The sequence below is a fragment of the Sphingobium sp. B12D2B genome (assembly GCF_025961775.1).
In the GTDB taxonomy this organism is placed as follows: domain Bacteria; phylum Pseudomonadota; class Alphaproteobacteria; order Sphingomonadales; family Sphingomonadaceae; genus Sphingobium.
In genome coordinates this window covers 506,248-550,000 of sequence record NZ_JAOQOH010000001.1, presented here as the reverse complement: position 1 = coordinate 550,000, position 43,753 = coordinate 506,248, and the positions used below count along the sequence as shown (strand labels likewise).

Genomic DNA, 43,753 nt, shown 5'->3' with positions numbered 1-43,753 from the left:
GAAGCGGACACTGAAGGTTCCCCGATTTTTCTTTCGGGGGACTTAGTGTCCGGTTATGTTGGCGACCGATTGCGGCGAGAACCGTGTGGCACCACCGCGTCGGTGAAGGCGTCTCTAAGGGGGCCTCCCTGAGTCGTCAAACACTTTTTGCATTTTTGTTGCGGTCACGGCCCTCCCCATCCGGAAAGCCGCAGATATCCGCGCAAGACCATAAGCGGGCCGGCGACCTATCCCCACTTACGCCTTTGCAGACAGGCCGCGTCGACACGAGAAACGCGTGCCGGAACTCCCGCCAGTCCTACGCCTCATCATTCAGAAATGGCGGAATTGCGACGTTGAATCGGAACGCCACCCCCCTCACCCGAATCTCACCGCCTCCGTCAGGGCGGCACAAGCCGCATCCGCTCCCTCAGGCGCTCTGGATATAATGGCGTAAGGCATCGGCCTCCGCCTCGATCCGGTCCATGCGGTGCTTCACCAGATCGCCGATACTGACGAACGCCACCATCTCCCCATCCGCCATGACAGGCAGATGACGGATCCGCCGCGTCGTCATCAGGGACAGGGCGGCGATGATCGGCGTATCCAGACCGATGGTGACGGCAGGGCTAGTCATGACACTTTCGACCGGACGATCGAGCAGCTGCGCGCCTTCCCGGGCCAGACCATAAAGCACGTCGCGCTCGGAGAAGATGCCGAGCACCTTTCCGTCCTCCACAACCGGCACACATCCGATGCGCCGCTCCGCCAGCAACGCGACGACATGGCCGACGCTGTCCGTCCGCGCCGCACAGATGACGTCCCTATAGGGTGAGCCCAGCAATGTTCTGATGGTCATCGGCCTCTCCTCTGTCTTGCAGCCCTTCCATATGAGGGCGCTGCACGGACCGGCCGGTCGACATCCTGGCTGCAGACCGGATGCACGGTCTCGTTGCGACAGACTATGCGCGCGTCGGGCGCGAGCGTCAAAGGAGGCGTGCTCACGATGGTTGATCCGCACCGCCGCTCTCCCATATGGGCGGCATATGGCCGAACCTTCCACTCTTGATGATCCCCGCTACGCCCGCTTTGCCTGGGCGCGCTTCCGCAAAATCCTGTGGCTGATCGCCGGCGTATCGCTGCTGGTCGGTCTTGCGGTCGCCGGGCTGCTCTGGTGGCTGCGCGGCCCATTGCCCTGGGTCTTCCTCGGCATGGTCGTCGGCGGCGTGTTCGCCACCATCATGATGGCGGCGGCGCTCATGGGCCTGATGTTCCTCTCGAGCGGGACGGGACATGACCAGAGCGTCGAAGATCCGCTGAGCGACGATCTGCTCGAGGCAACCGAGCGCTAGGCCCACTCAGCGCCTGAAACGACAAGAGCACGATCAGCCTGCATGGCCGATCGTGCTCTTTTGATTTGGTCGAACCGGATCATAGCCCAGCCCGCGAACGTCCGCGCCCTCAAAGAGCGCGGCTCCAGATCAGATCATTCCGCCGCTTCGGTCGCACGAGGGCGACGGCCCCGGCGCGGCTTTGCGGGCGCTTCCGTGGCATCGGTCACCTCGACCGGCGCTTCGGCCCGATCCTCGGACTCGTCCGATTCGATGCGGGCGATGGAGGGCGGCAGACCGGGCAGGCCGATCTCGCCCTCATCCCGATCGGTTTCGTCATCATTGGCAACGCGCGGGCGGCGGGGCTGACGCTCTTTGCGTTCAGCACGCTCCGGGCGCTCGGCGCGTTCCGGGCGTTCAGCACGCTCGGGCCGCTCTGCCCGTTCCGCACGCTCGCCCTGGTCCTGACGCGGCTCCTGCCGTGCCGGGCGATCCTGCCCGTCCCGGTCCCGCCCACGATCGCGGCGCGCGCGCTCGTCCTGATTGCGATTGTCCTGCTGACGGAAGTCCTGATGACGCGGCGCGAACTCGTCGCCATCCTCGCTGCCGTCGATCAGCTCGTCATTGTCGAAGCTGTTGTCCTGATCGCCATCGTCGTTGCGACGGAAGCGGCCCTGCTGCTCCTCCTGCCGCGCACGGTTGTCGGCGAGGACGCGAAAATAGTGATCGGCGAACTGCAGATAATATTCCGCGTTCACCCGATCGCCGGACATCTGGGCGTCGCGCGCCAGATTGCGATATTTTTCGAGAAGCTGGGGCGCATTGCCCCGTGCGCGGCTGTCGATCCGGTTGCCCGAATCGCCGTTACCGCGATTGCCTCCGCCCCCTTGGCGCGGGTTATTCCGACCGCGACGGCGACCGGCCTGACGATTATTGATCAAAGGTTCGTCCCTATGCTCTCGACTAAAACCCGGCGTTCCCGATCAATGGCCCCAAGCGCTATACAACACATCGTTGGCGGAACGGTTTTGACACCGCTCTCGCCCCGCGCTTCGGCCAACGGCTCCAATTCCAGAACGCCGCCAAAACTGTGGGAGCAGACCACTCACGCAAGCGCTTCGCGCGTTTGCAACAGTGGTCCTGAAACTGGCAGATAGTCGTTCCCGTGCATCAAACCAAGCGAAAATCGTTGGGAGCCGTGAAAAAGCGCAGCCCTATGCCCTGGTGAGCACCAGCGCCCGCGCCCGCCCGGCCAGATCGCGGCGCGCCGCGACATGGAAGCCGGCTTCCCGAAACAGTGCGCCGGCCGTCTCCTCCTGGTCGAAACCGATCTCGAAGATCGCTGCGCCCCCTGCGGCGAGGCGGTCGCCCGTCTGCGCGGCAAGCCGCCGATAATCGTCCAGTCCGTCGGCTCCCGCGAACAGGGCACTGGCTGGCTCATGATCGCGCACCTGCGGGGGCAGCATGGCGGACGTGCTGATATAAGGCGGGTTGCAGAGAATGAGGTCGAAGCGCTCGTCGATCCCCTCGGCCCAGTCCCCCGCGCGGATCTCCGCCCGCCCATCCATCCCGCAATGCAAGACATTCTCCCGCGCGATCTCGATCGCGGCCGCAGAGGCATCGACGCCCACACCGCTCGCCTCCCGCCAGACATCCAGCGCCGCCAGCAGCAGCGCCCCCGAGCCGGTGCCGAGATCGAGGATGCGACCCGGTGCCCGCCTCCCCTCGAACTGCGCGATGGCCGCCTCGATCAGGGTCTCGCTGTCCGGTCGCGGCACCAGAACGCCCGGCGCGACCTTCAGGGTCAGCGTCCAGAAATCCCGCGTGCCGGTGATGTAGGCGATCGGCTCATGCGCCAGCCGCCGGGCGAGCAGCGCATCGGCGCCCTCGGGGCAGGAGAGCCTGGGCATGGCGAGGATCATCTCCTCGCGGCTCATCGCCAGCGCGTGGGCGGCAAGCAGTTCAGCATCGAGCCGGGGCGTATCGCTGACCGCGCCCAGAGCGGTCGTGGCGGCGCGCAGCCAATCGGCCAGCCCGCTCACTAGCTCGTGCTCCTGCGAAGGCAGGAGCCCAGGGCAAAGCAGCCCCCCGCTCCCGGCGTCATGGTCGACACACCCCCGCCGCTCACGCCGCCATGTCGAGCTGCGCCAGCCGCGCAGCCTCATCCTCGGCGATGAGCGCGGCGATCACCTCGTCCAGCCCGGGGCCTTCGAGAATTTCCGGCAGGCGATGCAGGGTCAGGTTGATGCGATGATCGGTCACGCGGCCCTGCGGGAAATTATAGGTGCGGATGCGCTCCGAGCGGTCGCCCGAGCCGACCATCGCCTTGCGCGCGCCCGCATGCTCCGCCTGCGTGCGCTCGCGCTCGGCTTCATAGAGGCGTGTGCGCAGCACCTTCATCGCCTTCGCCTTGTTCTTGTGCTGGGACTTCTCGTCCTGCTGCGTCACGACGAGACCCGTCGGCAAATGGGTGATGCGCACGGCGCTGTCGGTCGTGTTCACATGCTGCCCGCCAGAACCAGACGAGCGATAGACGTCGATCCGCAGGTCGGTCGCCTCGTTGATCTGCACGTCGACATCCTCGGCCTCGGGCAGCACGGCCACGGTCGCCGCCGAGGTATGGATGCGCCCGCCGCTCTCCGTCACCGGCACGCGCTGCACGCGATGGACGCCGCTCTCGAACTTCATGCGCGCGAACACCCCAGTGCCGGTCACGCTGGCGATCACTTCCTTGAAACCGCCCGCCTCGGACGCGCTGGCCGAGATGATCTCGACGCGCCAGCCCTGCGTCTCGGCATAGCGCTGATACATGCGGAACAGATCGCCAGCGAACAGCGCAGCCTCATCGCCGCCGGTGCCGGCGCGAATCTCCAGCATCGCCGGGCGGGCATCCGCCGCATCCTTGGGGAGCAGCGCCACGGCCAGCGCATGTTCGGCCTGCGGGAGCCGCGCGCGCAGGCTCTCCAGTTCCTCCTGCGCAATCGCCTTCATTTCGGGATCGGCGAGCATCGCCTCCAGCTCGCCCTGCTCGGCGCGCAAATCCACCACCGCTCGCGCGGCCTGCACCACCGGCTCCAACTCGGCATAATCCTTGGACAGCCGCACGAACTCCGCCGGATCAAGATCCGGCCGCGCCATCTGCGCCTGCACCTCATCCTGCCGCCGGAGGATCGCAGCGATGCGATCGGGGGAGATGGTGGTCATGCCTGCGCCCTGCCCCCGTCATGCTGAACTTGTTTCAGCATCCATGGCACGGCAATGATGGGGGCATGCGACGTCGCAATCCGTGCACCTATATTCTCGCCAGCCAGAAACGCGGAACCTTGTATGTCGGCGTGACGTCCGATCTCCCCGCCCGCATTGGGCAGCACCGGTCCGCCGAGTGTCCGGGTTTCACCTCGCGCTACCGCGTTTACCGCCTCGTCCATGCCGAGTTCTTCGAGACCATGGACGGGGCGATCAGCCGCGAAAAGCAACTCAAGCGCTGGCATCGCGCCTGGAAGATCAACCTCATTGAAGCGAACAATCCCGACTGGGCCGACCTCGCCGTGACGTGGGGACTGGCCGAGCCGCTGCTCCATGGACCCTGAAACAAGTTCAGGGTGACGGGAGAAAGGAGCAGTGCAACCAATCATCCGATGGACCTGATCATCGCTTCGGCACGCGCTGCTGTATCGCTGCCGTCTCCGCGCACATTGAGATAAATCGCACCGTCGCGCGTCCCGAGGGATATAAGGGCATGCGCGTCGATCTTCGCCGCCTTGTCAAAGCGTTTGCGAGCCGAGCCCGTCGCTACGAGGTCAGCGGAGTGTCCAGCCTGGCGCAAAGCCGTGAGGCCGCGCATGGCCAGGCTCAGCAGACCATCATCCTCCAGAGCGATGACGGCATCCAGCTTCTGCGAGCCACTGTCACCCAGCAGCATCCCCAGCCGCTCAATCCCCGCCGCCCAACCGACCGCCGGGGTCGCCGGCCCGCCCAGCGTCTCGATCAGCCCGTCATAGCGTCCACCGCCGAGCACCGTCCCCTGCGCGCCCAGCCGATCCGTGACGAACTCGAACGCGGTGTGCCGATAATAATCCAGCCCGCGCACCAGCCGGGCATTGCGGGTCCACGCCACGCCGGCCGCCTTCAGCCCGTCGGTCACCTTCTCGAAGAAGGCCTGCGCCTCCTCGGTCAGATAGGCGTCGATATCCGGCGCGTCCGCCACGACCGCCTGATCGCGCGGGTCCTTGCTGTCGAGGATGCGCATCGGGTTCTTTTCGAGCCGGGTCAGACTGTCTTCGCTCAGGCTCGCCTTGTGCCCCTCGAAATGCGCAACCAGCGCCGCGCGCCACGCATCGCGGCTCGCGGCATCGCCCAGCGTGTTGAGCGTCAGCGTCACGCCCTCGCTGATGCCCAGCTCCTTGAGCAACTGATCGGCGAAGATCAGCAGTTCGGCATCGGCCAGCGGCTCGGCCGCGCCGATGATCTCGGCATCGATCTGGTGGAACTGGCGATAGCGTCCCTTTTGCGGCCGCTCATAGCGGAACAGCGGCCCGTGCGTCGCAACCTTGAGCGGCGCATATTGCTGCCAGCCCTCGGTGATATAGGCCCGCGCGATGCCGGCGGTGAACTCCGGGCGCAGCGTGAGCGAATCCCCGCCGCGATCCTCGAAGCTGTACATCTCCTTGGAGACGACATCGGTGGTTTCGCCCAGCGAGCGGGAGAAGACCGCCGTCTGCTCGAATACCGGCACCTCGATCCGCCGGAAGCCATAGAGCTTGCGGACTTTCTCGAATGTTTCGACCACATGTGCGAAGCGGTCCGCGCTGTCGCCGATCATATCCTGAGTGCCGCGAACGGGCCGGGGTGTCTCGATTTTCGCCATGGCCGCGCCTCTAGCGGGAATCGCGCTTTAAGGAAACCGGCTTGCAAGGGCAGCTTGTTCTCTTTATGTTCCTTCGTGAGCTTGAGGAGACGATGATGAGCGACAGCTTCGAAGGCGGTTGTCAATGCGGCGCGGTGCGTTACCGGGCAACAGGAACGCCCGAGCATGTGGCGCTCTGCCATTGCGCAGACTGCCGCAAATCGTCCGGCGCGCCGATGGTGCTCTGGGCCGCCTTTGCCGAAAAGGCGGTGACGGTGCTGACCGGTTCTGTCAGCGATTATCAGTCCTCGCCGTCGGTGACCCGGAGCTTCTGTCCCGTCTGCGGCACGGGCCTGTTCTTCACAAATCCGGAGGCCTTGCCGGGGCTGATCGACATCCAGGCTGCCACGTTCGACGATCCCGAGGCGCTGCCGCCGCAAGTGCAGATCCAGACCGCCGAGCGGCCGCACTGGATGACCACGCTGGATGCCCTGCCGAGCTTCGCGCGCTTTCCTGGCGAATAAGGTTCGCCCCATCCACTTCACCTGAAGCGCGACGAGGCGGAGGGTTTGACACGGATCAACGCCGCCCCTGTCGAAAGCGGCCATTCACTCGACTTGTTGAGAGATCAATCAAGGAGAGTCGGATGGCCCACTACCCCAATACGCCCGGCATGACAGGCGTGCTGCGCCCGTTGCGCATCGAAGGCGACATTCTGGATATGGAAGTCGAGGGGGAAATCCCCACGCAACTCAATGGCACCTTCCATCGCGTCCACCCCGATGCGCAATTCCCGCCGATGTTCGAGAACGATCAGTTCTTCAATGGCGACGGCATGGTCAGCCTGTTCCACTTCCATGATGGCAAGGTCGATTTCCGCCAGCGCTACGCGCAGACCGACAAGTGGAAGGCCGAGCGGGCCGCCGGCAAGTCGCTGTTCGGCATGTATCGCAATCCGCTGACCGATGACGAGAGCGTCAAGGGCATGATCCGCGGCACGGCCAACACCAATGTGATGGTCCATGCCGGCAAGCTTTATGCGATGAAGGAGGACAGCCCCTGCCTCATCATGGACCCGCTCAGCCTCGAGACCGAAGGCTACACGAATTTTGACGGCAAGATCAAAAACCAGACCTTCTCCGGCCATGGCAAGATCGACCCCGTCACCGGCAATTTCTGCAACCATGGCTATGCCGCGACCGGCGTGCTGACCGACGATGTCAGCTATTTCGAGATCGACCCGCAGGGCAATGTGCTGTTCGAGACCTTCTTCAAGGTCCCTTATTACTGCATGATGCACGACTTCGGCCTGACGCAGGATTATGTGATCTTCCACATCGTGCCGATCACCGGCAATTGGGATCGGCTGAAGGCCGGCAAGCCGCATTTCGGCTTCGACAAGACGCTCCCGGTCTATCTCGGCGTGCTGAAGCGCGGCGGCGATGGCGCGGACATCCGCTGGTTCAAGCGCGACAACTGCTTCGCCAGCCATGTCATGAATGCCTATCAGGACGGCACCAAGATCCACTTCGACACCTGCGAGGCGAAAGGGAACAGCTTCCCCTTCTTCCCGGACATCCATGACGACAGCTTCGATCCGGTCGCGGCGCGTCCCTTCCTGACCCGCTGGACGGTCGACCTCGCCTCCAATGGCGAAGAATTCGCCAGCATCGAGAAGCTCACCGACTGGATCGACGAATTTCCCCGCATCGACGAGCGCTTCGTCGGCCAGCCCTATCGCCACGGCTGGGGCCTGGTGATGGACCCGGACATGCCGATGGACTTCCTCCGTGGTCGCGCCAGCGGCTTCAAGATGAACAAGATCGGCCATTGGGATCTCGTCGCACGCACCGAGGATTGCTGGTGGGCGGGTCCGGAATCGATCATCCAGGAGCCCTGCTTCGTGCCGCGCTCGGCCGATGCGCCGGAGGGCGATGGCTACATCATCGCGCTCGTGGACAATCTCATCACCAACTATTCCGACCTGGTGGTGCTCGACGCGCTCAACCTGCCCGCCGGGCCAATCGCCCGCGCCAAGCTGCCCATCCGCATCCGCTCGGGCCTGCATGGCAATTGGGCGGACGCCAGCAAGCTGCCGCGCGCGGCCTGAGGCCGAGCATAGGATATAGACCGAGGGGGTGGACGCCTTGCCACCCCCTTGTCATGCTGGGCGCATCTATTTCCCCGGAGTGCCATGATGCGCCGTTGCCTTTTGCCTGCCCTTCTTCTGCTGACTCTGCCCGCGAGCGCGCTTTTCGCTCAGGATGCCGCCGCGCCGCCGCCGCGCTCTGCCCCCGCGGCTCTCCCGATCCTGAGCACCGTGCCGCAAGCGCGGGACATCGCCTGGACCAGCGGCACGCTCAAGCTGGAGGTGGATGCGACCGATGTGGACCGGCGCATCATCACCATCCGCGAGACCATCCCCATGTCGACCGGTGGCCCGCTGACCCTGCTGCTGCCGGAATGGCTGCCGGGCCACCACGCCCCGCGCGGGCAGATCGAGAAGATCGCGGGCCTGATCTTCACCGCGGCGGACGGCCGGCCGTTGCGCTGGAAGCGCGACCCGCTCAACGTCTACGCCTTCCACCTCTCCGTGCCGGACGGGGCAGGCTCCGTGATCGCCAATTTCCAGTTTCTGGCGCCCACCGCAGGCAATCAGGGCCGGATCGTGATGACCGACTCGCTGCTCAACCTGCAGTGGGACAGCGTCTCGCTTTATCCGGCCGGCTTCTACACCCGCCGCATCCCGATTCAGGCCAGCGTCACGCTACCGGAAGGCTGGAGCGCGGCGACTGCGCTGGCCAGTGAGCGCGACGGCAAGACGGTCCGCTACGAGGAGACCGATTACGAAACGTTGGTCGATTCGCCGATCTTCGCAGGGCTCCACAGCCGCGAGATCGCGCTGGCGCCAGACGTGCGGCTGAGCGTCTTTGCCGATACGCCGGAAGAACTCAAAGCCACCGAGCCGCAGATCAACCTGCATCGCCGCCTTGTCGATGAGGCGGTCGCCCTGTTCGGCGCGCGCCATTATGATCGCTATAATTTCCTGCTCTCCATCTCGGACAAGCTGGGCGGCATCGGCCTGGAGCATCACCGGCTCAGCGAAAATGGCGTCTCGCTGGGCTACTTCACGCAATGGGAGGCCGCGCTGGGCGACCGCGACCTGCTCGCCCACGAATATGTGCATAGCTGGAACGGCAAATATCGCCGCCCGGAGATGCTCTGGACGCCCGATTTCGCCACCCCCATGCAGGACGATCTGCTCTGGGTGTATGAAGGACAGACCCAGTTCTGGGGCTATGTGCTCTCCGCCCGCTCGGGACTGCTGAGCAAGGCCGAAACCCTCGATGCGCTGGCCGCCATCGCGGCGCGGCTCGACGCGACCAAAGGCCGCACCTGGCGCCCGGTGATCGACACCACATACGATCCGATCATAGCGGCCCGCCGCCCCAAGGCCTGGACGAGCTGGCAGCGCCCGGAAGACTATTATAATGAAGGCCTGATGATCTGGCTGGAAGTGGATGCCATCATCCGCCGCGAAACCGCCGGCGCGCGCGGCATCGATGATTTCGCCAAGGCCTTCTTCGGCGTGAACGATCGCGACTGGGGCGTGCTGACCTACAATCGTCAGGATGTCATCGACACGCTGAACGGCGTCGTCGCTTATGATTGGGACGGGCTACTGCGCGAGCGGATAGAGCAGACCAATAGCGAGGTCACCAAGGCCGGGTTCGACCTTGGCGGCTACAAGCTGACCTACGGCCTTATCACCAACTCGACGATTCGGGCCGCCGAGACCGTGAGCAAATATGTCGACCAGAGCTTCGGCCCCGGGCTGATCGTCGGGGAAGATGGCGTCGTGCGCTCCGTCACCTGGGATAGCCCCGCCTTCAAGGCAGCCATCGCGGTCGGCGATTCGATCACGGCGGTTGGCGACACCGAGTTTTCCGCCGATGTCTTCCGCGAGGGGGTCCGGGCAACGGCCCAAAAACATCCGCTCGTCCTGACCCTGAGGCGGGACAAAAGATATCGCACGATCACGCTCGATTATTCCGGCGGCCTGCGCTATCCGCGCCTCGAAAAATCACAAGAGGGTTCAACCAGTCTCGACCGACTGCTGACAGCGCGGACCGGCGAGACTTCCGTCAATTAACCTGTGGGTGCGAAAAACCATGAACATCGATATGATTCCTGTCGGCAGCAATCCGCCGGAAAGCCTCAATGTCGTCATCGAAGTGCCGACCGGTGGCGAGCCGGTGAAATATGAGTTCGACAAGGCATCGGGCGCCCTGTTCGTCGATCGGATCCTGCACACGCCGATGCGCTACCCCGCCAATTACGGTTTCGTTCCGCACACGCTCTCGCCCGATGGCGATCCGCTCGATGCGCTGGTCGTAGCCCGCTCGCCCTTCATCCCCGGCTCGGTGGTGCGCGCCCGCCCCATCGCCGTCCTCAATCTCGAGGATGAGCATGGTGGTGACGAGAAGCTGCTCTGCGTTCCCGACGACGCGACCTTCCCTTATTACGCCAACGTGACCGAGAAGGAGCATCTGCCCGACATCGTGTTCAAGCAGGTCGAGCACTTCTTCACGCACTATAAGGATCTCGAGGCCGAGAAGTGGGTGCGTGTCGGCACCTGGGGCAACAGCGCGGAAGCTCGCCAGATTACGCTGGAAGCCATTGAGCGCTACCAGCAGAACAAGGCCGCGAAGAGCGCCGCCTGATCGTTTGGCCCACTGCACGGGCCCCGCAGATACAGAAAGAGGCTCCCAGCGCACCGCCGGGAGCCTCTTTTTTATAAGATCATGCCGGAATGAGTTCAGCTCGCGGTCTTCACCTTCTCATAGGGAACGAACTTGCCGAGGCTGACGAAGCCGCGCGGGAAGTGCCCGGCGCGATCCACCAGCCGCACGATATCGACATCGCACAGCTGCGAGCTGCTCGTCTTGGTGACGAGAATATCGTCATCATCAAGGGACGAGGCGCCGCTCACCGGCCGGTTGACGTAGAGCTTGCCGCCGACCTCATAGATGATCGCCGTCTTGTCGATGATCTGCGTCGAGCGCACGCTGCTCAGGCTGATGCACCGGACCGGCTCTCCGGCGGTGCGCCCTTCCAGCGCCTTGGCGAGCTTGGCGTCAGCCTTGGCCTGCGCTTCTGCTGCGCGAGTCGATTGGGCAGCGGCGGGCACCGTAGCGACCAACGCGACCCCGATAATGCCTGTGAACAGGCGAGACATGAAACGCATCCTGCGTCCTTTCCGGTTTCCCATTTCCCGCGCCCGATTGCCGCTCTACCCCCTTCTGCCTGAATGGGCCATGAGCGCCCCTTCCCGCGCGGTGAAAAAACAGCATTTCGCTTCCGTTCGTCGCCCCCTTTTCCTATAGGCTGGGGCATGACGGACAATAGCAATACGACCCCCGCTCAGAACGCAAATGATTATGGTGCCGACAGCATCAAGGTGCTGAAGGGCCTGGACGCCGTGCGCAAGCGCCCCGGCATGTACATCGGCGATACCGATGACGGCTCCGGCCTGCACCACATGGTCTTCGAGGTCAGCGACAACGCCATTGACGAGGCGCTGGCCGGGCATTGCGATCTGGTGCTGATCGAGCTGAACCCGGACGGCTCCGTTTCGGTCGAGGATAATGGTCGCGGCATCCCGACCGACATTCACCGCGAGGAAGGCGTTTCGGCGGCCGAGGTCATCATGACCCAGCTCCACGCCGGCGGGAAGTTCGAGAACACCTCCGACGACAATGCCTATAAGGTGTCCGGCGGCCTGCACGGCGTCGGCGTCTCTGTCGTCAATGCCCTGTCCGAGTGGCTGGAGCTGACCGTGTGGCGCGAGGGCAAGGAGCACTGGATGCGCTTCCGCTATGGCGATGCGGAAGGCCCGCTCGTCGTGCGCGGCGATGCGCCCGTGGTCGACGGCAAGCCCAAAAAGGGCACGCGCGTCACCTTCCTCGCCTCAACCGACACATTCAAGAACGTCACCGAGTTCGATTTCGACAAGCTGGAGCATCGCTATCGCGAGCTTGCCTTCCTCAACTCCGGCGTGCGCATCCTGCTGCGCGACAAGCGCCATGAAGAGGTGAAGGAGCACGACTTGTTCTACGAGGGCGGCATCGCGGCCTTCGTGAAATATCTCGATCGCAACAAGAACGCGCTGATGCCCGACCCCATCGCCATCTCGGCGGACCGGGACGGCATCGGCATCGATGTCGCGCTGGAGTGGAACGACAGCTATTACGAGAACGTCCTCTGCTTCACCAACAACATCCCGCAGCGGGACGGCGGCACTCACCTGGCCGCTTTCCGCGCCGCGCTGACCCGCACGCTCAACAGCTATGGTGACAAGTCCGGCCTGCTCAAAAAGGAGAAGGTCAGCCTGACCGGTGAGGACATGCGCGAGGGGTTGACCGCCATCGTTTCGGTCAAGCTGCCCGATCCCAAGTTCAGCAGCCAGACCAAGGACAAGCTGGTCTCCTCCGAGGTGCGCCAGCCGCTTGAAAGCCTGATGGCCGACAAGATGCAGGAGTGGCTGGAGGAAAATCCCGGCCACGCCAAGTCGATCATCCAGAAGGTGGTCGATGCCGCCGCCGCGCGCGAGGCCGCCAAGAAGGCCCGCGAACTGACGCGCCGCAAGGGCGTGATGGACATCGCCTCCCTGCCCGGCAAGCTCGCCGACTGTCAGGAGCGCGATCCTGCCAAATCCGAGCTGTTCCTCGTCGAGGGCGATTCGGCCGGTGGCTCCGCCAAGCAGGGCCGCGACCGGCATTTCCAGGCGATCCTGCCGCTGCGCGGCAAGATCCTCAATGTCGAGCGCGCCCGGTTCGACCGGATGCTGGCCAGCCGCGAGATCGGCACGCTCATCCAGGCGATGGGCACCGGCATTCGCGACGACTTCAATCTGGAGAAGCTGCGCTACCACAAGATCGTCATCATGACGGACGCTGACGTGGACGGCGCCCACATCCGCACGCTGCTGCTGACCTTCTTCTACCGGCAGATGCCGCAGATCATCGAGGCCGGCCATCTCTACATCGCCCAGCCGCCGCTCTACAAAGCCACGCGCGGGCGCAGCGAAGTCTACTTGAAGGACGAAGCCGCACTCGACCAGTATCTGGTCGACAATGGTGTCGATACGCTGGTGCTGGAGACGGAAACCGGCACCCGCTCGGGTCAGGACCTGCGCGACCTCATCGACCATGCCCGGCGCAGCCGCGCGCTGATGCGCTATGTGCCGCGTCGCTATGACGGTGCGATCGTCGAGGCGCTGGCGCTGGCTGGCGCGCTGGCCTTCGATCTCTCCGACGATGCCCGCGCGCAGGCCCTCGCCCGCGCGGCGGAATGGCTGGACCGGACCGACGAAGAAGGCCGCTGGACCGGCCGCCTCTCGGCCGAGGGCGGCTATCATCTCGAGCGGCTGGTGCGCGGCGTGACCGATCACCACATCATCGAGCCGGCCTTCCTCAATTCCGCCGAAGCCCGCAAACTGGACACGCTGACCAAGGAGCAGGCGAGCCTCTACGCCAGCCCAAGCCATCTGCTCGCCGCGCGCGCGGCCGCGGCGCAGGCGCAGGCCGAGAGCGAGGCGGAAGACAGCGACGGCGAAGAGACCGCCCTGCCCGCCGCCACGCAGGCGCGCGGCGTGCGGATCACCCGCCCGTCCGAGCTGCTCGACGCCGTGCTGGCCGCCGGCCGCAAGGGCCTCGCGATCCAGCGCTACAAGGGCCTTGGCGAGATGAACGCCGACCAGCTGTGGGAAACCACGCTCGACCCCAATGTGCGCTCAATGCTCCGCGTCGAGATCGAGCAGGCGGACGTCGCCGACGAGATCTTCACGCGCCTGATGGGCGACATCGTCGAACCACGCCGCGAGTTCATCCAGGACAACGCCCTCAACGTCGCCAATCTCGACGTTTGAGGCATCCTCACTAACCAGCTTGGAATGAGGCGCCCTCGGCCTGCTTGATATCGAGTCGGCTGAGGGCGCCCATCAGTGTGCCGCGCCCGGATCGACGGCCCTTTTCGGCCGGGGCGCGAACCATACTGCTGCGGCAGCGAACACGAATGCGGCCGCGGACAGCAGGAACATGTGGTTGATCGCCACCGTCAGGCTTTCCTGCTGGACGGTCTGCTCGATCACCCCGCGCACCTGATCCAGCGAGAAGCCGGCGCCTTGCAGCGCCTCTCGCGTCGCCTCGCTGTTCATAGCGCCGACCATATCGCTGCGCGCCGTCACAGCACTATTGGCCCACATGGTCGTCGCGATGGAAGTGCCAATGGCACCCGCCATCGTGCGCAGGAAGCTCATCACGCCCGCCGCCGACGCGGTCTCGTCCGGGTCCACCGCCGAGAGCGCAATCGTGGTGAGCGGAATGAAGAAGAAGGGCATACCAATGCCCTGCATCAGCTGCGGGAAGGCCAGCGTCCAGAAGTCCGCGCCCGATGTCCAGTGCGCCCGTAGCAGCGACGTGAGGCCGAGCCACAGGATGCCGAATGTCACCAAAATGCGCGGATCGACCTTGTTGGTGAGCTTGCCGACGATGGGCGACATGATGACGGCAGCCACGCCCATGAAGGCGGTCACATAGCCCGCATCGGTGGCGGTATAACCAAGGTCGGTCTGCAGCCATTGCGGGATGAGCACCACCGCCGAGAACATCGTCCCGAAGGCGAGCGACAGGCTGAGCACCGCTGCGGAAAAGCCGCGATGCCGGAACACCCGCAGATTGACGATGGGCTGCCCCTCGGTCAGCTCCCAGGCGAGGAACAGCGCGAAGCCGATCAACGCGATGATCGCCAGGATTACGATCTTGCTGTCCCCAAACCAGTCATGCTCGCGGCCGATGTCGAGGATGATCTGCAGCGCGCCGATCCACAGGATCAGTAGCGCCAGCCCGATCGTGTCGACACGCATCTTCTCGGTCCTGGTCTCCGCGTGGCGCAAGAAGCGGGTCGCGCCATAAGCGCACAGCGCGGCGACCGGAATATTGATGAAGAAAATCCAGTGCCAGGACCAGCTATCGCTGATGGTCCCCCCCAGGATAGGGCCGAGAATCGGCGCGATGACGGTGGTCATCGCCCACAGGCCCATTGCCTGCCCCCGCAGATGCTTGGGGAAGATGCGCATCAGCAGGGTCTGGCTGAGCGGCATGAGCGGTCCGCCGCACAACCCCTGGCCGATGCGGAAGGCGACCAGCATCCCGAGGCTGCTCGAAAGGCCGCAGAGCACCGAGAAGATGCCAAAGCCAATCATGCCGAAGGTGAAGGTGCGCACGGTGCCGAAACGCCCCGCAAGCCAGCCGGTCAGCGGCACGCAGATCGCTTCCGCCACCGCATAGGACGTAATGATCCACGTGCCTTGCGACGATGAGATGCCAAGCGACCCGGCGATATGCGCCACTGAGACATTGGCGATGGTCGTGTCCAGCACGATCATGAAATTGCTGAGCGCGAGCACCGCGCCGGCAATCACCAGCGCAGCGCCCGAGAGCGGCGTGAAATCATCCGCCTTGCTGGCCATGCCTATGCCCTTCCTATCCGGTCGCGCTCACTGCACCGATGTATCGACCTCGGCGGTCATCGAGAGCCCGACCCGCAGCGGATGCGCGGCCAGCTCCTTGGCGTCGAGCGCGACGCGCACTGGCAGGCGCTGCACCACCTTGATCCAGTTGCCGGTCGCATTCTGGGCGGGGATCAGCGCGAAGGCCGATCCGGTGCCACCCGAAAAGCCGACGACGCGGCCATGATATTCGACGTTGCTGCCGTACAGGTCGGAGACCAGCGTCACCGGCTGGCCCGGCTTCACCTTGGTGAGCTGGCTTTCCTTGAAATTGGCATCGACATACACCTGACCGACCGGGACCACGCGCATCACCGTCGCGCCCGGCGCGATGCGCTGGCCCACCTGCACGGTCCGGTTGGCGATGACGCCATCGATGGGTGCGCGGATGACGGTTCGCTCAAGATCGAGCTCGGCCTGACGCACTTTTGCCTTTGCGGCGAGCACATCCGGATTGGTCTCCACGGTGCTGCCCTGGATCAACGCATCATTGGCGGCGAGATTGCCCGCGGCAACCCCGCGCGAGGCGTTGGCCTGCGCCATGGCGGCCTTGGCCTGCTCCAGCGCGGCACGCGCGCTGGCCAGCGCGTTGGTCGCCGCCGTCAGCTCATCACCGGAGACTGCGCCATTGGCGGAGAGCGCCTTGCGCCGGCTATAATCGACCTGCGCTTTCTCGAACGAGGCCTGCGCCGCGACGAGTTGGGCCTGCGTGCTGCGGATGTCCGCGCCCCGGGCGAGAACCTGATCGGACAGCGCGTTACTTGTCGCGCTCGCCTGCCCGAACTGGCGGCGCGCCTTGGCCAATTCGGCCTGCGCGGTCGCGAGGGCAATCTGCGCATCGCGATCATCGAGCCGGACAAGGATGTCGCCCGCCTTCACGCTGTCCGTGTCCGTCTTGAGCACGGCCGCCACCTGTCCGCCGACCATGGGGGTAATCTGCGCGGTATCTGCGCCGACATAGGCATTGTCGGTCTCGACATAGTGGCTGCCGATGGCGGCATACCATCCGCCATAACCGATGCCCGCGAGCAGAACCGCGCCGGCAATCGCCAGCAAAGCCGTCTTGCGCCGACTGCGGGAGGGCGCAGCGTCCGACGTTTGCGTTGCAGTAGCGGCGGGGAAGTGAGGGTCAGCTTCAGCCATGGGTAGCATCCTTGGTGGGCGTCGTTTGGGCAGCCGTGCCCGTATCGGTAAATCCGCCGCCGAGCGCACGGACGAGTGCGACGTCGAGCGTGAAGGCCCGCGCCTGAAGATCGGCCACGGTGCGCTTGGCCTGCAGCGCACGGTCCTGCGCGGTCAGCACATCGAGAAAGGTGGAGAGCCCACCCTCGTAACGCTGCGTGGCAATCGCATAAGCCGCTTCGAAATCCGCGAGCGACTTGCGCGATTGCTCAAGCTGAACGGCAAGCGCGCGCTGGCTGACGACGGCATCTGCGACGGCGCGATAGGCGTCGGTCACTGTCCGGTCGTAGCTCGCCACGGCCTCGTCATAGCCGGCGCGGGCGCCTTTATACTGCCCTTGCAGCGCGCCGCCGCGAAAGATCGGCAGGGTGATCGCCGGACCGACACTGCCATAGTCGGAGCCGCTCTTGAACAGGTTGGATAGCCCAAGCGACTGAAAGCCGAAGATCGCGGACAGGTTGATAGCGGGATAGAAATCGGCGCGGGCAACCTTGATGCGGCTCGCCTCGGCCTCCACCCGCACCCGCGCGGCGGCGATATCGGGCCGGCGACCGACCAGATCGGTGGTGACATTCTCGGGAATGCCCCGCGCCGCGATGGTCACCGCCGGCGGCATGATCGCCAGACCGCGATCGGGGCCGGCGCCGAGCAGGGCCGCCAGCCGGTTGCGAGCCAGCCCGATCTGCTCATCCGTCGCGGCGAGATCGCTGCGGGCGGCCGGAACGGCAGCGCTGGCCTGCTTGAGCTCTGCCTGGGTATCGAGGCCGGAGGTCACGCGATCGCTCACCAGGCCCTGCGTCTTCTCGCGCACCTCCAGCGCCGTCTGCAGCACCGCTCGCTGCGCGAACAGCCGCGCCAGATCGGCATAGGCATCCGCGACATTTGTGGAGAGCATCAGCGCCGCCTGCTGATAATCGAGCTGCGCCGCCTCGGCATCCGAGCGGGCAGCGGCATAGGCCGCGCGATTGCGACCCCAGAGGTCAAGATCGAAACCGAGCGCGGCGTGGACATTGCCCGAGCTGTTCCAGCCCTGCGGCACGAAAGCCGGCGGAATGCCGTTATTATAGCTTTGCTTGGCAGCGGAGCCGCCGGCGGACACATCAAGCGAGGGCAAGCGGGCCGCGCCGGCCTGCTGGGCGATCGCCTCGGCCCGGCGGACGCGCGCTAGCGCAACCGCGAGATCCGGCGCTCCGGCCAAGGCCTCCTGAATCAGCCCGTCGAGCTGCGGGTCGCCATAGCTGGCCCACCAATCTGCCTTGACCCAAGGCGCGCCCGGGGCAGTCGGAGCCAGGCTCTGGCTCACCGCGTAATGATCGGCCGGCGCGATCGCCGGTGCCGGGCCCATATGAGGGACGGCCGCGCAGCCGGGGAGAGCCAGCATCGCGAGCAGGGCACCAGCGCGTCGGGACAGGAAAGTCGTGGCCATGAGTCGAAAAACCGTACTGTTGGGTACAGTCAGCGCTCTGATCCTCAATGACGGGGTTGTCAACAGAAAACTGTACTGTATAGTACGGTTATGGAGCAGGATACCGAAACACTCCCCGTCACGCGCCGCGAAAGCCGCAAGCAGGACCGCCGGCAGGCCATTGTCGACGCTGCGCGCACCTCATTTCTGGAGCATGGTTATGCCGGCACGTCGATGTCCGGCCTGCTCAAGACGCTCGGCGGCTCCAAAGCGACGTTGTGGGGCTATTTTCGATCCAAGGAAGACCTGTTCGCCGCAGTCGTTGAGGAAGTCAGCCTGCAGTTTCGCGCCGAGATTCAAGATGTGCTGGCAACGAAGGCCGATCTTGAGTGCACGCTTATCGCCTTCTGTCGCGCCTTCCTGCGCAAGATCACGTCACCCGATGGGCAGGCCACCTGGCGGCTGGTCGTTGCGGAGAGTGGGCGCTTTCCCGAGGTCGGCAAGATTTTCCATGAGCGGGCCGCGCAGCCTGTCCAAGGCGCATTGCAGGCTTTCTTTGCCCGGCAGATCGCCAGCGGCGCGCTGATCGAGGAAGACCCCGCAGTCATGGTGGAAGCTCTGATGGGCCTGTGCATCGGCCAGCACATGCGGGCGATCTGGGGATTCGAGCGACTGAACGACGCCGAGATTGACGTCTATGCACTCCGCTTCACGCACATCTTCATGCGGGCCTACGCGCGGGGCACCTGAGATCCGGGCGGCGCATCGTCGCCCCCGCGCGGCCCGCAGCCTCATTGTCTCCAACACATCCTCTCCTATGTGCAGAAGACAGGAGAAATTCGATGCGCATCGGGACAGTCAGGGAAATCAAGAACCACGAATATCGTGTCGGCCTCACCCCGGAGAGCGTGCGGGAACTGGTGGCGCACGGCCATGAAGTCTGGGTCGAACAGGCCGCGGGTCTAGGCATCGGCAGCAGCGATGAGGATTATCGCGCCGCCGGGGCGATCATCCAGCCCGATGCGCGGACGGTGTTCGAGCAGTGCGAGATGATCGTCAAGGTCAAGGAGCCGCAGCCCGAGGAGCGCGCGATGCTTCGGCCCGGGCAGATTCTCTACACCTATCTCCATCTCGCCCCTGATGTCGCCCAGACGGCCGATCTGGTTCGCTCCGGCGTGACGGCCATCGCCTATGAAACGGTGACCGGGCCCCACGGCACGCTGCCCTTGCTCAAACCGATGAGCCAGGTAGCGGGGCGGATGAGCATACAGGCCGGCGCGACCGCGCTCGAGAAGGCGCATGGCGGGCGCGGCGTTCTGCTCGGCGGCGTGCCGGGCGTCCTGCCGGCGAAGGTGGTCATTCTCGGGGGCGGCGTGGTCGGCTTCAATGCCGCGCAGATGGCCACAGGATTGGGCGCCGACGTGACGATTCTCGACCGCAATCCGGATGTTCTGGAGCGCCTCGGCACCCACTTCGAGGGGTGCGCGAAGACCCGCTTCTCGGGCCGCGCGGCGCTTGCGGAAAGCCTTGTCGATGCGGATCTGGTGATCGGCGCGGTGCTGGTACCCGGTGCCACTGCGCCGAAGCTGGTCTCACGCGACATGCTCTCGTCCATGAAGAGCGGCGCGGTGCTTGTCGATGTCGCGATCGATCAGGGCGGCTGTTTCGAGACCAGCCGGCCCACCACTCATGCCGAGCCGACCTTCATCGTGGATGGCATCGTGCATTATTGCGTCGCCAACATGCCCGGCGCCGTGGCGCGCACGAGCACTTATGCGCTGAACAACGTCACCCTGCCCCATGCGCTCAGCATCGCCGATCTCGGCTGGCGCGCCGCGCTTGCCCGCGACCCGCATCTGGCCAATGGCCTCAATGTCCATGCCGGCAAGGTCACCTGCCCCGCCGTCGCGGAGGCGCTGGGTTATGAGGTGGAGCCGGTGAAGGCCGTGCTCGGGCTCTAGATTCCGGAAACGGTCGGCCCCTCGCCAAAGGGCATCAACGGGCTGACGCCCAGCACATCGGCCAGCGGTCTGCCATCGCTGAGCCGCCGGAACAGCGCATAGGCAATCCAGCGGGCGCGACCATCGACATTCGGCGCGCCGCGCCCTGCCAGATGATCGCTGATCCGAACAGTGCGCGTCTCCAACGAGATGCGCGTCAGCCCGGTCCGGTTCTCCACCCCGACATGAGCGTGCTGCGCCGAAAAGGCGATGATCTCGCCCGGCGCGATCAGCACCGGCGTGCCCTGGGCGGCATCGATGGGGACGAGCGGGCGCGGCGCCATGCGACCGCGATCGGCCGAGGCACTGCCGGTGCGGCGCCGAGCCATCGCTTCGGCGAGATCGAAATCGGCGCTGTCATTGGGGATCGGCCGGTCGAACAATTCGGGCAGAAACGCGAAGGTGCGCCCGCTTGTGATCGGCCAGACCGGCGCCCACCAGTTGATCTGCGCCGCCAGATTGGTGCCCCAACTATCGCGATGAAAGCCGACCGTCGCGGTACTGCGCGCGTTGTGCGGCTGGTTATCCGCCGGCACGGGCGGCTGGAAGCGCAGCAGCAGCCGGTCCCGCGCCACGTCGTCGGCCTGCAACCCCACCGCCTCGAACAGCGCGCGCCATAAGTTCTTGGCTTGCGCGTCATTGGAGAAGGCGCGCTGTACGGCGTCGAGCGTTTCCGCCAGCGCCACCCTGTCCAGCGCCGCGTGAATGCGCTCCGGATCGTGGGGCGCGAGGTGCTGCTCCACGAAGGCGCGCGCATGATCCGCCAGCGCGCGCATCGCCGGAAGCGTCCTGAAGCGGACGATATCGCCGCGATAGAGCCGATCATGCAGCGCATCGACCGATACCGCCGGGGCCGCGTAGATATCCGCCGCAGCGGCCATGCTCAGTCCCGCACCTGCCGGCCCTCGATGGGATAGGCCGGATCGGTATAGCCATGGGTGGAGGCATAACCGGGGGCCACCAGTCCGTCGGCAAAGGCCTCGTCCTCGGGGCCCATCGGTACGCTCAGCGCATCGAGATAGGCATCCCACTGCGCCTCGGTACGCGGGCCGGCAATCGCGGCGCTGACGAAGCGGTTGCGCAGCACCCAAGCCAGCGCGAAGGCGACGGTGCTGACCCCCTTGGCGGCAGCATGGGCATTCACCGCCTCGGCAATGGCCAGCGATTCGGTGCGCCACTCGGTCTGCTTGAGACGGATGTCGCCCCGCGCAGCGCGGGAATCGGCCGGCGGCGGCCCGTCACCGGCATATTTGCCGCTCAGCACGCCCCGGGCCAACGGGCTGTAGGGCACCACGCCCAGGCCATAATGGCCGGCGGCGGGCATCTGCTCCACCTCAACGAGGCGATCGACCATATTATAGAGCGGCTGACTGGCGATCGGCCGATCCATGCCGATGGCGTCCGCCGCGCGGCAGATCTCGGCAATGCGCCAGCCGCGAAAGTTCGACACGCCATAATAACGCAGCTTCCCCTGCGCGATTAGATCGTCAATCGCCCGCAACCCTTCCTCGAAGGGCGCATGAGGATCGGCCTTATGGAAATAAAGGAGGTCGATATAGTCGGTGCCCAGCCGCTTGAGGCTCGCCTCGACATCCTGCACGATCCATTTGCGCGATTGCCCGCCCTCATTCGGCCCCTTCCCGAAGGCATGGCCGAATTTGGTGGCGACGACCCAATGATGCCGATGGTCGCGGATCGCCCGGCCCACCACTTCCTCCGACTGGCCGCCATTATAGCCATCGGCGGTGTCGAGAAAATTGATGCCTTGATCCCGCGCCTTGTGGATGATCCGCGTGGCGGTCGGCTCGTCCGTCGCGCCGCCGAACATCATGGTCCCAAGGCAAAGCGGCGAGACCTTGAGGGCGCTGCGTCCCAGATAGCGATAGTCCATAGTCCCTCTCCTCTCCCTCCTGACACGATCGTGCGATTGGCAATCGCTACCATGCTAAGCAATCGCCGTCAGCCTTGAGGACAGCGCATCCATTCAAATTTCCATCTTCGGCCATTAGCCTCCGCTCGATGATGCCCGGCAAGGGCGCATAGAACGGAGGGAGAGTGCGATGCGTGATGCAATTATAGCTGCAGGCCTGCTGGCCATGGTCGGACTGAGCGGGGCGAGCCTCGCGGAGACGCCAAAAGCGCCGCTCACCGTCGAGCAACGGCTGCAGCGGGTGGAGGATGAGCTGGCGATCCGGCGTATCATCGTCGATTATGCCGCCACGCAGGATGCCCGCGACTATACCACCTATGCGAATCTGTTTGCCACTGATGGCGAATGGGCGAACGGCAAGGCCGTCCACAAGGGGCGCGCGGCAATCCGGCAGTTGCTCGTCAACCTCTATGGCACGCCGCCCGCGGGCTTCGTGAACAACGAGAACTATCACCTCACGTCCAATATCCAGATCGACATCGACGGCAACCGGGCGACCGCGCACTCGCGCCACCTGCTCATCTGGCGTGGCCCGAATGGCGAGCCGGTGCCGGCGCTCGCGGGCCGCTATGAGGACGAATTCATCCGCGAGAATGGCGAATGGAAAATCCGGCGCCGCGTCGATTATCCGGTGATGCCCACAGCCGAGGAATGGATGAAGGTCGTCCGCGCGCGTCAGGCCGCGCAATGATCGCGCTGCGCTCCATCGCCGCGATCGCGCTGCTCGCCGGCGCGACTCTTCCGGCCAGCGCCCAGCGCAACGAGACCGCCGATCGCGCCGCCATCCACGCGCTGCTCGTCGCTTATGGCAGCACGCTCGACGCGCGCGACTTCGCGGGGTTCGGGCGACTGTTCGGTAAGGATGGCGTCTATGCCGCCGGCGGTCGCGCAGAAGCGCGGGGGCCGGCTGCCGGCGAGATGATGCGCAAGGTCTTCGCCGGCAATGCCATGGGCTTCGCCGAGCCGAATTATCACCTGTTCTTCAACGAGGTCGTGACCTTCACCGGCTCGGACAGCGCGAAGGCGACGTCCATGTCCCTCTACGTCGTGCCGGATGAGCGGAACCGGCCCACGCCCATGCTCATGGCCGCCTATGAGGACGATCTGGTGCGCGAAGACGGGCGCTGGGTCTTCGCGCGCCGGTCGGTGCAAGGGCTCATGCCTGCGCGCCGACCTTAGCGGAGATTGGGCGGCGCAGGAGGAAGCTGCTGTTCCTCGCGGAAAAGCAAATGTTCATCGCAATCCTATTGTCAATATAATCGATTAAGTTAAGTTAGCGCCTCCGACCCGGCAAAACAGGAGGAACGGCCGATGTCCACACCCACGCCCCATTCCGCTGCGCAGAGCGGGGATGATCCCCATGGCAGCGCGCTCTCTCTGATTCGGCAGCATTTGGACCGCCTCAAATTCGGCGCCGTGCATCTGACTGTGCACGAAGGCCGCCTCGTCCAGATCGAGGTGACCGAGAAGACCAGGCTGACCGCCTGACCCATTCCGTCGGGCCGCCTGGCCGCCCGAACCGATAACAGACCCATAGCATGATGCTGACCGGACCACTGGAGGCATCCCTTTTCCAAACAAGGGGATTTCACCATGGTCAACAGACCGCTTCTTTCGCTGAGCGCGCTCGCCGCAGCTCTTCTCTTTCATGGTACCGCGCAAGCGGACGAAACCGCGGGCGCAGCGCCGGCTACCGGCTCCCGCAGCACGGCCGTAGCGCATGAAGACCGCAGCGCCCCGCAGGAGATCGTGGTGACGGCGCGCCGGCGCTCCGAAACCTCGCAGGAAATCCCGATTGCCGTCTCCGTCGTCGGCGGCGCCCAGCTCGACAGCACCGGGGCCTTCAATGTCGGCCGTCTCCAGCAGCTTGCGCCCACGCTGCAATTCTATTCGTCCAACCCGCGCAACACGGCCGTGAACATCCGCGGCATCGGCGTGCCCTTCGGCCTCACCAGCGACGGCTTCGAGCAGGGGGTCGGCATCTATGTCGATGACGTCTATTATTCGCGCGTCGCCTCGGCCACCTTCGACTTTCTCGACGTTGCGCAGATTGAAGTGCTGCGCGGGCCGCAGGGCACGCTTTACGGCAAGAACACCACAGCCGGGGCGATCAATATCACCACCAACCAGCCGACTTTCGACTTTGAAGGCAAGGCGGAGGTCAGCGTCGGCAACCTGAACTTCAAGCAGGCTAAGGCCGCCATTTCCGGCCCTCTCTCGGACACGCTGGCCGCGCGCATCGCCGTCTCCAGCACCAGCCGGCGTGGCACGATCTATAATGTCACGACCGACCGCTGGATTCAGAGCCAGGACAATATCGGCCTGCGCGGGCAGTTGCTCTGGAAGCCCACCGATACCTTCAGCGCCACCCTGGTCGGCGATTACAGCAAGCAGGATGCCATCTGCTGCGGCTCCGTGTTCGTGCGCACCGGCGCCACGCAGCGCCCGCTCAATCGCCAGTTCGCGGCGCTGGCTGCCGCGCAGAACTACGCCCCGCCCAGCCTCAACGGGTTCGACCGCCTGACCGATCTGGATGCCAGCCTCAATGCCGGTAACGTCATCGGCGGCGTCGCCCTGCGGCTGAAGTGGGATGTCGGCCCCGGCACGCTCACCTCCGTGACGGCCTGGCGCAGCTGGAACTGGAAGCCCGAGAACGACCGCGATTTCACCGGATTGCCGGTCGTCACGCTCTCGCAGAACCCCTCCCAGCAGGACCAGTATACGCAGGAGTTGCGCTACAATTACAGCGGCAAGCAGTTCGATTTCGTCCTCGGCGCCTTTGCCTTCAACCAGCGGATCGACACGCAGGGGACCGAGCAGCATGGTTCGGCATCCAGCCGCTGGACGCTGAACCCGACCAGTGCGCTGGCCAACCAGCCGGCTGTGCTCAACGGGCTGACCGCGCGCAACTCGCAATATCTCAAGAGCACCAGCCTGGCGCTGTTCGGCCAGCTGGCCTGGAAGGCCACCGACGCGCTGACCATCCAGCCGGGCCTGCGCCTCAACTATGACAAGAAGGAAGGCTTCTACCAGCGCCGCGTCTTCGATGGGCAGGGCGTGGAAATCCTCGCGACGGACACGGGCGCGGTGCGTGCGGCGCAGCTCGGTGTCTTTACCCCGCAGCTCAGCGCGCCGGAGGCCAGCGACTGGAACTTCAGCTACGACCTCACAGTGAGCTACCGCGTGGCCCCGGACATTCTGACCTATGCGACCTATGCCAAGACCTTCAAGACGGTCGGCATCAACCAGAACGGCCTGCCCACCGATGCCGCCGGCAATCCGATCCTCGCCGCCGGGCAGATCCGGCCCGAGCAGGTCCAGCATTTCGAGGCCGGCATCAAGGCGCAGTTCTGGGATCGCCGCGCGACGCTCAACCTCTCGGCCTTCCGCACGGACATCAAGGACTATCAGGCCACGGTGAACAACGGCCAGTTCGGGGTGCTGCGCGGTTACCTCGCCAATGCCGACAAGGTCCGCTCGCAAGGCGTGGAGGTCGACTTCTCGGTGCGCCCGAGCCAGCGCTTCAATGCCTATGTGAATGGCGCCTACACGGACGCGACCTATCGGCGCTTCGTCGACGCGCCCTGCCCGCCGGAGCTTTCTGGCGGCACGGCGGCCGGGAGCAATGCGCCGAGCGCGCCGGGCACGCCCGGGGGCTTGAGCCCGGCAAATTGCGACATCTCCGGCCAGCGCCTGCCGGGCGTCTCCAAATGGGCGCTCTCCTTCGGCGCGGAAGGCAATGTGCCGGCAACGCTGCTGGGCCAGACCGGCGAGGTGTATCTCGGCTACGACGGCAGCTATCGTTCCAACTTCTCGTCCAACGCCTCGCCCTCGGCCTATACCTGGATCGATGGCTACAGCCTGTCGAACGTCCGGCTGGGCTTCCGGACGGATGCCGGCCTCGACATCTTCGGATGGGTGCGAAATGCCTTTAACGAGAATTATTACGAGCAGCTGTTCGTCGGCCCCGGCAATACCGGCCTGATCGCCGGCCTGCCCGGCGACCCCCGCACCTGGGGGGCAACGGTGAAGGTCTCGTTCTGATGGGAAGGGGCGGGAGGCTAAAAATCTCCCGCCCTAATGCGCGCCAGAAACCACCCCTCCGTTCGTGTCGAGCGAAGTCGAGACACCAAAGCGCAGCGCTGGGCGTGTCTCGACTTTGCTCGACACGAACGGGATGTTGGGATGGCGGCCTTTAGAGGGAGTGCAACCTCGCCCTCAAATGCCCGCCAGCTGCGCCCCAGTCGACCAATTACCGTGCAACCCCTGCCGGATACGCACCGGCAGCTTAGCCCGGGCGATCGGTCCCTCGTCGACATGCTGGGCATCGAAGAAGCACAGCTCCGAATAATTGGTCACGTGATTGTCGACCAGCGCGATGACATAGCCCTCGCCTTCCGGCGCATCCGCTGATTTCGGAACGAAGCAGGGCTCCTGGATGCCGCATTGCGGCCCGGGCCACCAGCTCTTGGTGCTCCCGGTCGCCAGATCGATATGAGCCAGGCTGTTGATCATGCCGACGAACGGCCCGCCCGGACCTTCATAGGGTTTCTCGCGATCCATCACGAGCATCCAGCCATGGCGATAGGCTTGCGTCGCATAGCGATCGTCGATGCGCGGAAACTCGTCGGCGAGGTTGGTCAGCTTCTCGATGCTCTCGAACTCGTCACTGTTGGACGCCATGTCGACGCTCCAGCGGCTGAGATAGCCCAGTCCCGCAATGGGATCGAACGGCGCGCCGTGGATATCGGGGAAGAAGGGGAAGCTGTTGTTGGCCGCCACCGGATGATCGAAGTAGATCCGCGTGCCCTCGTTGAAGGCGTTCATCACATGCCCCACGAAGCAGTTGGACGGCGCCTTGAACCAGCGCATGTCGGCCGCCGTGGCACCCGCCTGGCGCGGCAGCACGGCAAGCCAGACCGGCTGGGTGGTATCGAACCCGAAATAGGGTAGGCGCTTTTCCAGCCGCTCCATGCTGGTGAGCAGCGGCATGACCGAGAAGACCGCATAATCTTCCGTCACGCCGAAATCATGCATCATGCACAGATATTTGTTCTGGAAGGGAATCTCGAACAGCAACTCACCGGTTGGCGAGATTTCCATATAGCTCATGTCATGGGTCATCGGCCCTTTGGACATGTAAGAGAAGGCGCACATATTGCCGGTGGCCGGGTCGATCTTCGGATGGGCGCAAAAGGTCTTGCTGTCGATCCGACCGCCGAAGTCGGTGTAGCCATGGGTCTCCAGCGTGTTCGGGTCCATGAGCAGGCAAGGGCTGTCCTCCTTCATGGCGTAGAGCTTGCCGGCATGGACCAGCACATTGGTATTGGCGGTGCCGCGAATCTGCCCCTCGACGCTCGGGTCGTCGGTCAGGTGATTGCGGTACATGCCGAACAGCGACTTGCCGGCCTTGTTCTCCAGCTTCCATTTGTCGGTCTGCGCATAACGCTGGCGGAAATCGACCTTGCCATCCTTGACCCGGAACATGCTGACCATGCCGTCGCCATTGAAGAACTGGTCGTCCTCGAATTTGGGCGCGAACTGATTGTCCGGGTGGACGCGGTGGAAGGCGCCATCCAGATCGGCGGGGACTTCCCCCTCGATTTCGACGTCGTGAATGTCGCCCTGCAAACGGAGCGGGCGAAGTGTACCGGTGAAACCGAACGTGTTGGGGAAATGGGCCATGCGTCGCTCTCCTCGATTCTCTCTCTCGCGCCTGATCTACCGGCCCGCGCATCTGCAGAAATTGATCGAGCGCAATCCACGCCTGGATCATCTCGTCGCCTGATTGGACAGGCTGGCAACCGCGCCCTCGCAGCCCCTGTTTTTGCGGAACAGCTCGTTAACCAGGCGACGCTAGTGTCGCAGCGCGCATCGTTGCGCGGACGGGGAACCTGCAATCATGCGGCATGTGATCGCTTTTGGCTCGGTAGTGGCGCTGCTGACGCTGGCCGGCTGTGGGGGTGGCGGTGGCGCGCTTAACTCGACGCCCACACCCGCACCGGCTCCCACACCGACACCGACTCCGACCCCGGCACCCACGCCCGCGCCGACCCCCAGCACGGTCAATTACGACACCAGCGAATACCGCAATTCCTCCGGCCTGCCTTATCATGGCGCGATCACTGCCTATCAGGCGGGCGCCAGCGGCGCGGGTGTGACGGTCGGCGTGGTGGACAGCGGCCTGTCGGATCCGACCGGCGAGTTCACCGGCCGGATTAGCGCCGCCTCCGCGGACTTTGCCGGCAATAGCAGCTACACGGATGTGGAGGGCCATGGCACGGCGGTCTCGGCGGTGCTGGCCGCCGGACGCAACAACCGGCGCGTGATGGGCATGGCTTGGGGCGCGACCGTGATGGCGTTGCGGACCGACGACCAGTCCGACTGCGATGCCGATGGCTGCAAGCACAGCACCACGGCCATTGCCAACGCCATCGACCATGCCAGGATCAATGGCGCACGGATCATCAACGTCTCGCTCGGGGGCGGCGCGGCTCCCAATTATCTGCTGCAGGCGGTGAAGCGCGCCACCCAGGCCGGCATCATCATTGTCATTTCCGCCGGCAATAACGAGGACGGCCAGCCCATGATGGCCGCGCCGGACGAGCTGGCGCAATCCTTTGCCAACCCGGCCTATAGCAACGGCCTCGTGATCATCGCGCCATCGGTAAACAGCAATGATACGGTGAGCAGCTTCTCGGCCGGTGTTGCCGGCTTCGAGAGCGTGAGCATCGCCGCGCTCGGCAGTCGCGTCCTGTCCTTCGATCACACCGGCACCGACTATCTCTACTCCGGCACATCGTTTGCCGCGCCGCAGGTGGCCGGCGCCGCTGCGCTGCTGGCGGATGCCTTCCCCAATCTCACCAGCGCGCAGATCGTTGCGCTGCTCAAGAACAGCGCGCGCGATGTCGGCGCGCCGGGCGCGGATGCGCGCTATGGCGTGGGTATCCTGGATATCGCCAAGGCCTTCCAGCCGGTCGGGGCGCTCAGCATGGCTGGCACACAGATCGCGCTCTCACCCCTTTCGACCAGCATACTGTCCGCACCGATGGGCGACGCCACGCCTGCCGCGCTGGATGCGGTTGCGCTGGACGATTATCAGCGTGCCTATCGCGTGGACCTGACCCCGCGCTTCGCCCGCCCTGCACCGCGCCGTGAGTTCGCCGCTGCGCTCGACACCGCCCAGCGCCATCTCAACCTCGGGACGCCGGCGCTTAGCCTGTCGCTCAATCTCCGCCCGACAGTTGAGGCGACCACCACGCGCGATCCCTTCGCGTTCCGGCAGTCGGACGAGGCCCGCACCCGGCTGCTCTCCGGCACGCTGAGCGCGCAGATCGCGCCCCACGCGCGCGTGTTGTTTGGCTTGCGGACGGGCATCGCCGCGTTGGAACAGCGCCTCGCCGACCGTGCCGGCCCCAGCTTCCTGATGGCGGATCATGGCTTCGATGCCGATCATGCCGACCGGCAGGCGCACGCTGCCGTCACCGTCTCGCAGCAGCTGTCACCGGCGCTGACCGTCATCGGCGGGTTCGAGCGGGGCGATATGCAACGTGCCGCTCTCGCGGATACCGAGCAGTGGCGCGCCACGCCCTATCATGCGGCGTCGCTCTCGCTCGACTATCAGCGCGGGGCGATCGGCCTCACTGCCGGGACGACGATGCTGGACGAGCAGGCCACGCTGCTCGGCGCCCGCTTCTCCGCCAATTTCGGTGCACAGTCGGCGCGTAGCCTGTTTGCGCGGTTGGGTGCGCGCGCCGACCTGCCGGGCGCCGTCCGCCTCTCGGCCAACTGGCAGCGCGGCTGGACCCGCGCCGCGGCCGGCGGAGCCTTGCGCGAAGGCGGATCGCTGGTCAGCCAAAGCTGGTCGGCCGATCTGGCCCGTGGCGATCTCTTCGCGCCCGGCGATCTGCTGGGTCTGCGCATCTCCCAGCCGCCGCGTGTCATCGCCAGCCGCTTCATGCTGATCGTACCGCAGACCTGGGACTGGGAGCAGCAAATGGCGACCGACGCGCGCGTGCCGCTCAACCTCGTGCCGCGCGGCCGCCAGCGCGATTATGAGCTGAGCTATGGGCGCGGCATCGGCCCCGGCTGGCTCGGCGCCAACCTCTTCCTGCGCGAGCAGGGCGGCAACATCGCGGCCATACCCGACGAGCTGGGCATGGCTCTGCGTTGGTCGGTGGGGTTCTGAGGCTCGACTGCTGCCGAACGTAGGCTGGCCAAACCGAGCCCCCCTGTTCCGGTCATTCCCGCGAACGCGGGAATCCAGAACCCCGCGGAACTGCGATTGCGCCCCTGGATTCCCGCGTGCGCGGGAATGACGAGAGGAGAACTGCCCGCCTTCAGACGGTGAAGCTTTCGCCGCAGCCGCAGGCGCCCTTGGCGTTGGGATTGTTGAACACGAAGCCGGCGGTGAAATCGTCTTCCACCCAGTCCATGGTCGAGCCGATGAGGTAGAGCACCGAGGCGGCATCGATGAAGAACAGGCCGCCGGGCGTCTCGATCCGCTCATCGAACGGCGCGACTTCGCTCACATAGTCAACGGAATAGGCCAGCCCCGAGCAGCCCCGGCGCGGCGTGGAGAGCTTGACGCCCATCGTGCCCTCAGGCGCCTTGGCCATCAGGTCCGCAACACGCTGCTCGGCGGCCGGCGTCAGCGTGACGGCGGCAGGCAGCGGGCGCTTGGTGGTGGTCGTGGTCATGGCTCCGTCCTTCACAGTAACTCCGGTCGGGCAGGTCGGGAAATAACCGCCAGCCCCCACCCCAACCTCTCCCCTGAAGGGGAGGGGCTAAGTGTTTACAGCATCCCCAGTTCCAGCTTGGCTTCATCGCTCATCTTCTGCGGGTCCCACGGTGGGTCCCAGACGAGATTGACGTCCACCAGCCCGACGCCGGGCACCGATCCCACGCGCATTTCCACTTCGCCCGGCATCGATTCCGCGACCGGGCAATGCGGCGTCGTCAGCGTCATGGTCACGGCGACATGATTGTCCTCGCCCACCTCGACCCCGTAGATCAGCCCGAGATCGTAGATGTTCACGGGGATTTCCGGATCGAAGATGCTCTTGAGCGCATCGATCACCGCATCATAGGTCGCGCCGCCCGGCTCACCGGCGGGCGCATCGCTGGGCTTCTGGGCAAGAAAGCCCTCCAGATAGTCGCGCTTGCGGGCGACCTTGTCCGAGGCATTTTCAGCCGATGACGGCACATCCTCCACCACATCGCTCACGCGAGCGCGCGGCGGCGGAGCGACGCCTTCGACTTCCTCGGTTCTGATTCTGCTCTCGTCATTCATCCGAATATCGTCCTGACCCGATCGAGGCCACGCAGCAGCGCCTCGATATCGCTTTCATCATTGTAAATCCCGAAGCTGGCCCTCGCCGTCGCCTCGACGCCGAGATGCGCCATGAGCGGCTGTGCGCAGTGATGGCCCGCGCGGATCGCCACGCCGCTCTCATCCAAGATAGTGCCGATGTCGTGGGGATGAACCCCCTCCATCACGAAAGAGACGATTCCCGCTGCATCCTCCGGCCCGAGCAGGCGGATGGTGTTGATGCCGCGCAACGCCTCGCGCGTGCGTGCGACCAGCGCATCCTCATGGGCAGCCATGCGATCAAGCCCGATCGCCTCGACATAATCGATTGCCGCCGCCAGCCCGATCGTCTCGATGATCGCAGGCGTCCCAGCCTCGAACCGCGCCGGGGGCGGTGCATAAGTGGTGCGGGCGAAGGTCACCTTGTCGATCATCGCGCCGCCGCCATGATAAGGCGGCATGGCCTCGAGGATCTCGCCCCGCGCCCACAGTACGCCGATGCCGGTCGGGCCATAGAGCTTGTGGCCGGAGAAGAGGTAGAAATCGCAGCCCAGCGCCTGCACGTCGATGGCGAGACGCGGTGCGGCCTGACAGCCATCGACCAGCAACAGCGCCCCGGCACCATGGGCAATCTCCGCCACGCGCCGCACGTCCAGCACGCTGCCGAGCACATTGGAGACATGCGCAAGTGCCACGAGCTTGTGCTCCGGGCGGATCATCGCCGCCATGGCATCCAGATCGATGCGGCCATCCGGCGTCAGCGGCGCGACGTCGATTTGCGCACCGGTCCGCTCGGCAATGAGCTGCCAGGGCACGATGTTGCTGTGATGCTCCAGCGTCGAGAGCAGGATGCGGTCGCCGGCCTTGAGATTGGCCCCGCCCCAGCTCTGCGCGACGAGATTGATCCCCTCGGTCGCGCCGCGCACGAAGACGATCTCATTCTCGCTCGGCGCGTTGATAAAGCGCGCCACGCGACGGCGCGCGGCCTCGAAGGCCAGCGTCATGTCCGCCGAGCGCGCGTAGACGCCGCGATGCACAGTCGCATAATCCGCGCCCATGGCCCGCACCGTGGCCTCGATCACCGCCTGCGGCTTCTGTGCCGTGGCGGCGGTATCGAGATAGTGCCAGGGCTTGCCGTCAACGGTGACGAGGCCGGGGAAATCGGCGCGACGGCTGAGGAGCGCGTTCATGGTTGCGGCGGAGGGTGTCTCGACTTCGCTCGACACGAACGGGGTCTTGGTCGTCATCACGCTGACATCTCCGAACAGAGCGCGCGAGCGCGAACCCGAGGCCGGAATAACCCGATCAACCCCACCCTTCCGTTCGTGTCGAGCGAAGTCGAGACACACCCAGCACGGCCCCTTCCCTTGCTCCTGCGAAGGCAGGAGCCCTGGGCGGCAAGGGCAGTCGGTTGCGCCCTAGGCTCCTGACTTCGCAGGAGCACGGGGGCGGCAGGGGTCAGCGACCCATTCAGAAGAGCAGCGCGCCCCATCATCCCAGTGCCTCCAACCGGGCCCGCGCTACCGTCGCGAACCGCTCGCGCTCGGCCTCGTCGGCCATGTCGTCGAACAGCCCGGCAATGAAGGCTTCGAGCAACAGCGCCTTGGCGCTTGTCGGATCGATCCCACGCGAAGCCATGTAGAACAGGGCAGCGGCATCAAGCTGGCCGATGCTGGCGCCATGGGCGCACTTCACGTCATCGGCGAAGATCTCCAGCTCCGGCTTGGCATTGGCCGTGGCGGTGCGGCCGAGCAGCATCGCCTTGAAGCTCTGGGCGGCATCGGTCTTCTGCGCATCGCGCGCGACGCGGATCTGGCCCAGATAATTGGTCGTCGCCTTGCCCGCCGCGATCGCCCGCACGGTCTGTGCACTGGTCGCTTCCGGCTCGGCATGGTTGAGCGTCGTCACCAGCTCGATGGTCTGCGACGCGCCACCGATCAACGCCGCCTTCAGCTCGAAATGCGCATGGCGCGCCAGCGTTACGTCGAAGGTGACACGGCCCAGCGTGCCGCCGCTGTTCAGCAGATGGACGTTGAGCGTGCCGCCCGCGCCGATCTCGACCAGATGATCGCGCACGATGCTCTCGCCGTCCGCGCCATCCTGCAGCAGTGCCAGCGTGCGCACTTCACCGGGCGCGACGACGATCCGCTCGGGGGCGCCCACGGGCCAGACCTGCGCCGCAGCGTCGAGATCGCTATAGCGCCAAGCCTCGTCGCGGCGCGTGGGGAGCGTTGCCGGTGCCATCATGCGCCGCCTCCCGCACGCTCGGTCGACAGATACTCGCGAATGCGCGCGACCAACGAGGGCCGGGCCTTGTCCACACAGGCGCGCACCTCGTCCTGCGACGCCTTGCCCTTGCGCACGCATTGCGTGGTGGCCTTGCACAAGGCCGCATCGAGCTTGCGCACGCCGGTCGATTCACTCAATCCGCAATGATATTTGCCCGCCGCGTCACGCGTGACGCCCACCTGGACGCCGCGCAGGCGCTGCGCGATGACGGTGATGTCCCCGTCGGTCGCGCCCTCATTCGGCACCGGCGGCGCAGCGACGGCGCTCTGCGCGAGCATCAAGGCGGCAATCAAACTCATGCGGCGACCACCTCGGCATAGCCGTCTTTCTCCAGCGCGAGCGCCAGTTCCGGTCCACCCGATTTCACGATGCGGCCGGCCGCGAGCACGTGCACGAAGTCCGGCTGCACATAATCGAGCAGGCGCTGATAATGGGTGATGAGCAGCACGGCTTTGTCCGGCGCGCGCATGATCGCGTTGATCCCGGCGCCCACGGTCTTGAGCGCATCGATATCGAGGCCGGAATCGGTCTCGTCGAGAATCGCCAGCTTGGGGTCCAATATGCCCATATGGACCATCTCGGCGCGCTTCTTCTCGCCGCCGGAAAAGCCCACATTCACCGGGCGCTTGAGCATCTCCATATCCATACCGAGCAGCGCCGCCTTCTCGCGCGCCAGCCGCAGGAAATCGGCGGCGGACAGCGGCTCTTCACCGCGCACGCGGCGCTGGCTGTTCAGCGCCTCGCGCAGGAACTGGACATTGGAGACGCCGGGAATCTCGACCGGATATTGGAAGCCGAGAAACAAGCCGGCTGCGGCGCGCTCATGCGGCTCCATGTCGAGCAGATCGGCGCCGTTGAACGAGACGCTGCCCTGCGTGGCTTCATAACCGGGCCGACCGCCAAGCGTATAGGCCAGCGTGGACTTGCCCGCGCCGTTCGGCCCCATGATCGCGTGGATCTCGCCCGCATTGATCGAGAGGCTGAGGCCCTTGAGGATGGCCTTGCCGTCGATTTCGGTGTGGAGATTGTCGATGGTCAGCATCAGCGCGCGCCTTCCTGCTCGTGCTGGCGGATGAGCGTGCGGGCCGTCCAGAAGGCCATGTCACGCACATCGCCGGGGGCGGGGAACAGCGTGTCGATGTGCCGCTTGATCGGCATATAGGGCCACCAGTCGGCGCCAGGCTCCGGTGCGCCCTTCTCCAGCAAGCCCACGACGAACTCGCTCACCGGCCCCATGCGCGCGAGATTGGGCGCCTTGGCCTTGTGGAACGCCTTGTGCGTGCGCAGCCGCTCGGTGAACGTCGCATCGCCCTTGGCCAGCGCCTCGCGGCACTGCGCCTGATAAGCATCGAGATCGCCGAAATCCTTGACGGCACGCGGCTGAAGCTCGCCCTCTTCCAGTTCGTAATCCTCGGTCAGGATGCGGATCGCCGCCGTCCATGACTGGCCGTTGCCGACATCTTCCGCGAAATCGGCGAGGGCATCCTGAATATCGTCTTCGTCGCTCAAAAGTCTGTCCTTCGATTCTTAAATTCTTGATCGTCAGAACCAGATGCTGTGCATCCGCTTCAAAAATGCTTCATCCGAAACCCGGAAACCAGAAGCATCCCCAATCACTGAGTCGATGCCGCAGTTCGGGCACAAGGCTGTTCCGCCATCATCAACCCAATCCTCTATCCCGGCAGCGGCGAAACTAGTGCAGCAGTAAAAACAACCCGCCACGCTACTTCGATCAAGCTCCGTCCGATGGTTAGCGCAATGGACGTGCGCTTCCACCTCGGGACCGCCTTGTCGCTTTAACTCGGCGGGATTTGCGCTGACCTCGTCGAACTCGCCGGTCACCCTCCGATGGCCTTATCTAATTCGTCACCCCGGACTTGATCCGGGGTCCAGCTGCCTTTCGGCGCTGCGCTGGACGAAGCGGGATGCCGGATCAAGTCCGGCATGACGGTGGGAGAAAGCGCAGGAGTCACCCAACCGATCCCTCAAGGCTGATCCCCAGCAACTTCTGTGCTTCCACTGCGAATTCCATCGGCAGCTGTTGGAGCACATCCTTCGCGAAGCCGTTGACGATCAGGCTCACCGCCGCTTCCTGATTCAGCCCGCGCTGCAGGGCGTAGAAGAGCTGATCGTCGCTGATCTTGCTCGTCGTCGCCTCATGCTCGACGATGGCGCTCGGGTTCTTCACCTCGATATAGGGCACGGTGTGGGCGCCGCACTGGTCACCCAGCAGCAGCGAATCGCACTGGGTGAAGTTGCGCGCGCCTTCCGCATTGGCGCTCATCCGCACAAGGCCGCGATAGGTGCCATTGGACTTGCCGGCGCTGATGCCCTTGGAGACGATCGTCGAACGGGTGTTCTTCCCGTTGTGAATCATCTTGGTGCCGGTATCGGCCTGCTGGCGATTGTTGGTCACCGCGACCGAGTAGAACTCGCCGACGCTGTTCTCGCCGTTCAGCACGCAGCTGGGATATTTCCACGTGATCGCGCTGCCGGTTTCCACCTGCGTCCAGCTCACCTTGCTGTTGCGCCCTTGGCAGAGCGCGCGCTTGGTGACGAAATTGTAGATGCCGCCCTTGCCCTCAGCATCACCGGGATACCAGTTCTGCACCGTCGAATATTTGATCTCGGCATCGTCCAGCGCGACCAGCTCGACCACGGCGGCGTGGAGCTGGTTCTCGTCGCGCTGCGGGGCGGTGCAGCCTTCCAGATAGGAGACGTAGCTGCCCTTGTCGGCGACGATCAGCGTCCGCTCGAACTGGCCGGTGTTCTCGGCATTGATGCGGAAATAGGTGGAGAGCTCCATCGGGCAGCGGACGCCCTCGGGAATGTAGACGAAGGTGCCATCCGAGAACACCGCGCAGTTCAACGTGGCGAAGTAATTGTCATGCATCGGCACGACCTTGCCGAGCCACTTCTTCACCAGATCGGGGAACTCGCGGATCGCCTCGCTGATCGAGCGGAAGATGACGCCGGCTTCCTCCAGCTCTTTGCGGAATGTGGTGGCAACCGAAACGCTGTCGAACACAGCGTCCACAGCAACCCGGCGCGCGCCCGCGACATTGGCGAGCACCTTCTGCTCCTCGATTGGAATGCCCAGCTTCTCGTAAGTCCGGCGGATTTCCGGATCGAGCTCGTCCAGGCTGCCCAACTCGACCTTCTTCTTGGGCGCCGCATAATAATAGGCGTCCTGATAATCGATCGGCGGCACGTTGAGTTTCGCCCAATCCGGCGAGTCCATCGTCAGCCAGTGGCGATAGGCCTTGAGGCGCCACTCCAGCATCCATTCCGGCTCGTTCTTCTTGGCCGAGATGAAGCGGACAGTGTCCTCGCTCAGGCCCTTGGGCGCGAACTCCTGCTCGATGTCCGAACTGAAGCCCCACTCATAGTCGCTCACCTTCTTGGCGGCGGCGAGCGCATCTTCATTCTTGGGGCGGGTATCGACCGGGGCAGTCATTGCACGGACTCCATGGCGGTTGCGCTTGCAGGGCCAGTCAGGCCCGGAGGCGAGAAAGCCGCAACCGGCAGCGTTTCAGGGGAAGCGATGAGATGAGCCAGCGTGACATGCGCCAGCGCATCGCGGACCAGCGCGTTGACGCCGATCCAGTGCGGGCGAATGTCGCAGGGCTGCGAGAGGGCGCAGCATTCCGCCCCGTGCGGCTCGAGGCAGCCAGTGAGCGCGATCGGGCCATCGACCGCTTCGATGATGTCGGCCAGCGTGATCGCCGCTGCCGGACGCGCCAGCTTGATGCCGCCGCCGCTGCCGCGCGTCGCCTTGATCAGCCCGGCCCGGCCGAGCAGGCTCGCAAGCTTCTGTCCCGTCGGCACCGGAATGCCGGCCTTGGCCGAGAGGCTCGCCGCATTCGCCCGCGCGCCACCGCACTGCGAGGCGGCGGTCCGCATCATCAGCACGGCATAATCGGCAAGGCTCGACAGGCGCATGTTTGCAAACGACTCTCAAATCGGAGTAAATCGGTCTGATTGCGCAAATGGGCCGACGCTCGGCGGAAATCAAGCCCGAAAGCAGAGCAATTCGCAGCGCGGGCGCTTCTGTTGCCTTACGCCATCAGGGGCGGGCAGGCGACAGCGGCTGGCGAGTCAGCTGATCTGGCTCAACCTGGCGATCCCGTCCTTGAGCTCAGCGCGCTTCATCGAGAGGCGAATCACGATGCTGGCCCGCTCGCGCAGCTCCGTGGGCGTGAGGCCCGTGAAATGCTTGATCTCGCGGATGAAATGCGACTGATCGTAGAAAGCATCGCCGCTCACTTCCGCCCACTCCAGATCTTCGCGCGCGAGAACCTGGGCACAGCGCAGCGCCCGATATTTGCGCGCCAGATATTTGGGCGGCGCGCCGTACAGGCGATTGCACCAGCGCGCGAGCTGGCGCGCGGAAAGGCCCGTCGTCTCCTGCAGCACCTCGACCCGGGGCGACTGCTCGTCTGCCAGCCAGCGGTCCACGACCTCGATGAATCTGCGCTCCGCATCCGGGACGGGATGAAGGTGATCGCGGATGAAAGCCCAGAAGATATCTTCCGCACTGCCAGGATCATCGATCCTCCGCAGCGCTGACAGCATATCGGTCCAGCCGGGGCCGAACCGCGCAGCGAGATCGACCACATCATCGGATGCCGCATCCGCATCGCCGGCCCGCAGCGCCGCCCAGCCCAGCGGCAGAACGGAAACCCCGAAGACCTGCAAAGGCCCGTGCACATCGAAATGGGTCGCCGCGCTGGTCGCGCCGAGCAGGCAGCATTCAGGGGTCTCCGCCCGGTGCCCGTCCACGAACCGATAGGCACCCGAACCAGCGAGCATGAAGCGAATTTGCGCGAAGTCCGCACGGGTATGGTCCGCCACGCGCGGCTGGTCCGCGGTGAACAGGTACATCGCGCCAAAATAATGTGCCAGATCGACAGGCGGAACGAAGTAGCTGAGCGCTACCATGTCCGCAGTATCGGCAACGGAGAATCTGTGACGCACGCGCGACCCTGACCACTCTCCAGGGAAAGACGAGCCGAAATGTTCGATCGGAAGGACTGGCAGTTCGGCAGGGCCAAGGCCACGCCATCGCGTGCTCCACCCTGACCGACCTTTCGCACAAATCGCTGATGCGGCAAATAAAAAAGCGGCCCGGCAGGCAATATCACCCGCCAGACCGCTAAAGTTCAAGGTCTCTGAGCCAAATGACCAAGAGCCCTTCGGGTCGCAGTCTCACCGTAACCCGATTCGTTCAGCTTGGATTGGACGGAATCGTCATGATAATGCGAATCGCAGCCCGGTGGGGTTCCACGCCACGGCTCCGTCGCGCTGCCCTTTGACCGCTTGACCGAGCGCTGGCATAGCGCGCGGCATGTACCAGAAGCTCCGCCCTCTCCTGTTCGCGCTCGATGCGGAGCGCGCCCATGGCCTCGCCCTTGCCGCGCTGCGCCTGCCTTTGCCCTCAGCCCCCAAGCCGGACCCAATTCTGGCCCAACGGCTGTTCGGACTGGACTTCGCCAGCCCGGTCGGCCTCGCTGCGGGGTTCGACAAGAATGGCGACGTGATAGACCGGGTTGGCGCGCTCGGCTTCGGCTTTGGAGAATTGGGGACGCTGACCCCGCGCCCACAGGTCGGCAATCCACGCCCGCGCATTTTCCGGCTGGTCGAGGATGGCGGCATCATCAACCGGCTGGGGTTCAACAATGGCGGGCAACCGGCGGCCTGCGCCCGGCTCGGTCGACGCGGCAAGCCACGGGGGCTGATCATCGGCATCAACATCGGCGCCAACAAGGACACCGAGGATCGCATTGCCGATTATGAGGAAGGCGTGCGGGCCATGAGCCCCCATTGCCATTACCTCACCGTCAATGTGTCGTCGCCCAATACCCCCGGCCTGCGCGCCCTGCAGGACCGGGGCGCGCTCGACGCCCTGCTCGGCCGCGTGATGGCCGCGCGTGCAGAGGATGGGCCGCCGATGCTGCTCAAGATCGCACCCGATCTCGAGCCGGCGGACGTCGACGACATCGCGGAACTGGCTTTGCAGCACCGCATCGACGGACTGATCGTAACGAACACCACGATCAGCCGTCCGGCCTCCCTCCGCTCCGCCAATGCCGGGGAATCGGGTGGCCTGTCCGGCGCACCGCTGCATGATATGGCCCTTGGCCGCCTGCGCGATTTCCGCCAGCGCCTCGGCGACCGGCTGCCGTTGATCGGCGCCGGCGGCATCCGTACCGCCGAGCAGGCCTATGCCCGCATCCGCGCCGGCGCGAGCCTCATCCAGCTCTATTCGGCGATGGTCTATGAGGGGCCGTATCTGCCCGCGCGCATCAATGCCGGGCTCGCCGATCTCTTGCGCCGGGATGGGTTCACGTCGATCAGCCAGGCCGTCGGGGTCAACACGCGCTGAGGAATTGCCGGCCTCAACGGATCGACATTGCCTTTGCGCTGTTTTTGCGATGAGGTCGCGCCAGACGAACTGAACGGAATTCGCCCAGCATGGATGCCAGCCCACCGCCCCGCAAGATCGAGGATCACGCCTTTCTCGCGCTGGTCATCCTCATCACGGTCGCCTTCGCGTTCATTCTGGAGCCTTATTTCCAGGCGATCCTTTGGGGCGTGATCATCGCCATCCTGTTCCAGCCGGTGCATCGCGAGATTCGCGACATCATGCCGCGCTGGCCCAGCGCCGCTGCCGGCCTGACGTTGCTGCTCATCATCGCACTGGTGATCGTACCGGCGCTGCTGCTCACCATCGCGCTGATTCAGGAAGCGAGCGTGTTCTACGCGCGCATCCAGTCCGGCGAGATCAACTTCGCGCAATTGTTCGATGATCTGCGCGCCAGCATGCCCGCTTGGTCCGAAAGCTGGCTCCAGCGTTACGGGCTCGACAATTTCAATGCCGCGCAAGAGCGGCTGCGCGAAGCGGCGGCAGACAGCTTCCAGTTCGTGGCAGCGCAGGCCGTCAACATCGGCCAGAGTGCGTTCAGCCTGTTCATCGCGTTCACCGTCATGCTCTATCTCACCTATTTCCTCCTACGCGACGGCGAGACGCTCATGGAGAGCGTGATCAAGCGGACGCCACTGCGCGATGGCCCGCGCCGGGAACTGCTCCGCCAGTTCGTGCTGGTGATCCGCGCGACCGTGAAGGGCAGCATCATCGTCGCCATCGTGCAGGGCTTCATCGGCGGGGTCGTGTTCTGGCTGCTGGGCGTCGAAGGCGCCTTGCTGTGGGGAGTGATGATGGGCTTCTTCTCGCTGTTGCCCGCCGTGGGTACCGGCATCGTCTGGGTGCCGGTCGCGGTCTACCTGCTGGTCAGCGGCGCGCTGGCCCAAGCGCTCATCCTCATCTTCTGCGGCATCTTCGTGATCGGGATGGTGGATAATCTGCTGCGGCCGATCCTTGTCGGGCGGGATACCCGAATGCCGGACTATCTGGTGCTCATCACCACGCTGGGCGGGCTGCAACTGTTCGGCTTCAGCGGGCTGGTGATCGGTCCGGTCATCGCTGCCCTGTTCATCGCCACCTGGAACATCGTGGCCGGGATGCGCGGGCAGGATGAGGCCGCGCTCCCCATCACGGAGCCAGACGACCTGCCGGATGCCGCTTCCGTCCCGGTCGGCGAGGTGGAAGCGCGCTTGCGCACGGATACGGCAGGCACGCAGAAGCCGGCTTCGTCGCCACAAGGCGGTTGACGCTGTCCCGGATCAGGGCTAATGGCCCGGCCTTCGCGCGCCTGCGGCTTCCGCCTGGCGAGTCGGGCCGCGCGCCCAAAAACAGTTTCGAGTTCGAGGAATTTCATGGCCAATACGCCGCAGGCAAAGAAGCGCATTCGTCGCAACGCACGTCGCGCCGAGATCAACGGTAGCCGCATGAGCCGCATCCGCACCCTCGTAAAGAAGGTGGAAGCAGCGGTCGCAGCGGGTGACAAGTCGGCGGCGCAGGCAGCCCTTTCCGCCGCGCAGCCCGAGCTGTCGCGCGGCGTGGCCCGTGGCGTGCTCCACAAGAACACCGCCTCGCGCAAGTTCAGCCGCCTGACCAAGAGCGTCGCCGGCCTGGCCTGATCGCTCTCGCGGATTTCAAGACAAGAACGGCGTCGGGCTTTCCGGCGCCTTTTTTGTTGTCCGGACGAGCGGCTGGCCCCGCCCGTCCCTCATGATCAGCCACGGTTCTCGCGCGCCCGTCAGTCCTGCCCGGCGATCTTGATCTTCTTCCCAAGCAGCGTGCGCACATAGATCCGCTGGACCATCACGAAGACCACCACCGTCAGCGGCGCAGCCAGCAGCATGCCCATGAAGCCGAACAGAAGCCCGGCCGCCACTACCGCGAAGAGCAGCACGGCGGGCGGCACGTCCACGGCTTGTTTCTGAATCATTGGCTGCAGGAAATTGCCCTGCAATTGTTGGATGACGAGGAACACCAGGGTGGTCCACAGGGCAGTCATCGGCGACACGGTAAAGGCCAGCAACACGGCCGGCACGCCCGCGATGATCGGGCCGATCATCGGGATCACATCCAGCAGGCCCGCAATGATGCCAAGGCCGCCTGCTGCGGGCACGCCCAACGCCGCAAGCCCGGCCCAGGTCAACGCCGCCACGACCACCGACGAGACAGCCTGTCCCATCATCCAGCCTCGCAAGCCGCGCACCGCATCATCGAGTGCCTCGCCGAGCGGGGATTCGGCCCGCTGGGGCATCAGCAAGATGAGGCCGCGCCGATAGACGGCGGGATCGCTGGCGATGAAGATGGCGCCGACGAACAGCAGCACCAGATTGGCGATGCCGTTGCCCGCCGTGAGCGCATAACCGCCGGCCTGAGACAGAAGGTTGGAAAGGTCGCCCTGACCCTGCTCGATCAGGTCGCGGGTGGCGTCGCCGAGACCAAATCGCTCCAGCAGCGCCTGCACCTGGTCGATGGCGGGCGGGATGCTGTCCCGGATGGTGTCGAACTCGCCCACGATCTGCGTGCCGAACAGCGTGAAAGCGCCGGTGATGACCGCCAGCAGCGTCACCACCGCAAGAGCCAGCCCAAGTCCGCGCGGCAGCTTGGGGATGCGGCAGATGACGCGGGTGATGGCATCGAGAATAGCCGCCAGCACCAGCGCCGCGAAGACCAGCAGCAGCAGGCCGGACATTTTGACGAACAGCCACGCGGTGCCCACGACCGCCAGAATGATCACGGTCGCCATAGCGATCCGCGCGCCCGGACCTTGCCGTTCGCGCGGCGCCGGATCCGCGTCGCGCTGCTGAACTGTCATGACATCCCCCTTATCGTTCGCCGCAGCTTAATGCTTAGCGATGCCTGTGCAATGTACCGTTGGGTTCCCGCTCACCAGCCGAAGCGCGATGCCCCGCTCGCCAAAGGGCCGGCAGAAACGGTCTGCAGGCGCCGGTACCGCGCTTCGATCAGGCTGAACATGCCAAAGCCGAGCAAGCCGATGGCAATCAGGATGTCCCAGGGGTTGGTCAGCCAAGCGAGCGCGTCCGACATGCCGCCGGCCTCGCTTGCCTGCGAATCCAGCCCCGCAAAGACCAGAAAACCGCCAGTGATCAGGAAGATCGCCCCACGCGCCGCATAGCCCAGCCGACCGGTCCATTGTGCCCAGGCCTTGCGCGCGACCTGCGATTCCAGATGCTTCAAGTAGCTGCCCTTGGCGGCCTTGAAGAGCTGGTATAGCCCCGTACCGATCAGGATCAGGCCACCGATGATGAGCAGGATGAAGCCGCCGGGCAGTTGGAGGGCGCTCTGTGCGCTTTCCTCCGTCCCGCCGCCCGAGCCACCGGAGGTGCCCTGCATGAGCCGGATCGCCTGCCACGCCAGAAACAGGTGGATCAGGCCGCTTGCTGCCGCGCCGACGCGGCTGATCTTGCCCTTGGTATCATCATCATGCTGCTCGATGTTGAAAGCGGCGTCCGACAGCCGCCAGAGCCCATA

42 protein-coding genes (1 of these 42 cut by a window edge) are annotated in these 43,753 nt (G+C 65.0%); 17 read left to right on the top strand and 25 right to left on the bottom strand.

Features of this window, described 5'->3' with window-relative positions:
• Positions 1-409: 409 nt before the first annotated feature.
• Positions 410-838, bottom strand: coding sequence for a CBS domain-containing protein (locus tag M2335_RS02720; RefSeq protein WP_264587994.1), 429 nt, complete (start codon positions 836-838; stop codon positions 410-412).
• Positions 839-1,025: 187 nt separating this feature from the next.
• On the opposite strand from M2335_RS02720, the gene M2335_RS02715 reads away from it, so the two are divergent.
• Positions 1,026-1,331 carry a hypothetical protein gene (locus tag M2335_RS02715; RefSeq protein WP_264571838.1) on the top strand — a complete coding sequence of 102 codons (306 nt, stop codon included), beginning with the start codon at positions 1,026-1,028 and terminating at the stop codon, positions 1,329-1,331.
• Between the two features lie 134 nt (positions 1,332-1,465).
• Here M2335_RS02715 and M2335_RS02710 read toward each other — a convergent pair whose 3' ends face one another.
• From M2335_RS02710 to prfA, 3 genes are all read right to left on the bottom strand, one after another.
• Positions 1,466-2,251 (bottom strand): DUF4167 domain-containing protein, encoded by a 786-nt coding sequence (locus tag M2335_RS02710; RefSeq protein WP_264593685.1) that lies wholly within the window; start codon positions 2,249-2,251, stop codon positions 1,466-1,468.
• 273 nt (positions 2,252-2,524) lie between these two features.
• Complete coding sequence (gene prmC / locus M2335_RS02705) at positions 2,525-3,343, bottom strand: peptide chain release factor N(5)-glutamine methyltransferase (RefSeq protein ID WP_264595345.1); 819 nt, start codon at positions 3,341-3,343, stop codon at positions 2,525-2,527.
• A gap of 91 nt (positions 3,344-3,434) precedes the next feature.
• Positions 3,435-4,514, bottom strand: coding sequence for a peptide chain release factor 1 (gene prfA, locus M2335_RS02700; RefSeq protein WP_264593684.1), 1,080 nt, complete (start codon positions 4,512-4,514; stop codon positions 3,435-3,437).
• A gap of 65 nt (positions 4,515-4,579) precedes the next feature.
• On the opposite strand from prfA, the gene M2335_RS02695 reads away from it, so the two are divergent.
• Positions 4,580-4,900 carry a GIY-YIG nuclease family protein gene (locus M2335_RS02695; RefSeq protein WP_264571835.1) on the top strand — a complete coding sequence of 107 codons (321 nt, stop codon included), beginning with the start codon at positions 4,580-4,582 and terminating at the stop codon, positions 4,898-4,900.
• 41 nt (positions 4,901-4,941) lie between these two features.
• Here the strand turns inward: M2335_RS02695 and hisS are convergent, their stop codons facing one another.
• A complete protein-coding gene (gene hisS, locus M2335_RS02690) occupies positions 4,942-6,177 on the bottom strand; it encodes a histidine--tRNA ligase (protein ID WP_181558432.1) in 1,236 nt (411 codons plus the stop codon).
• Positions 6,178-6,272: 95 nt separating this feature from the next.
• On the opposite strand from hisS, the gene M2335_RS02685 reads away from it, so the two are divergent.
• The 4 genes from M2335_RS02685 to ppa all read left to right on the top strand — a co-directional run bounded on the left by M2335_RS02685 (position 6,273) and on the right by ppa (position 10,880).
• Entirely contained in the window at positions 6,273-6,680 is a 408-nt protein-coding gene (locus M2335_RS02685) for a GFA family protein (protein ID WP_264593683.1), read from the top strand.
• Positions 6,681-6,802: 122 nt separating this feature from the next.
• A complete protein-coding gene (locus M2335_RS02680) occupies positions 6,803-8,266 on the top strand; it encodes a carotenoid oxygenase family protein (protein ID WP_264593682.1) in 1,464 nt (487 codons plus the stop codon).
• Positions 8,267-8,353: 87 nt separating this feature from the next.
• A complete protein-coding gene (locus M2335_RS02675; protein WP_264593681.1) occupies positions 8,354-10,309 on the top strand; it encodes a M61 family metallopeptidase in 1,956 nt (651 codons plus the stop codon).
• A 19-nt stretch (positions 10,310-10,328) separates the two neighbouring features.
• A complete protein-coding gene (gene ppa / locus M2335_RS02670) occupies positions 10,329-10,880 on the top strand; it encodes an inorganic diphosphatase (protein ID WP_181558429.1) in 552 nt (183 codons plus the stop codon).
• A gap of 95 nt (positions 10,881-10,975) precedes the next feature.
• Here ppa and M2335_RS02665 read toward each other — a convergent pair whose 3' ends face one another.
• A complete protein-coding gene (locus tag M2335_RS02665; protein ID WP_264593680.1) occupies positions 10,976-11,395 on the bottom strand; it encodes a hypothetical protein in 420 nt (139 codons plus the stop codon).
• 156 nt (positions 11,396-11,551) lie between these two features.
• On the opposite strand from M2335_RS02665, the gene gyrB reads away from it, so the two are divergent.
• Positions 11,552-14,086, top strand: coding sequence for a DNA topoisomerase (ATP-hydrolyzing) subunit B (gyrB, locus tag M2335_RS02660; protein ID WP_264593679.1), 2,535 nt, complete (start codon positions 11,552-11,554; stop codon positions 14,084-14,086).
• Positions 14,087-14,158: 72 nt separating this feature from the next.
• Here gyrB and M2335_RS02655 read toward each other — a convergent pair whose 3' ends face one another.
• The 3 genes from M2335_RS02655 to M2335_RS02645 are packed head-to-tail and all read right to left on the bottom strand — an operon-like array spanning position 14,159 to position 18,335.
• Complete coding sequence (locus tag M2335_RS02655; RefSeq protein ID WP_264593678.1) at positions 14,159-15,688, bottom strand: DHA2 family efflux MFS transporter permease subunit; 1,530 nt, start codon at positions 15,686-15,688, stop codon at positions 14,159-14,161.
• Between the two features lie 27 nt (positions 15,689-15,715).
• Complete coding sequence (locus M2335_RS02650) at positions 15,716-16,870, bottom strand: HlyD family efflux transporter periplasmic adaptor subunit (protein ID WP_264593677.1); 1,155 nt, start codon at positions 16,868-16,870, stop codon at positions 15,716-15,718.
• Complete coding sequence (locus M2335_RS02645) at positions 16,863-18,335, bottom strand: efflux transporter outer membrane subunit (RefSeq protein WP_264593676.1); 1,473 nt, start codon at positions 18,333-18,335, stop codon at positions 16,863-16,865. Before M2335_RS02645 ends, M2335_RS02650 begins: the two co-directional genes overlap by 8 nt.
• Before the next feature lie 90 nt (positions 18,336-18,425).
• Here M2335_RS02645 and M2335_RS02640 point away from each other — a divergent pair, with 90 nt between their 5' ends.
• Together M2335_RS02640 and ald are read left to right on the top strand one after the other, a co-directional pair.
• Positions 18,426-19,064 carry a TetR/AcrR family transcriptional regulator gene (locus tag M2335_RS02640; RefSeq protein WP_264593675.1) on the top strand — a complete coding sequence of 213 codons (639 nt, stop codon included), beginning with the start codon at positions 18,426-18,428 and terminating at the stop codon, positions 19,062-19,064.
• 92 nt (positions 19,065-19,156) lie between these two features.
• Positions 19,157-20,275 carry an alanine dehydrogenase gene (gene ald, locus M2335_RS02635; protein ID WP_264593674.1) on the top strand — a complete coding sequence of 373 codons (1,119 nt, stop codon included), beginning with the start codon at positions 19,157-19,159 and terminating at the stop codon, positions 20,273-20,275.
• Here ald and M2335_RS02630 read toward each other — a convergent pair.
• Together M2335_RS02630 and M2335_RS02625 are read right to left on the bottom strand one after the other, a co-directional pair.
• Positions 20,272-21,195 carry a hypothetical protein gene (locus M2335_RS02630; protein WP_264593673.1) on the bottom strand — a complete coding sequence of 308 codons (924 nt, stop codon included), beginning with the start codon at positions 21,193-21,195 and terminating at the stop codon, positions 20,272-20,274. The genes ald and M2335_RS02630 overlap by 4 nt on opposite strands.
• A gap of 2 nt (positions 21,196-21,197) precedes the next feature.
• The gene (locus tag M2335_RS02625; RefSeq protein ID WP_264593672.1) at positions 21,198-22,205 is read right to left on the bottom strand and encodes an aldo/keto reductase; all 1,008 of its coding nucleotides are present in this window, start codon (positions 22,203-22,205) and stop codon (positions 21,198-21,200) included.
• Positions 22,206-22,374: 169 nt separating this feature from the next.
• Here M2335_RS02625 and M2335_RS02620 point away from each other — a divergent pair, with 169 nt between their 5' ends.
• From M2335_RS02620 to M2335_RS02605, 4 genes are all read left to right on the top strand, one after another.
• Entirely contained in the window at positions 22,375-22,935 is a 561-nt protein-coding gene (locus M2335_RS02620) for a nuclear transport factor 2 family protein (protein ID WP_264593671.1), read from the top strand.
• On the top strand, positions 22,932-23,423 hold the full coding sequence (locus M2335_RS02615) for a nuclear transport factor 2 family protein (RefSeq protein WP_264593670.1): 492 nt from the start codon (positions 22,932-22,934) through the stop codon (positions 23,421-23,423). The genes M2335_RS02620 and M2335_RS02615 overlap by 4 nt, the downstream gene beginning before the upstream one ends.
• 132 nt (positions 23,424-23,555) lie before the next feature.
• Complete coding sequence (locus M2335_RS02610) at positions 23,556-23,732, top strand: YezD family protein (protein WP_264571822.1); 177 nt, start codon at positions 23,556-23,558, stop codon at positions 23,730-23,732.
• A gap of 105 nt (positions 23,733-23,837) precedes the next feature.
• Positions 23,838-26,288, top strand: coding sequence for a TonB-dependent receptor (locus tag M2335_RS02605; RefSeq protein ID WP_264593669.1), 2,451 nt, complete (start codon positions 23,838-23,840; stop codon positions 26,286-26,288).
• Positions 26,289-26,462: 174 nt separating this feature from the next.
• Here M2335_RS02605 and M2335_RS02600 read toward each other — a convergent pair whose 3' ends face one another.
• Entirely contained in the window at positions 26,463-27,929 is a 1,467-nt protein-coding gene (locus M2335_RS02600) for a carotenoid oxygenase family protein (RefSeq protein ID WP_264593668.1), read from the bottom strand.
• Between the two features lie 217 nt (positions 27,930-28,146).
• Between M2335_RS02600 and M2335_RS02595 the strand changes: the two genes are divergently transcribed.
• Positions 28,147-30,432, top strand: a complete 2,286-nt coding sequence (locus tag M2335_RS02595; RefSeq protein ID WP_264593667.1) for a S8 family serine peptidase — start codon at positions 28,147-28,149, stop codon at positions 30,430-30,432.
• A 151-nt stretch (positions 30,433-30,583) separates the two neighbouring features.
• On the opposite strand, the gene M2335_RS02590 is transcribed toward M2335_RS02595, so the two are convergent.
• From M2335_RS02590 to M2335_RS02540, 11 genes are all read right to left on the bottom strand, one after another.
• Entirely contained in the window at positions 30,584-30,943 is a 360-nt protein-coding gene (locus M2335_RS02590; protein ID WP_181558414.1) for a HesB/IscA family protein, read from the bottom strand.
• A 95-nt stretch (positions 30,944-31,038) separates the two neighbouring features.
• Positions 31,039-31,536, bottom strand: coding sequence for an SUF system Fe-S cluster assembly protein (locus M2335_RS02585; protein ID WP_264593666.1), 498 nt, complete (start codon positions 31,534-31,536; stop codon positions 31,039-31,041).
• Positions 31,533-32,744 carry a cysteine desulfurase gene (locus tag M2335_RS02580; RefSeq protein WP_264595344.1) on the bottom strand — a complete coding sequence of 404 codons (1,212 nt, stop codon included), beginning with the start codon at positions 32,742-32,744 and terminating at the stop codon, positions 31,533-31,535. Before M2335_RS02580 ends, M2335_RS02585 begins: the two co-directional genes overlap by 4 nt.
• 301 nt (positions 32,745-33,045) lie before the next feature.
• Complete coding sequence (locus M2335_RS02575) at positions 33,046-33,798, bottom strand: SufD family Fe-S cluster assembly protein (RefSeq protein ID WP_264595343.1); 753 nt, start codon at positions 33,796-33,798, stop codon at positions 33,046-33,048.
• A complete protein-coding gene (locus M2335_RS02570) occupies positions 33,798-34,142 on the bottom strand; it encodes a hypothetical protein (protein ID WP_264593665.1) in 345 nt (114 codons plus the stop codon). Before M2335_RS02570 ends, M2335_RS02575 begins: the two co-directional genes overlap by 1 nt.
• A complete protein-coding gene (sufC, locus tag M2335_RS02565; protein WP_264571817.1) occupies positions 34,139-34,885 on the bottom strand; it encodes a Fe-S cluster assembly ATPase SufC in 747 nt (248 codons plus the stop codon). The genes M2335_RS02570 and sufC overlap by 4 nt, the downstream gene beginning before the upstream one ends.
• Complete coding sequence (locus M2335_RS02560; RefSeq protein ID WP_264593664.1) at positions 34,885-35,352, bottom strand: hypothetical protein; 468 nt, start codon at positions 35,350-35,352, stop codon at positions 34,885-34,887. The genes sufC and M2335_RS02560 overlap by 1 nt, the downstream gene beginning before the upstream one ends.
• 33 nt (positions 35,353-35,385) lie before the next feature.
• Positions 35,386-35,685, bottom strand: coding sequence for a cytoplasmic protein (locus M2335_RS02555; RefSeq protein WP_264577201.1), 300 nt, complete (start codon positions 35,683-35,685; stop codon positions 35,386-35,388).
• Positions 35,686-35,812: 127 nt separating this feature from the next.
• Positions 35,813-37,300, bottom strand: coding sequence for a Fe-S cluster assembly protein SufB (sufB, locus tag M2335_RS02550; protein WP_264593663.1), 1,488 nt, complete (start codon positions 37,298-37,300; stop codon positions 35,813-35,815).
• The gene (locus M2335_RS02545; protein ID WP_264573823.1) at positions 37,297-37,785 is read right to left on the bottom strand and encodes an RrF2 family transcriptional regulator; all 489 of its coding nucleotides are present in this window, start codon (positions 37,783-37,785) and stop codon (positions 37,297-37,299) included. Before M2335_RS02545 ends, sufB begins: the two co-directional genes overlap by 4 nt.
• Before the next feature lie 156 nt (positions 37,786-37,941).
• Entirely contained in the window at positions 37,942-38,820 is an 879-nt protein-coding gene (locus tag M2335_RS02540; protein ID WP_264593662.1) for an AraC family transcriptional regulator, read from the bottom strand.
• A 370-nt stretch (positions 38,821-39,190) separates the two neighbouring features.
• Here M2335_RS02540 and M2335_RS02535 point away from each other — a divergent pair, with 370 nt between their 5' ends.
• The 3 genes from M2335_RS02535 (at position 39,191) to rpsT (ending at position 41,883) form a co-directional block, all read left to right on the top strand.
• Positions 39,191-40,228, top strand: coding sequence for a quinone-dependent dihydroorotate dehydrogenase (locus M2335_RS02535; RefSeq protein ID WP_264593661.1), 1,038 nt, complete (start codon positions 39,191-39,193; stop codon positions 40,226-40,228).
• An 89-nt stretch (positions 40,229-40,317) separates the two neighbouring features.
• Positions 40,318-41,514 (top strand): AI-2E family transporter, encoded by a 1,197-nt coding sequence (locus tag M2335_RS02530; protein ID WP_264573826.1) that lies wholly within the window; start codon positions 40,318-40,320, stop codon positions 41,512-41,514.
• Between the two features lie 105 nt (positions 41,515-41,619).
• Entirely contained in the window at positions 41,620-41,883 is a 264-nt protein-coding gene (gene rpsT / locus M2335_RS02525; RefSeq protein WP_181558404.1) for a 30S ribosomal protein S20, read from the top strand.
• A 119-nt stretch (positions 41,884-42,002) separates the two neighbouring features.
• Here the strand turns inward: rpsT and M2335_RS02520 are convergent, their stop codons facing one another.
• Complete coding sequence (locus M2335_RS02520; RefSeq protein ID WP_181558403.1) at positions 42,003-43,076, bottom strand: AI-2E family transporter; 1,074 nt, start codon at positions 43,074-43,076, stop codon at positions 42,003-42,005.
• A gap of 71 nt (positions 43,077-43,147) precedes the next feature.
• Positions 43,148-43,753: the 3' portion of a DUF1206 domain-containing protein gene (locus M2335_RS02515; RefSeq protein ID WP_264593660.1), read on the bottom strand. Its footprint extends 189 nt past the window's final position; 606 of the gene's 795 nt are visible here — the last part of the coding sequence; its start codon lies beyond the right edge, outside the window — the gene reads right to left on this strand; the stop codon is at positions 43,148-43,150.

Bases quoted from the DNA above. Each gene is read 5' to 3' on its own strand.
- M2335_RS02590 (WP_181558414.1), bottom strand. From the start codon at position 30,943: ATGACCACGACCACCACCAAGCGCCCGCTGCCTGCCGCCGTCACGCTG.
- M2335_RS02520 (WP_181558403.1), bottom strand. From the start codon at position 43,076: ATGACAGTTCAGCAGCGCGACGCGGATCCGGCGCCGCGCGAACGGCAA.
- M2335_RS02530 (WP_264573826.1), top strand. From the start codon at position 40,318: ATGGATGCCAGCCCACCGCCCCGCAAGATCGAGGATCACGCCTTTCTC.
- prfA (WP_264593684.1), bottom strand. From the start codon at position 4,514: ATGACCACCATCTCCCCCGATCGCATCGCTGCGATCCTCCGGCGGCAG.
- M2335_RS02610 (WP_264571822.1), top strand. From the start codon at position 23,556: ATGTCCACACCCACGCCCCATTCCGCTGCGCAGAGCGGGGATGATCCC.
- M2335_RS02645 (WP_264593676.1), bottom strand. From the start codon at position 18,335: ATGGCCACGACTTTCCTGTCCCGACGCGCTGGTGCCCTGCTCGCGATG.
- M2335_RS02580 (WP_264595344.1), bottom strand. From the start codon at position 32,744: ATGAACGCGCTCCTCAGCCGTCGCGCCGATTTCCCCGGCCTCGTCACC.
- hisS (WP_181558432.1), bottom strand. From the start codon at position 6,177: ATGGCGAAAATCGAGACACCCCGGCCCGTTCGCGGCACTCAGGATATG.
- M2335_RS02665 (WP_264593680.1), bottom strand. From the start codon at position 11,395: ATGTCTCGCCTGTTCACAGGCATTATCGGGGTCGCGTTGGTCGCTACG.
- ppa (WP_181558429.1), top strand. From the start codon at position 10,329: ATGAACATCGATATGATTCCTGTCGGCAGCAATCCGCCGGAAAGCCTC.
- M2335_RS02600 (WP_264593668.1), bottom strand. From the start codon at position 27,929: ATGGCCCATTTCCCCAACACGTTCGGTTTCACCGGTACACTTCGCCCG.
- M2335_RS02675 (WP_264593681.1), top strand. From the start codon at position 8,354: ATGCGCCGTTGCCTTTTGCCTGCCCTTCTTCTGCTGACTCTGCCCGCG.
- sufB (WP_264593663.1), bottom strand. From the start codon at position 37,300: ATGACTGCCCCGGTCGATACCCGCCCCAAGAATGAAGATGCGCTCGCC.
- M2335_RS02545 (WP_264573823.1), bottom strand. From the start codon at position 37,785: ATGCGCCTGTCGAGCCTTGCCGATTATGCCGTGCTGATGATGCGGACC.
- sufC (WP_264571817.1), bottom strand. From the start codon at position 34,885: ATGCTGACCATCGACAATCTCCACACCGAAATCGACGGCAAGGCCATC.
- M2335_RS02720 (WP_264587994.1), bottom strand. From the start codon at position 838: ATGACCATCAGAACATTGCTGGGCTCACCCTATAGGGACGTCATCTGT.
- M2335_RS02695 (WP_264571835.1), top strand. From the start codon at position 4,580: ATGCGACGTCGCAATCCGTGCACCTATATTCTCGCCAGCCAGAAACGC.
- M2335_RS02685 (WP_264593683.1), top strand. From the start codon at position 6,273: ATGAGCGACAGCTTCGAAGGCGGTTGTCAATGCGGCGCGGTGCGTTAC.
- M2335_RS02535 (WP_264593661.1), top strand. From the start codon at position 39,191: ATGTACCAGAAGCTCCGCCCTCTCCTGTTCGCGCTCGATGCGGAGCGC.
- M2335_RS02575 (WP_264595343.1), bottom strand. From the start codon at position 33,798: ATGGCACCGGCAACGCTCCCCACGCGCCGCGACGAGGCTTGGCGCTAT.
- M2335_RS02585 (WP_264593666.1), bottom strand. From the start codon at position 31,536: ATGAATGACGAGAGCAGAATCAGAACCGAGGAAGTCGAAGGCGTCGCT.
- M2335_RS02625 (WP_264593672.1), bottom strand. From the start codon at position 22,205: ATGGACTATCGCTATCTGGGACGCAGCGCCCTCAAGGTCTCGCCGCTT.
- gyrB (WP_264593679.1), top strand. From the start codon at position 11,552: ATGACGGACAATAGCAATACGACCCCCGCTCAGAACGCAAATGATTAT.
- M2335_RS02655 (WP_264593678.1), bottom strand. From the start codon at position 15,688: ATGGCCAGCAAGGCGGATGATTTCACGCCGCTCTCGGGCGCTGCGCTG.
- M2335_RS02715 (WP_264571838.1), top strand. From the start codon at position 1,026: ATGGCCGAACCTTCCACTCTTGATGATCCCCGCTACGCCCGCTTTGCC.
- M2335_RS02605 (WP_264593669.1), top strand. From the start codon at position 23,838: ATGGTCAACAGACCGCTTCTTTCGCTGAGCGCGCTCGCCGCAGCTCTT.
- M2335_RS02630 (WP_264593673.1), bottom strand. From the start codon at position 21,195: ATGGCCGCTGCGGCGGATATCTACGCGGCCCCGGCGGTATCGGTCGAT.
- M2335_RS02650 (WP_264593677.1), bottom strand. From the start codon at position 16,870: ATGGCTGAAGCTGACCCTCACTTCCCCGCCGCTACTGCAACGCAAACG.
- M2335_RS02615 (WP_264593670.1), top strand. From the start codon at position 22,932: ATGATCGCGCTGCGCTCCATCGCCGCGATCGCGCTGCTCGCCGGCGCG.
- M2335_RS02640 (WP_264593675.1), top strand. From the start codon at position 18,426: ATGGAGCAGGATACCGAAACACTCCCCGTCACGCGCCGCGAAAGCCGC.
- M2335_RS02680 (WP_264593682.1), top strand. From the start codon at position 6,803: ATGGCCCACTACCCCAATACGCCCGGCATGACAGGCGTGCTGCGCCCG.
- M2335_RS02570 (WP_264593665.1), bottom strand. From the start codon at position 34,142: ATGAGTTTGATTGCCGCCTTGATGCTCGCGCAGAGCGCCGTCGCTGCG.
- M2335_RS02620 (WP_264593671.1), top strand. From the start codon at position 22,375: ATGCGTGATGCAATTATAGCTGCAGGCCTGCTGGCCATGGTCGGACTG.
- rpsT (WP_181558404.1), top strand. From the start codon at position 41,620: ATGGCCAATACGCCGCAGGCAAAGAAGCGCATTCGTCGCAACGCACGT.
- M2335_RS02595 (WP_264593667.1), top strand. From the start codon at position 28,147: ATGCGGCATGTGATCGCTTTTGGCTCGGTAGTGGCGCTGCTGACGCTG.
- ald (WP_264593674.1), top strand. From the start codon at position 19,157: ATGCGCATCGGGACAGTCAGGGAAATCAAGAACCACGAATATCGTGTC.